General features: G+C 63.2%; 37 protein-coding genes and 1 pseudogene. 17 read left to right on the top strand and 21 right to left on the bottom strand.

From position 1 onward, the window contains the following. Window positions 1–199: 199 nt before the first annotated feature. The 4 genes from ABQZ00_RS22200 to ABQZ00_RS22185 form a co-directional block, all read right to left on the bottom strand. Window positions 200–1720 (bottom strand): tryptophan halogenase family protein, encoded by a 1521-nt coding sequence (locus ABQZ00_RS22200; RefSeq protein ID WP_323539462.1) that lies wholly within the window; start codon window positions 1718–1720, stop codon window positions 200–202. Window positions 1721–1827: 107 nt separating this feature from the next. Continuing rightward, window positions 1828–4860, bottom strand: a complete 3033-nt coding sequence (locus ABQZ00_RS22195; protein ID WP_323539461.1) for a TonB-dependent receptor — start codon at window positions 4858–4860, stop codon at window positions 1828–1830. A 314-nt stretch (window positions 4861–5174) separates the two neighbouring features. Then, on the bottom strand, window positions 5175–8210 hold the full coding sequence (locus ABQZ00_RS22190; protein WP_323539460.1) for a TonB-dependent receptor: 3036 nt from the start codon (window positions 8208–8210) through the stop codon (window positions 5175–5177). A 166-nt stretch (window positions 8211–8376) separates the two neighbouring features. Next, entirely contained in the window at window positions 8377–9429 is a 1053-nt protein-coding gene (locus ABQZ00_RS22185) for a LacI family DNA-binding transcriptional regulator (protein ID WP_115529324.1), read from the bottom strand. Window positions 9430–9835: 406 nt separating this feature from the next. Between ABQZ00_RS22185 and ABQZ00_RS22180 the strand changes: the two genes are divergently transcribed. The 3 genes from ABQZ00_RS22180 to ABQZ00_RS22170 all read left to right on the top strand — a co-directional run bounded on the left by ABQZ00_RS22180 (window position 9836) and on the right by ABQZ00_RS22170 (window position 15196). Further along, window positions 9836–10810: a hypothetical protein gene (locus tag ABQZ00_RS22180; protein ID WP_323539459.1), complete on the top strand. Its 975-nt coding sequence runs from the start codon at window positions 9836–9838 to the stop codon at window positions 10808–10810. Continuing rightward, window positions 10810–13482: a glycerol-3-phosphate 1-O-acyltransferase PlsB gene (gene plsB / locus ABQZ00_RS22175; protein WP_115554999.1), complete on the top strand. Its 2673-nt coding sequence runs from the start codon at window positions 10810–10812 to the stop codon at window positions 13480–13482. Before ABQZ00_RS22180 ends, plsB begins: the two co-directional genes overlap by 1 nt. A gap of 733 nt (window positions 13483–14215) precedes the next feature. Beyond that, window positions 14216–15196 carry a zinc-binding dehydrogenase gene (locus tag ABQZ00_RS22170; RefSeq protein WP_323539458.1) on the top strand — a complete coding sequence of 327 codons (981 nt, stop codon included), beginning with the start codon at window positions 14216–14218 and terminating at the stop codon, window positions 15194–15196. A 610-nt stretch (window positions 15197–15806) separates the two neighbouring features. On the opposite strand, the gene ABQZ00_RS22165 is transcribed toward ABQZ00_RS22170, so the two are convergent. Further along, entirely contained in the window at window positions 15807–16010 is a 204-nt protein-coding gene (locus ABQZ00_RS22165; RefSeq protein WP_046964822.1) for a YdcH family protein, read from the bottom strand. A 147-nt stretch (window positions 16011–16157) separates the two neighbouring features. On the opposite strand from ABQZ00_RS22165, the gene ABQZ00_RS22160 reads away from it, so the two are divergent. The 5 genes and pseudogenes from ABQZ00_RS22160 (at window position 16158) to ABQZ00_RS22140 (ending at window position 20280) form a co-directional block, all read left to right on the top strand. Continuing rightward, on the top strand, window positions 16158–16730 hold the full coding sequence (locus ABQZ00_RS22160) for a hypothetical protein (protein WP_055854683.1): 573 nt from the start codon (window positions 16158–16160) through the stop codon (window positions 16728–16730). Between the two features lie 200 nt (window positions 16731–16930). After that, window positions 16931–17296 (top strand): hypothetical protein, encoded by a 366-nt coding sequence (locus tag ABQZ00_RS22155; RefSeq protein ID WP_323539457.1) that lies wholly within the window; start codon window positions 16931–16933, stop codon window positions 17294–17296. Between the two features lie 512 nt (window positions 17297–17808). Beyond that, a pseudogene (locus tag ABQZ00_RS22150) lies at window positions 17809–18191 on the top strand (YbjQ family protein). A 28-nt stretch (window positions 18192–18219) separates the two neighbouring features. After that, window positions 18220–19587, top strand: coding sequence for a hypothetical protein (locus tag ABQZ00_RS22145; RefSeq protein WP_323539456.1), 1368 nt, complete (start codon window positions 18220–18222; stop codon window positions 19585–19587). Between the two features lie 339 nt (window positions 19588–19926). Then, on the top strand, window positions 19927–20280 hold the full coding sequence (locus ABQZ00_RS22140; protein WP_115529319.1) for a ribonuclease E inhibitor RraB: 354 nt from the start codon (window positions 19927–19929) through the stop codon (window positions 20278–20280). Between the two features lie 60 nt (window positions 20281–20340). On the opposite strand, the gene ABQZ00_RS22135 is transcribed toward ABQZ00_RS22140, so the two are convergent. The 5 genes from ABQZ00_RS22135 to ABQZ00_RS22115 form a co-directional block, all read right to left on the bottom strand. Further along, window positions 20341–20874: a lipocalin family protein gene (locus ABQZ00_RS22135; RefSeq protein WP_323539455.1), complete on the bottom strand. Its 534-nt coding sequence runs from the start codon at window positions 20872–20874 to the stop codon at window positions 20341–20343. 207 nt (window positions 20875–21081) lie between these two features. Further along, window positions 21082–22359, bottom strand: a complete 1278-nt coding sequence (locus ABQZ00_RS22130) for a ricin-type beta-trefoil lectin domain protein (protein WP_323539454.1) — start codon at window positions 22357–22359, stop codon at window positions 21082–21084. A gap of 439 nt (window positions 22360–22798) precedes the next feature. Further along, a complete protein-coding gene (locus tag ABQZ00_RS22125; protein WP_323539453.1) occupies window positions 22799–23833 on the bottom strand; it encodes a glycoside hydrolase family 43 protein in 1035 nt (344 codons plus the stop codon). Between the two features lie 32 nt (window positions 23834–23865). Further along, window positions 23866–25353 carry an MFS transporter gene (locus ABQZ00_RS22120; protein WP_323539452.1) on the bottom strand — a complete coding sequence of 496 codons (1488 nt, stop codon included), beginning with the start codon at window positions 25351–25353 and terminating at the stop codon, window positions 23866–23868. A 241-nt stretch (window positions 25354–25594) separates the two neighbouring features. Next, window positions 25595–28528, bottom strand: coding sequence for a TonB-dependent receptor (locus ABQZ00_RS22115; RefSeq protein ID WP_323539451.1), 2934 nt, complete (start codon window positions 28526–28528; stop codon window positions 25595–25597). A 283-nt stretch (window positions 28529–28811) separates the two neighbouring features. On the opposite strand from ABQZ00_RS22115, the gene ABQZ00_RS22110 reads away from it, so the two are divergent. From ABQZ00_RS22110 to ABQZ00_RS22085, 6 genes are all read left to right on the top strand, one after another. Further along, complete coding sequence (locus tag ABQZ00_RS22110; protein ID WP_503064309.1) at window positions 28812–30302, top strand: MFS transporter; 1491 nt, start codon at window positions 28812–28814, stop codon at window positions 30300–30302. A gap of 9 nt (window positions 30303–30311) precedes the next feature. Beyond that, the gene (locus tag ABQZ00_RS22105) at window positions 30312–31304 is read left to right on the top strand and encodes an endo-1,4-beta-xylanase (RefSeq protein WP_323539449.1); all 993 of its coding nucleotides are present in this window, start codon (window positions 30312–30314) and stop codon (window positions 31302–31304) included. A 46-nt stretch (window positions 31305–31350) separates the two neighbouring features. Next, window positions 31351–32772, top strand: coding sequence for a glucuronate isomerase (gene uxaC, locus ABQZ00_RS22100; RefSeq protein WP_323539448.1), 1422 nt, complete (start codon window positions 31351–31353; stop codon window positions 32770–32772). A gap of 168 nt (window positions 32773–32940) precedes the next feature. Then, window positions 32941–35637, top strand: coding sequence for a beta-galactosidase GalB (gene galB, locus ABQZ00_RS22095; protein ID WP_323539484.1), 2697 nt, complete (start codon window positions 32941–32943; stop codon window positions 35635–35637). 50 nt (window positions 35638–35687) lie between these two features. After that, window positions 35688–36869 carry an endo-1,4-beta-xylanase gene (locus tag ABQZ00_RS22090; RefSeq protein WP_323539447.1) on the top strand — a complete coding sequence of 394 codons (1182 nt, stop codon included), beginning with the start codon at window positions 35688–35690 and terminating at the stop codon, window positions 36867–36869. Window positions 36870–36947: 78 nt separating this feature from the next. Then, window positions 36948–37985, top strand: coding sequence for an SMP-30/gluconolactonase/LRE family protein (locus ABQZ00_RS22085; RefSeq protein WP_323539483.1), 1038 nt, complete (start codon window positions 36948–36950; stop codon window positions 37983–37985). Window positions 37986–38137: 152 nt separating this feature from the next. On the opposite strand, the gene ABQZ00_RS22080 is transcribed toward ABQZ00_RS22085, so the two are convergent. Beyond that, the gene (locus tag ABQZ00_RS22080; RefSeq protein WP_503064308.1) at window positions 38138–39178 is read right to left on the bottom strand and encodes a Kelch repeat-containing protein; all 1041 of its coding nucleotides are present in this window, start codon (window positions 39176–39178) and stop codon (window positions 38138–38140) included. 439 nt (window positions 39179–39617) lie between these two features. Here ABQZ00_RS22080 and ABQZ00_RS22075 point away from each other — a divergent pair, with 439 nt between their 5' ends. Next, the gene (locus ABQZ00_RS22075; RefSeq protein ID WP_323539489.1) at window positions 39618–40544 is read left to right on the top strand and encodes a DNA-binding protein; all 927 of its coding nucleotides are present in this window, start codon (window positions 39618–39620) and stop codon (window positions 40542–40544) included. A gap of 237 nt (window positions 40545–40781) precedes the next feature. Here the strand turns inward: ABQZ00_RS22075 and ABQZ00_RS22070 are convergent, their stop codons facing one another. Continuing rightward, a complete protein-coding gene (locus tag ABQZ00_RS22070; protein WP_104615202.1) occupies window positions 40782–40940 on the bottom strand; it encodes a DUF2256 domain-containing protein in 159 nt (52 codons plus the stop codon). Window positions 40941–41070: 130 nt separating this feature from the next. Beyond that, window positions 41071–42174, bottom strand: coding sequence for a type I restriction endonuclease (locus tag ABQZ00_RS22065; protein ID WP_055854722.1), 1104 nt, complete (start codon window positions 42172–42174; stop codon window positions 41071–41073). Between the two features lie 248 nt (window positions 42175–42422). Between ABQZ00_RS22065 and ABQZ00_RS22060 the strand changes: the two genes are divergently transcribed. Continuing rightward, on the top strand, window positions 42423–42809 hold the full coding sequence (locus ABQZ00_RS22060; RefSeq protein WP_323539481.1) for a bleomycin resistance protein: 387 nt from the start codon (window positions 42423–42425) through the stop codon (window positions 42807–42809). Between the two features lie 199 nt (window positions 42810–43008). Here the strand turns inward: ABQZ00_RS22060 and ABQZ00_RS22055 are convergent, their stop codons facing one another. From ABQZ00_RS22055 to ABQZ00_RS22025, 7 genes are all read right to left on the bottom strand, one after another. Then, a complete protein-coding gene (locus ABQZ00_RS22055) occupies window positions 43009–44481 on the bottom strand; it encodes a mannitol dehydrogenase family protein (protein WP_323539446.1) in 1473 nt (490 codons plus the stop codon). A 91-nt stretch (window positions 44482–44572) separates the two neighbouring features. Then, window positions 44573–47260 (bottom strand): glycoside hydrolase family 3 protein, encoded by a 2688-nt coding sequence (locus ABQZ00_RS22050; RefSeq protein ID WP_323539445.1) that lies wholly within the window; start codon window positions 47258–47260, stop codon window positions 44573–44575. Window positions 47261–47262: 2 nt separating this feature from the next. Continuing rightward, window positions 47263–48954, bottom strand: coding sequence for a glycoside hydrolase family 43 protein (locus tag ABQZ00_RS22045; RefSeq protein ID WP_323539480.1), 1692 nt, complete (start codon window positions 48952–48954; stop codon window positions 47263–47265). 20 nt (window positions 48955–48974) lie between these two features. Further along, window positions 48975–50234, bottom strand: coding sequence for a D-mannonate dehydratase ManD (gene manD, locus ABQZ00_RS22040; RefSeq protein WP_115529450.1), 1260 nt, complete (start codon window positions 50232–50234; stop codon window positions 48975–48977). 11 nt (window positions 50235–50245) lie between these two features. Further along, entirely contained in the window at window positions 50246–52210 is a 1965-nt protein-coding gene (locus ABQZ00_RS22035; protein ID WP_115529308.1) for a sialate O-acetylesterase, read from the bottom strand. Beyond that, on the bottom strand, window positions 52207–54408 hold the full coding sequence (locus tag ABQZ00_RS22030; protein ID WP_428848970.1) for an alpha-glucuronidase family glycosyl hydrolase: 2202 nt from the start codon (window positions 54406–54408) through the stop codon (window positions 52207–52209). Before ABQZ00_RS22030 ends, ABQZ00_RS22035 begins: the two co-directional genes overlap by 4 nt. A 79-nt stretch (window positions 54409–54487) precedes the next feature. After that, window positions 54488–54676, bottom strand: coding sequence for a hypothetical protein (locus tag ABQZ00_RS22025; RefSeq protein ID WP_238692196.1), 189 nt, complete (start codon window positions 54674–54676; stop codon window positions 54488–54490). Between ABQZ00_RS22025 and ABQZ00_RS22020 the strand changes: the two genes are divergently transcribed. Further along, entirely contained in the window at window positions 54618–55637 is a 1020-nt protein-coding gene (locus ABQZ00_RS22020) for a LacI family DNA-binding transcriptional regulator (protein ID WP_323539479.1), read from the top strand. The genes ABQZ00_RS22025 and ABQZ00_RS22020 overlap by 59 nt on opposite strands. 219 nt (window positions 55638–55856) lie before the next feature. Here the strand turns inward: ABQZ00_RS22020 and xylA are convergent, their stop codons facing one another. Continuing rightward, the gene (xylA, locus tag ABQZ00_RS22015; RefSeq protein WP_323539444.1) at window positions 55857–57194 is read right to left on the bottom strand and encodes a xylose isomerase; all 1338 of its coding nucleotides are present in this window, start codon (window positions 57192–57194) and stop codon (window positions 55857–55859) included. Window positions 57195–57671 lie beyond the last annotated feature (477 nt).

Below are 57671 nucleotides of genomic sequence, written 5' to 3'. Positions count from 1 at the left end.
GGGCTTGTCCCGGTTTTCGAAGGGATCGGGCCTTGTGCCCGATCCTTTTTTTTGGCCGCCGCCCGGCGCGGATGCGCCGCTGCCCGACTGCGCACCGTGCTGGGAGCGGGGTCTTCGGCACGATCGCACGCCACTCCGGCACTGCCTCGCCAAGGTCGGGAGGCACTCGCCCGCTACCGATCGCTGCAGCGGCGGGCGCTCACCGCAGCGGCGCGGCCTTGCAATAGCGGTCGATGAACTGCTGGTGGGTCGGCATGACGTCCACGCAGTGGCTGATGGTCTGCGCCATGCTGGCCAGGAAGCCTTCGGCGTCAGTGTCCGGCACCTGGTCCACCAGCGGATGGTAGCCGGTTGGCAGGATGCCCTGGCCCACCATCACCTGCACCCAGCTGATCTCGGCGAACATCTCTTCGGCATTGCGATAGAACCGCCCGCTGTCGCGGAACAGGTCCAGCGTGGCTTGCAGCTCAGGGGTGATCGGCATGCTGCGGCAGTGGCGCCAGAACGCGCTGTCGTCGCGCTCGGTGGCGTGGTAGTGCAGCAGCAGGAAATCGCGGATGCGGTCGAACTCGAACGCCAGCCGGTCGTTGTAGCGCTGCACCAGCACCGGGCTGATGCCCTGCCGCGGGAACAGCTCCAGCAACTTGGAAATGCCGGACTGGATCAGATGGATGCTGGTCGATTCCAGCGGTTCCAGAAAACCGCTGGCCAGGCCCAGCGCGACCACATTGCGGTTCCAGCACTGTTTGCGCCGGCCGGTGGTGAAGCGCAGCGGGCGCGGGTCGCCCAAGGGCGCGCCATCCAGGTTGGCGAGCAAGCTGGCGGCGGCTTCGTCGTCGCTGATGTGCGCGCTGGAATACACGTAGCCATTGCCGGTGCGGTGCTGCAGCGGGATACGCCATTGCCAGCCGGCTGCGCGCGCGGTGCAGCGCGTGTACGGCGTGGGCGGGCCGATCTTTTCGCAGGGCACGGCCAGCGCGCGGTCGCACGGCAGCCAGTGGGTGAAGTCGTGGTAGCCGGTGTGCAACGCGTCTTCGATCAACAGGCCGCGAAAGCCCGAGCAATCGATAAACAGGTCGCCGGCAATGACCTGGCCGGACGCCAGCTGCAACGACACCACATGGCCCGACTCGGGATGCAGTTGCACCTGCTCCACCATGCCTTCGATGCGGCGCACACCGCGCGCTTCGGCAAACCCGCGCAAGAAGCGCGCATACAGCGAGGCATCGAAGTGATACGCGTAGGCGATGTTGGCCAGTGGCGAAGTGGCCGGCACATCGCCGGCCGAGGTCATGAACTTGCCGCGCGCCGCGGCCACGGTATTGAGCGTGTACGCGCCCAACGGCTGCGCTTTGCCGCGCAGCTGTTGCCTGATCCAGTATTGATGGAATGGCAGCAGCCCAAGCGAATGGCCGATCTGCGTGCCGAAACCGTGGATATACGCGCTGCCCGCGCGTTGCCAGTCGACGAATTCGATCCCCAGTTTGAAGCTGCCCTGGGTCTGGCGCACGAACTCGGCCTCATCGATACCGAGCAGGTTATTGAAGGCCTTGATGTGCGGCACGGTGGCTTCGCCGACACCCACGGTGCCGAGCTGCTCGGACTCGATCAGCTGCACGTTGAAGGTGGGGCCAAGCACGCGCGCGAAGGCGGCGGCCGCCATCCAGCCGGCGGTGCCGCCACCGACGATGACGATGTTGCGAAGTGGAGCGGGGATCATGCCTGCACGTTCCTGATCGAGAGAGGACGGACAAACGAACGGGGCCAGCTGGCCCCGTTGCGAAGACCACACGCGCGCAGCCGCACGCGTGTGGCGATGACGCTCAATCAGAACTTTGCGCCGACTTCCAACACCACGCTGCGCGGCACGTAGTTGATCTCGCCGCTGGTGTTGAGGCTGATATCCGGATCGAACTGCCCATTGCTGCCGAAGCTGTTATAGGAATACGCGCTGTAGTTCTTGAAGTTGAAGGCATTGAGCAGGTTGACGCGCGCCGACATCTTGAAGTCGCCAACAACGGTGAACTCCTTGGTGGCCTGGAAGTCCACCGTGCGGTAGCCCCAGATATCGCCACCGACCAGGAACTTGCCGCTGCCCGGCGGCGTGACGCCCACCTGCTGGCAGGTCGCACCGTCGGGATCGGTGAAGCCGAAGCAGGCGATCGTGTTGATCGGCTCGGGCGTTGCCAGTACCAGCTTGGCACCCAGCGTCACACCCCACGGGCCGTCGATCGAGCCGGAGGCCACAAAGCGATGCGCGGACACCGCGTCGGATTTGACGAACGGATAGTCGCGAATGGTGGCCTTGTCGAAGCCGTACGGCTCGTCGATGTTGCGGTTCTGGCGCGCGCTGGTGTGCGTGTAGGACAGGGTCAGGCCCCAACCGGATTCCTTGGTGTACGGCTTGTCGGCCGACAGCAGCACCTGGCTGTTGCGCTGCTCCAGACCATTGGTGCCCAGGATGGTGTTCTGGTAGCCCGGTACCGGCTCGCCCCACGGCACATTGCCATTCTCGAAGTACGAACCATCCGGGTAGCGGTTGATCAAACCCATCGCAAACCCGTCGTAGCTCAGCACGCGCTGGAAGGTCACATCGGTCAACCAATCGCCCACCTGATTGGTGATGCCGATGCTGTACTGATCGCTGTACGGCGTCTTGAGCTTGTTGTTGAACATAAACAGCTCGGCGCTGCCGCTGACACCGGGAATGGTATTGAGCTGATCGATGCCGTTGAGATAGCGCGGGTCGAATGCAACGCAGGAGCGATCTGCGCGATAGCACTGGCCTGACGCCGGATTTTCGAAATACACCGCCACCGGCGACAACGCCGCCTTGCTGGTTTCCAGTGCCAACTGTTCGAACAGATTGCGGTCGTACGAGCGCGCCGCACCGCCGTGCAGGATGGCGCTCTCATCGCCGAAGAAGTCGTACGAGAAGCCGAAGCGCGGCGCCCAGGCGTCCTTGAAGTTCTTGCGGTTATTGCCGGTACTGATGTAGTCGGCCACGTTGATGCCGCTGGGCAGCAGGCGGTTGGCCCACGGTTGGCCAGGGTTTTCGGCATCGTTGGCGTAGAGCGCGGTGACAAAGTCCGGCGAGGTGACGAAGTTGGTGTAGGCCGGGGTGTCTTCGTAATCCCAGCGCACGCCGATGTTGATCATCAGCTTGTCGGTGGCGGCCCAATCGTCCTGCAGGTAGATACCGTACTGCTTGGACGGCGACACTACCGTGGCGCGCTGGCCCGGCGTGGTGTACGGCGCCACGAAGTCCACGCGGTACGGCGTGGACTCCACGCTGCCACCGTTGACGCGGTAGCTGAATTGCGGGTTCACCGCCGCGGCGTCCTGCGAGGTCAGCTCGATGTCCTTGTAGTTCACACCCATCTTGATGGTGTGTTCGCCGTGCCACTGGAAGCTGGTGAAGGTCAGATCGTTCTGGATGAACCAGCCTTTTTGACTCTTGCGCTGCGCATTGAGGCCACCCGCCGAGCCGGTGGTCAAAAAGGTGCGCTCATCGATATCGGTGGAGCCGGCACGTGGCTGGAAATACGTATAGACGATGCCGTTGCCGAGCGTGCGCGGGGTCGGATTGTTCTCCGAATTCTCGGTGCCGACGATGACCTCATTGAACCAGTTGTCGGCGCTGTGCTGCCAACGCAGATTGGTGCGCTTGTCCTTGTTGATCTTGTCGGTGGCCTGCGCCAGCGTATTGGTGCCGCCGACATTGGCGGTCTGCGTTTCGTCGCGGTAGATCGTGCTCAGCTCGATGCGATCGCGGTCGGTGGGTTCGAAATCGATCTTGCCGAAGAACAGGTCTTCTTCGAACGGCATGTTGGCCGGGCCGTACTGGCTGGCCAGGTTGGACGGCAGCTGATTGACGAAGGTGGCCGCCTCTGCGCTGGGCTGCACGCTCTTGGGCGCAACGTTTTCCTTGCCCTCGTAGGCAACGAAGAAATGCATGCGGTCCTGGATGATCGGCCCGCCCAACGCAAACCCGTATTCCTTGGTCTGCGAGTCGATCTTGCCGTTGTCTTCCTCGTCGGGCCGCTTATCGCGCAGATCCTGATCGGTATAGCGATAGAACACTTCGCCGTGCAGCTCGTTGGTGCCGGACTTGGTGGCCGCGGTGATCGCCGCGCCACTGATCTGGCCGTATTCGGCCTTGTAGTTGGAGGTGATCACCTTGTACTCGCCAATGGCGAGCTGCGGGAACGGATTGCCTTGCGTGTCGCTCTGGCCGGCGACGCCGCCGCTGCGCACGTAGCTCTTCTGGCCCACGCCATCGATGTACAGATTGCCGGCACTGGCGTTGGACGCACCGCCGCGCAGCTTGGTGTTGCCGTTGCCGTCCACCTGAAACACCATGCCGGGCACGGTGTCTGCAAACTCCAGGAAGTTGCGCGTGGCTTGCGGCAACTGCTGAATCTGCCGCGCGGAAATGGTGTTCCCCACCTCGGACGTCTTGACGTCGCGAATCATCGGCGCGCTGACCGTCACCGTCTCCAGCGTGGTCGCATCGCCTGCCGGTGCAGCCGTCTCGGTGCCCAGATCGACAGTGGCGCTGGAGGCCACCGACAAGGTCACCGTGCGGCTGACGCCGTTGGACTCGACCTTGTAGGTACCCGGCTGCAACCCGACGATGGTGTAGTTGCCGTTCGCATTGACCGGCGCACGACGCACCGAGCCGGTGGCGATATTGGTGACGACGACTTCGCTGCCGCTCTGCGCGGAGGCGACCTGGCCGCGCAACGTGGCGTTGCTGGACTGGGCCATGGCCGGGGTGGTGGCGAACAACGAGGCGGCCAGGGCGCAGCACAACAGGCTGCGTGCCGGCAGGGTGGAGACGGTGCGGTGCTTCTTCATGACTTTCCCCCTCCCAGGGGTAAAGCGCGAACCAGTGGAGTGACTGGCGCGTCGAGGTTGGTACTTTGATGTGAGTGATACGGGACAACGGGCAACGCAACAAACAACAGCAACTGCAAACAAAAACGGCAAAGGCGCAAACGTTGCGGGGCGCAGCGCGCAGTCAGTGCGCTGTACGGCATGCGTCGCGGCATGCGCCGCACCGAACCAGTAAGCGTTACCAGTCCAGAACGGCGCGATCTCCGTGCGCGGGAAACAGAAGCGTGCGACACCTGCGATCTGCACCAGTCGGTGGTGCAGATCGCAGGGCCGGCTTACCAGATGATGCGGGCGCTCATGAACAAGGTACGGGGCGGGGTGGAGATCGCGCCGTACTGGTTGATGCTCACGCGCGGGCTATACACGCCGGCATTGCCCCAGTCGATGGCGTACTGGTCGTAGTTGCGGAAGTTCAGCGCATTGATCAGATCGCCACGCACCTGCACGGTGAGTGCATCGGTGACATGCATGTCCTTGGACAACGACAGATCCAGTTGACGCGTGCCGAAGATGTCGCCGCCGGCCAGGAACTTGCCGCCCGGTGCATCCACCGACACGATGCGGATGTTGTCCGATGTCGGGCCGCCGTACTGATCGAACGACACCGCTTCGTTGCGTGGCGCCACCGTAGCCAGGGTCAGCTTGGCCGAGGCGCTGATGCCCCAGAACAGATCGTAGATGCCGGTGAGCACCAGCCGGTGGCGCGGCACCGAGTTCAGATCCAGGAACGGGTAGTTGGCGATCGTCGCCGCATCGAAGCCGTACTGATCGTCGTTGCCGCGGTTACCGCGTGCGTGCGAGAACGTGTAGGCGGCGGTCAGGCCCCAGCCGCTTTCCTTGGTGTAGGCCTTGTCGGTGGACAACAGCAGCTGCGCGGTCTTGGTTTCGACACCGTTGTTGCCGATGATCAGGTTGCCGAAGCCTTGCGGCGGCTGGCTCCACGGCTGCGCACCGGCCTGGAAGAAATCGCCATTGGGAAAGCGATTGCCCAAGGTCAAGATCAAACCGTCCTTGCTGTGGATGTACGACACCGTCGCCGAGTTGCTCCACTCGCCCACGCGCGTGCGCAGGCCGAGCGAATACTGGTCCGAATACGGCGTTTTCAGATCGTTGTTGAGCAGGTCGATCTCGCCGTTGCGCACACGTGCATTGACCAGGCCGCCCAGGCTGTCCGGGTTGCTGACAAAGGACGGATTGAAGTTGGTACAGGTGCCGGCAGCCGGGGTGCAACCGGAGGATTCGACAAAGCGAACGGTGTACTGCGACAGCGCTGACTTGACCTGCTCCAGCCCCATGATGTCGAACAGATTGCGGTCGTAGCTGCGCCCGGCGCCACCGAACAGCACCAGCGATTCGTCGCCTCGGAAGTCGTAGGAAAAGCCCAGACGCGGCGCGAAGTTGTTGTTGTCCTGTTTGCGATTACGGCCGTTGCTGATGTAGTCGTTGATGTTCACGCCACCCTTGGCCAGTTGTTCGGCATAGGTGGCGCTGACCGCCGGGTTGGTGCCGGGGCCGTTCAATGCGGCGATCACTTCCGGCGGGGTCACGTTGTCCAGGTAGGACGGAATCTTTTCGCCATCCCAGCGCACACCGATGTTCAACTGCAACTTGTCGTTGACGTCCCAATCGTCCTGCAGGTACAGGCCAAGCTGTTTGCTGGTGGTGGTCACCGACGGCGCGGCGCCGGCAAACGGCAGATTGAAACGCACCTGGTAGGGAATGGACGCAGTGCCCGCGCCATCGGTCACCGCGTAGTAGAACGACGGGTTGGCCGCGGAATTTTCGCTCTGGGTCAACTCCACTTCCTTGTACTTCACGCCCATCTTGATGACGTGGCTGCCGTGCCACTCGATGTTGTTGAAGGTCAGGTCGTTCTGGAAGCTGGGGCCTTTTTGTCCCTTGCGCTGAATCGCCAGGCCGCTGGTGGCATCGTCGTTGAGCAGCACATCGTCTTCGGCGATGCCGCGCGTGTACACGGTCTGGCTGCCGATGGTGTAGGCGGTCGGGTTGAACAGCACGTCTTCATACGACACCCGCGCTTCGTTGACGTAGTTCTCGCCAAAATGCTGCCAACGCAGGTCGTAGCGTTCTTCGGAATTGAGATTGGTCTTGGCGGCGATGGCGGTGTTCTGGTCGCCCACGCTGTCGCGGCTTTCTTCGTCGCGCACCTTGGCGGTGAGCTCCAGGCGGTCGTTGTCGCCGATGTCCCAATCGATCTTGCCGAAGTACAGGTCTTCGTTGAACGGACGGGTGACCGAGCCCAGCCGGCTCTGCACGCCGGCCGGCAAATCGTCGCGCAGTGCGCTGAAGGCGTCCGGCACCGCAACCGGGTTGGCCGAGACTTCAAAGCCCTTGCCTTCGTAGCTGAAGAAAAAGTGCGCCTTGTCCTGGACGATCGGCCCGCTCAGCGCAAAGCCGTATTCGTCCTGGTGAGTCTTGCGCTTTTCACCGTCGGCGTTGGGCGCGCCGGCGCGCTCGTCGGCCTGGCGGGCGCGGAAATCGGTATTGGTGGTGCGCCCGAAGATCTCGCCGTGGAATTCGTTACCGCCGGACTTGGTGGACGCCACGATCGCCGCCGACCCGACCTGATCAAACTCGGCCTTGTAGTTGGAGGTGATGACCTTGTACTCGCCGATCGCCAACTGCGGGAACGGGTTGCCCGCGCTCTGCTGCTGGCCGGAGACGCCGCCGAACAGATAGCTCTTCTGGCCCACACCATCGATATAGACGTTGACCGCCGAGCTGGCCTGCGCACCGCCGCGGATGCGGCTGTTGCCGTTGGCATCGGTCTCGAACTGCATGCCCGGCACGGTGTCGGCAAATTCCAGGAAGTTGCGCGTCAGCTGCGGCACCGTGTTGATCTGCTTCAACGAGATGTTGGTGCCCACCTCGGAGGTCTTGACCTCCTGCAGCGTGGTGGCGGTGACCTGCACCGCGTCCAGCGTGGTGGCGTCGCCGGCCGGCGCCGTGGCCGTCGCATCGCCGCCGCCCAGGTCCAGGCTGACCGAGGAGGCCACCGACAGGGTCACGGTCTTTTCGGTGCCCGGGCCAGCATCCACTTTGTAGGTGCCCGGCGGCAGGCCGACCAGCGCATAGGTCCCGTCCGTACCGGTGGTCACTCGTCGCACCGCGCCGCTGGCGACATTGGTCGCGGTCACGGTGGTGCCTGCCTGGGACGTGGTCACCTGTCCGCGCAATGTGGCATTGCTGGACTGGGCCATCGCCGGAGCGGCGGACAACAACGAAGCGGCGAGGGCGCAGCACAACAGGCTGCGTGCCGGCAGGGTGGACACGGTGCGGTAGGTCTTCATGACTTTCCCCCTCCCAGGGGTCAGGCGCGTACCGGCAAAGTGGTCGGCGTGGCGCGGGTGGTGCGTTGTTTCAAAGACAGCAGAACGGCAACAAACAAACGACAGGCGTTATAAAAAGCATAAGAAACTGCAAAGAATTCGTGAAGATGCGACGTGGCGCATGGTGTCACCCGCCAGGCGAGGCGCGTGGCGCGCTGGACGCACGCACGATCAGCTCAGGCACCATTTCCGAAAACGCCGGAGGCGCAGCATCGGCAGGCGGCGCGGGTGCATCCACCAACTGCTGGCCCAACAGCAAGCGCAGCGCACGCGCGCCCAGCCCGGCGATATCCACCCGCATGGTGGTCAGCGCAGGCAACACGTAACGCGCCATCGGCACATCGTCGAAGCCAGCCAGCGCGATGTCCTGCGGCACTTTCAACCCGGCATGGCCGAGCGCAAACAGGCAGCCCAGCGCCATCATGTCGTTGGCGGCGAACACCGCATCCGGATGCACGTCCTGCGCCAGCGCCTGGCCGGCGCGGTAGCCGGATTCTTCATCGAAGTTGCCCGGCAGCACCCACGGCTGCGCATCCGCATCCAGCGCCAGCTCGTCGCGATAGCCGCGCAGGCGCTCGTGCGCGTCGAAGTTGTCGGCCGGGCCGGCGATGAAGGCAATGCGGCGATGGCCGCTGTCGCGCAGGTGGCGCGTCATCACCCGCGCGCCGCCGTAGTTGTCGACATTGAGCACCGGGCGCTGGCTGGCGCGGCCGGCGCAGTTGAGCAGCACCGCCGGCAGGCCGCCGGGCAATGCGTCTTCGTGCACGCCCGAATCGCCCAGCGATGGCGACATCACCACCACGCCATCCACGCGCCCGGGCAGGCGTTCGAGGGCGCGCCGCTGCGCTTGCGGGTCGCCGTGCGAACTGGACACCAACAAGTGGTAGCCCTGGTCGCGCGCCACCTGGTCGATGCCACGGATCAATTCGGAAAAGAACTCGCCATGCAGATCCGGCAACACCACCCCGATGGTGTGGGTGCGACGGCTGCTCAGGCTGCGCGCGGCGTGGTGGGGGATGTAATTCAACGCCCGCGCCACCTGCAGCACGCGCTCGCGGACCGACTCGGCCACGTGCTGATGCCCGTTCATGGTGCGCGACACCGTGGCCACCGACACCTGCGCCTCGCGCGCCACATCCTTGATGGTGACGCTGCCGCCTTCCGAACGGGGCCGACTCATGGCGCTTTCTCCAAAACAAGGCGGTGGCGACCGTACGCCAGCACAGGGCGCACGGTCTGCTGGCGCAGAACGTTCGTGTCGCACAGGCTCATGAATGTCATCGGCCCCATCCGATGGCGACCTCGAAGCGAGATGGCGCGCACGCTAGCAGGAACTGCAAGCGCTTACATGATGCGCCGCACCATTGGGTCAAACATAGCTGGGACAAGGGCTGCGACCTGGTGGGTGGACAAAGTTGTCCGAATAAGACAACAGCAGCCAATGTCGGACACCGGCTGACATCGTGCAGGAAACCACGAAAACCTAACATCTTTGGTCCATACCTTTGCGTACGGCAGCGTCGCGCCTTGCCGCCAGTGCATTCAGACAGCAAGATGCGCCGATCGATCAGGGGAACATCGTGCGCATGTCGCCATTTACCGTCCGCGCCGGCCGGTGTCAGTCCATTGCGTGGGTGCTGCTGGCTGCGCTGTGCGTTGGCGGCTGCCAGCGCAACGACACTGCTGCCCCTTTGCCCGGTGCGAATGCCGAGCCGGCCGCCGCGATGCAGTCGATGACCCTGCCGTTGCGTCGCAACGATCTGGTCGCCTATGCGCGGATCCGGGTGACACCAGCGCAATACACCCAGTTGGAAGCGGCCTGGCGCAGCGGTGCCAGCCGCTGGCCGCTGACCGAGCTGCCGCTGCCCAACGAAGTCGGTGCGCTGCTGGGGTCGTTGTCGGCACCCGATGCCGAGCGCCGCCTGCAGCAGGCGTTCGACGCGCAGCTGGCCGGGCAGTCGCGCGGCATCGCCCAGGCCGCGCAGTCGCTGGGCCAGTTCGGCGTGCAGTACCTGCGCAGCCGTAGCGATTACCAGCCCGAGCAGCGCGCCCATTACGTGCAATTGGTCGACGCGCTGAGCGCCTGGGCGGCCACCGCGCCGCTGGCCGATCGCCCGCGCGCCAAGGCCAGCATCGCCGACCTGGTGGCTGCGGCCCGCGCCACCGGCATCAGCTCCGACGCCGACCTGCAACGGCTGGGCATGGAAGAAAGCCTGCGCCGGCTGGGGCCGTTCTGGGCGGCATGCAAAAAGGTGCTGGAGCGCTACGACCTGTCGATCGATACCAGCCTGGACGCGTTGCGCACCGGCTTGATCAAGCAGGACGGCGATAGCGCCCAGGTACGGCTGCGCTATCCGCTGGCGGCGCACGCCATCGACCTGACCGTGGCGCTGATCAAGCGCGATGGGCACTGGTACCAGCAACAGACCCAGAACGAGATACAGGCGCTGCTCGACGCCATGCCGGCCAAGCCCTTACCCGATGCTGCGGCAGGCCCCGATACGGCGCTGCTGCCGCCTGCACCGGCCCCAGACGCCGGGCAACGCCCGGCTGGGCGATAATGACCGCGATGCCAGAACAGAACCCCCTGCCGTTTCCGGACGGCCAGCCTGCCCCGACCACCCCGGTCGCTGCCGACCCCGGCGCGAGCGCGGCCGCCCTGCCGTTGCCGACCGCCGCCCCGGTGCCGCCGGAAGCATCGGCGTCGACAGCGCCGCTGCTGGCCACTGCACGTCAGGCCAAACGCCCGTGGTGGGCGCGCCTGCTCGGGCGCCTGGCCGACCCGTGGCTGAGCCTGACCATCGAGCCGGAACCGCTTGCTCGCTACGACGACGGCACCCAGGTGGTTTACGTGCTGGAGGACTACGGTCTGTCCAGCGCCCTGATCCTGGACAAGGCCTGCCGCGAAGCCGGCCTGCCATCGCCCCTGGTGCCACTGCCGGGCGACCCGCTGCAGCGCAAGCGCGCCTATCTGGCGCTGTCGCGGCGCAGCAGCAGCAATTCGCTGATTCCCGAACAGCGCGGCGGCAAGACCCACTCCGACTCGCTGGCCAAGCTGCTGCAGGCGCATCGGGTGCGCGCCGATCTGGACGTGCATCTGGTGCCGGTGTCGATCTTCGTCGGGCGTGCACCGGACAAGCAGAGCGGCTGGTTCGCGGTGCTGTTCTCGGAAAACTGGGCGCTGGTCGGCCGGTTCCGCCGCCTGCTGGCGGTGCTGCTCAACGGCCGCACCACCATCGTGCGTTTCGCCCCGCCGATCTCGCTGCGCCAGACCATGGCCGAAGGTCTGCCGCCCGAGCGCACCTTGCGCAAGTTGCAGCGCGTGTTGCGTACGCATTTCCGCCGTATTCGCGAGGCAGTGATCGGGCCGGATCTGTCCACCCGCCGTCTGCTGGTGGACCAGGTGCTGGCCGCCGACTCGGTGCGCGAAGCCATCGCCACCCAGGCCAAGCGCGATAACTCCAAGCCGGTCGATGCCTGGCGCAAGGCGCATGCCTATGCGTGGGAAATCGCCGCCGACTATTCCAGCCCGGTGGTGCGTTCGGCCAGCTTCCTGCTCACCCACGTGTGGAACCGCATCTATGCCGGCGTGCTGGTGCATCACCTGGACAAGCTCAAGCAGGCCGCGCCCGGACACGAAGTGGTGTACGTGCCCAGCCACCGCAGCCACATGGATTACCTGCTGCTGAGCTACCTGCTGTACGAACGCGGCATCGTGCCGCCGCATATCGTGGCCGGCATCAACCTCAATCTGCCGGTGGTGGGCACGCTGCTGCGCAAGGGCGGCGCGTTCTTCATCCGCCGCAGCATCCGCGGCAATGCACTGTATTCGGCGGTGCTGAGCGAATACGTCGCGCAGCTGGTGGCCGGCGGCTATTCGATCGAATATTTCGTCGAAGGTGGACGTTCGCGCACCGGGCGTCTGCTGCAGCCCAAGGGCGGCATGATCGCGATGACGCTGCGCGCTTATCTGCGTCAGCCGCGCAAGCCGGTGCTGTTCCAGCCGGTCTACATCGGCTACGAGAAGCTGATGGAAGGCAACAGCTATCTGGACGAGCTCACCGGCCGGCCCAAGGAAAAAGAATCCATCTGGGGCCTGCTGTGGTCGATCCCCAAGGTGCTCAAGCAGAACTACGGCCAGGTGGTGGTGAACTTCGGCGAGCCGATCGCGCTCAACGACGTGCTGGCCAAGCACGCCCCGGACTGGGACGGCCAGCCGCTGCCGGAAGATGCCAAACCCAGCTGGCTGGCACCGGCGGTGGATACCTTGTCCACGCAGATCCAGACCCGCATCAACTGCGCGGCCGACGTCAACCCGATCAACCTGTTGGCGCTGGCGCTGCTGTCCACGCCCAAGCACGCGATGGGCGAGGCCGATCTGATCGCGCAGATCGAGTTGTGCAAGAAACTGCTGGCGGAGATGCCGTATTCGGACCGCGTCACGGTGACTCCGCATACCCCGGCACGCATCATCACTCACGCCGAAGAGATCAACGTGCTCACGCGCGTGTCGCATCCGCTAGGCGATGTGCTCAGCGTCAGCGGCGATACCGCGGTGCTGCTGAGCTACTTCCGTAACAACGTGCTGCATTTGTTCACCGCATCCTCGTGGGTGGCGTGCTGCTTCCAGAACAACCGCCGCATGAGCCGCGCCGGTCTGATCCGGCTGGGTCGCACGGTGTACCCGTTCCTGCAGGCCGAGCTGTTTTTGCCATGGAGCGAAGACCGTTTTGCCGAACGCATCGAACAGACCATCGACATGTTCGTGCGCGAAGGCCTGCTGCTCAATGTCACCGAAGACGACGGCGGCATCCTGACCCGCAATACCGGGCAGACCGATGAAGTGTTCCGTCTGCGCGCGATTGGCCACTCGCTGCAGCAGGCATTCGAGCGCTATTACATCGCCATCTCGGTACTGGTGAAAAACGGCCCCGGCGTGCTCGGTGCTGGCGAGTTAGAAAGCCTGTGCCAACAGGCGGCGCAGCGTTTGAGCCTGTTGTATGCACCTGCCGCGCCGGAGTTCTTCGACAAGACCCTGTTCCGCAGCTTCATCCAGAAACTGCGCGAACTGCGCCTGGTCTGGCCGGACGAGAACAGCAAGCTGCTGTTCGATGAGCGGCTGGATGCGTGGGCCAAGGATGCCAAGTTCATCCTCGGCCGCGAACTGCGCCACACCATCGAGCGGGTCAGCCCGGAGGCGGTGAAACCGGATGTGGTGTTGCCGCCGGAGTGAGGCGGCGGTCTTGCGGTAAGGGCCGCGCACGTGGCGAAGCGCGCGGCATTGCTTGGCGATGACGCAGTGTTGCCGTTCGGCTGAGTTGGAAGCGGTGCGACATCGCGCGCTGCAGTGCGGCCGCAGTAAATCGAACGCGGTGTTGCCGCTGAAGCGGGACAGCGCGGCAGAGACACAACACGCGCGCGGCATAGAGAAAACACCAGCGCGGCATCGATGCCCCCACCTGCAGCAACGACCCGATGACTCCTTCTCCCACCGGGAGAAGGTGGCGCGTAGCGCCGGATGAGGGTACGGCTGGCAAGCAACTATGCAGCCATGCAGCGCATTGCCCCTCATCACACATCGATCCGCAGCATAATCCAACGAACCGATGACTCCTTCTCCCATCGGGAGAAGGTGGCGCGCAGCGCCGGATGAGGGTACGGCTGCAGGCAACCATGCAGCGCATCGCCCCTCACCACACATCGATTTGCACCATATCCAACGACCCGATGACTCCTTCTCCCACCGGGAGAAGGTGGCGCACAGCGCCGGATGAGGGTACGGCTGCAGGTAACCATGCAGCCATGCAGCACATCGCCCTCACCAGACATCGATCCGCAGCACAGCGAGATTTCACACAACAGTTGCGTTCGTTTCATCAGCCGCTTGCGCGCATGTCGATAGCATAGAACTACCTTTAACAGTGATCGAGCGCATCGCAATGCGGATGCGCTTGACAGGAGATTCCATGCGCGCAGCCATCCATACCCAATTCGGCGATCCCGCCAAGGTGCTTGAACTCGGCGAGCGGCCCGTGCCGCAGCCCGGCAAGGGGCAGGTGCGCATCGCCATGCGCCGCTCACCCATCCACAACCACGACCTGTGGACCGTGCGCGGCAACTACGGCTACAAGCCGGAGTTGCCGGCGATCGGTGGCAGCGAAGGGGCAGGCGTCATCGACGCCCTGGGCGAGGGCGTGGAAGGCCTGCAGACCGGGCAGCGCGTGGTCGCGGCCGGCGTCCACGAAAGCTGGGCGGAGTATTTCCTGGCCGATGCAGCTGGCGTGGTCCCGCTGCCCGACGCACTGGACGACGACCGCGGTTGCCAGTTGATCGCCATGCCCCTGAGCGCCCTGATGCTGATTGAGTTCCTGCGCGTGGAAAAAGGCGACTGGATCGTGCAGAACACCGCCAACGGCGCCGTCGGCAAGACCGTGGCCATGCTTGCCGCCGCACGCGGCATCAACGTGATCAACCTGGTCCGTCGCGATGCGGGCGTGGACGAACTCAAGGCGCTGGGCATCGGCAATGCTGTTTCCACCGCGCAGGACGGCTGGCAGGACACCGTGCGCGCGCTGGCCGGCGATGCGCCGATCATCCGCGCCGTCGATTCGGTCGCTGGCAGTACTGCCGGCGACTTGATGGGGCTGCTGGCCGAAGGCGGCGAGCTGGTGTCGTTCGGGTCGATGACCGGCGAGCCGCTGCAGATCTCCAGCGGCGATGTGATCTTCAAGCAGGCGACCGTGCGCGGCTTCTGGGGCAGCAAGGTGATGCAGGCGACAAAATCAGAGGACAAGCGCCGCATGATCGGCGAGCTGTTGAAGGCCGCCGTCGATGGCAGCCTGGCCTTGCCGGTGGAAGCGGTGTTCGACCTGAAAGATGCGGCCAAGGCAGCTGCTGCAAGCGACGAGCCAGGCCGGCGCGGCAAGATCCTGTTGCGTGCTGGCTGACACGCGCGTGGCTTAGCAAAAAGAGTGTCAGGAGGTTCGGGGCTGGTCGTGATCGGAGCAGTCCGTGTGCAGCCGAAGTAGAGCAACTGCGGCCAGATGGAGCAATGCGGCCAGGGTAGGAATCTGTGGCGCCCACGGCCGACGCTGCACTCGCTTTTGTACTCCAATCCGAATCCACACCCAACTGCATCTGCACTCAAATCCGGAGCAGGGCAGGAGCAGGGCAGGGCATCAGAAGGACCGACATCGGGCCCCATGTCCGTAGGCAAATTCAAACCTGTGAGCCGATTCGAATCGCGCCCATCCCCTCATCCGCCCCTGCGGGGCACCTTCTCCCGCAGGCGGGAGAAGGCAGTCCGCCGATCGCTGCTCTGAAGCCCCTCTCCCGCCTGCGGGAGAGGGGTTGGGGTGAGGGGACGGCTTGCGAGGCACGGTGCGTCCACCCCGCGTGCTGCTTCACCACTGCTACAAAGTCGATCAGCCTAGGTCATGCCAGATTAGCGCCTGTAAGCGCCTGTAAAGGATCGCCGGACACCTGACACCGAGGCGCAGACCCAAGCGCACCTGCCCTCGCAACGAGGGTCCAGGTCCGGGCAAAGCACCCAACGCCTCAAGCGGGCTCGTCGGGCACCAGCTCCATTTCCAGCCGGATAATGCAGTCCTTGATCTGCAATTTGCGCTTCTTCAGGCGCTTCATCTGCAGCTCGTCTTCCAGGTTCGCGGGCATGCGCTGGATTTCGTCGTCCAACGCACGGTGCGCGCGTCGCAACTCGGCGATCTGTTCGACGATCTCGGCGGGTGAGAGGGTTTCCACGCCCCGAGCATACACAACCCCGCGTCACCCGCGCTTGCCAAGTGGCCGCAGGCTGCGACAATGCCTGTGCGCCGTTGGGGATAATGGCGGCGCGCCTCACCCCATCATTGCCGCGCGGCTACGGCCGTCGAGAAAGGAGTCTTTACGATGCGTTTGCGTTCTTCCCTGCTGGCCCTGAGCCTGCTCACCGCCGCCAACCTGGCCTCGGCCGCCGATGTGGCCAAGTACGACGGCTTTCTGTGCTGCAACCTGCGCACCGACGGCAGCTGGATCAGCGACAGCAACTACGCCGAAGACGGCAAGCGCGTGCTCCCGGTCGGCACCCCGGTCAGCGTCACCGGCTTTGGTCGCAACCGCGTCAACCTCAAGATCGCTGGCGAAAAGCAGTCCATCGGCAACGATTACAGCCGCGACCTGGACAACACCGCCTTCGCCGCCCGCTACATCGTCACCGCCGATCCCAAGCTCAAGCTCGCCACCTTCCCGCCGAAGATCCGCCAGGCCATCGTGGACGGCAAGCTCACCGGTGGCATGACCCGCGAACAGGTGCTTATGGCGGTCGGCTACCCGATCAGCAGCGAGAACCCGAATCTGGAAGCCTCGCTGTGGCGCTACTGGCGCGACAGCTTCGCCGAGTACCAGGTGCAGTTCGGCCCCAGCGGCAAGCTGGTCAAGGTGACCGCCGATCCGCAGCTGATGAATCTGGTCTGGGTGCCGTAACGACGCTGGCTTGGCATAGTGCGCTGCATCTGCCAGTGGTCTCTGCAGAGACAGCGCACCGTCCAAACTTGCTGAGTCTTGTAGTCGACACATAGGTCAGCAGATGTCGATGCGCGACGGCTGCAACGCAGAGTCCATGCGTTGGTCGTCCTTGTAAAAACATTTCGTAGGAGACTTTCCCGAAGGCAATTGGTCCGACGTTGGATATCCTCATAGCATTCCTGTTCGTTGCTGCACTAATTGGCGTGCATGCGTATTTTCATTCCAGACGGCATCTCCCACCGAGCAAGGTGGAGCGTGGTTTGGCGATGCTGTGGCTGGTGATCCGGCGACTGTTATGCTTTTCGATGGCACTGCTGTTTTGGGGAGGTGCCGCCTATATGGGCTATCTGGTGCTCACCAGAGCTGCCTCGCCATCGCTGTTGTGGTGGTCTGCCGGGCTGCTGCCTTTCGGTTATATCTTCTTGCACCTGGGTTTGTACGGCGCGGGGTATAAACGCTATGACTGGAATGAGGACAAGAGCGTGCATGCAGAGCGCAAGCGTCGGTATGGTTGGCGTTGGTAGCCACTAGTTAGGTGAGCTGATCTGTTGATCGCTGTCAGCATCACGCAGTGCGTCCCAACAAGGCGCGCATCTTGTTTTGCAGTTGATTACCGCAATTTTTGCCAGCTTTCTATTCTGAAAACGATAGTGAAAACACTTTCTTTAAAATTGCTGAGTGATGAGTGGATCTCGCCGAGTCCAGGGGGATCGTTTTCTAGTTGTGCTTCCTAGCAAGGAATTGGCGATGGAATTGGGCTTGATCATGCTGAGTTGCGAACAGAAGGCATGTTGTCGGTATTGCGAACAGACCAAAGACTTGCTTGCGGATGTCATCGTGTATCCGGGCATGGTTCTGATCTGCCAGCGTTGCCTTTGAGAAGGGCCTGGCGTTGTAAGCAAAGCGCTTGGGTTGGATATCACGATGGTTCGAGTTCTCCTAGTAAGCAACAGGCATCTTCCGGCTGCAGTCGTTTATCTATCCTCCGATATAAAACGATCGGTGGCTTTCGCCCTCATGAGAAGAGAAAAAGTTAATGACAAACCCATACGACTCTTCGCCGATCCACCCAGCGATTTACTCGCCAACGACACTATGGTAACCACAGCGCTGGAGCTTCCTGGACATCGAATCATCCGCAATCTGGGCCTGGTGCGCGGTATTACAGTGAGGTCACGCTCGATCGTCGGCAACTTCTTCGGCAGTCTGCAGAGCTTGTTCGGCGGCAACATCACCATCTACACCGAACTGTGCGAACAGGCACGCTCGGAGACCTATCGCGACATGGTGCAGCATGCCAGGCAACTTGGCGCCAACGCCATCATTGCGGTGCGCTACGACGCGACCGAGTTGATGGCTGGCCTGACCGAAGTGCTGTGCTATGGCACCGCAGTCGTCGTCGAGGCGCAGCATGTATAGCGGCTCACGCGTTCACGGAGTGAGCTCCGTGAAACTGCGGTGCGTGGCGGTGGTCGTCTTCGTTATGGCAACTTGGCTGCCGGCGGTGCAGGCCTCGAGCTCGTCCACCTTCATGTCCGAAGTCGGGAAAGTGTCGTCGGTATACGAGCGTCTGGCCAACTCTGCCGAGTCAGAGCGCCTTATCGATGAAGGTAGGAAGAGCGAGGTCAATGCAAGGTTGAAGCGACTGGTGCCGGAGACAAGCAAAAGCGCGTATGACGCGTTTGTCCTGTCCAATATCCTTTACCGGGCCGATGTCGCTGCCAGTGACGCCTACATGAAGCTCGCTGACGAAAAGCTGCCTGGCAATCCATTCATCATATTCGAGCGCGGTATGCGCGAACACCGCGCGGGGCACTGTGATATCGCGCTGCCTCTGTACGAAAAAGCCGCGAAACTGCTGCCAAGGTCGCAAGTGCCGGATCGTCTGTGGGCCTACATCACGCACTGCCGCCTCGTGCTTGAGGATGCACGCGGAGCTGTCGCCGCCTGGACACATGTGGACTTCAAGGAGAAACACACGGCGATCGAGAAATCGATGTATGACATCTTCTCGACGACAGATCCGGACGCCGAAAGAGAGCGCTTGATCACGTCCATCCGTGCAGGGGCAGCAGGTGACGTTTGCACGTTGATCAAACTCGACAAGAATTGGGAAATCGACTGGTGGAATGCGAAAAAGCAGCCCGAGTACCTTGCGTATGACATTGCACTTGTCAGGTCATTGTCCAGGAACGACAAGAAGATTCAGCAAGTTGCGGGGCTGTGTATCGACGCAGTGGACCTCGATGACGATAAATTCAGACGCTTTATCGCGTCGGCGGGTTATTGGGGAGAGGGTGCCCGGTTGCCGGAAGATCCGATAGCGAGCTATACGTTGATCAGTCAGTTGCAGAAACGAAAGATGGCGACGGCGGACGAGATCTTCCAGCGTTACGGCGCGGCGCTGGAGCAGCGCTACAAGCGGATGCCCTCCGATCGTTCGACGCTGGATCTGCTGGCGTTTCTGTACAGCGCGACAGGGCGAAGCAAGCAACTCCAACCGATAGACCTGTACGGCTGGAAGACACTGAAGATCGAGGCCTATGCGCTGAGCTATCTGAAAGGCCTGACCGAGGCAAACGCCGGGTACTCCACTGCGCTTGCGCAGGCCGCACGCGACTTCCCCAATAGCGCCGAAATTCAGCGGCTCAACCTTGTGCTACATGCTAAGTCCGACGATAAGGTGACGTATTTGATGCGTTATGTTGCAGCGCAGTTTCCGAACGTGCAGGAGCATCTAAGCGGGCGCTATCGGCTCGATGATTTCATGGCGGCGTTGAAGAACGAGCTGAAGGTCTCTGCTCCAAAAAAATAGCGGCGCAGGATGCTTTATCGTCTGGGCCTGTGCGCCGTCTGGAGCCGCCGGCGCCAGGTATGAAACACCTAAGGTGACTATTGGCGGTCCCTCGTGGCATGGCTGGGATGTGCACGCGTCGCAAGAAAGCGGAGGTGAGTTCACCCCTTCAGAAAGCGACGCTGTGCATTTTTCAGCAGTGGGCAATACCCGACCAAGACTGCCTTACGCTCAACGTTCAGGGCAGGCTTCGGCTACACGACTTGGCGGGATGCCCGGATGTTAGAAGACACAGATCGCTGACCGCGAAGGCGCTAAGCTTCTGTATCGGCCAACCAGGCGCCACACAGCGAATCAACCATGCAGCGAAATCTGGATCTGTATCCCAAAGACGATAACGGCGACACCTTGTGGCACATTGCGGAGCAGGGCGTGGATCTTTCCAAGCCGCGCGAGATTGCGTTTTCCGTGGTGTTCCCGAGCAAAGAGTCGGCACTGGAATTTTCGGTGACGTTGCTGCGCTTCGAGCAAAAGGTGCGTTGTTGCCATTACCCGGAAAACACCGCGTTCCCGATGGATGTCACGGTGTATCCGACCATGGTGCCGACGTACAAGGCGATTTGCGCGTTCGAGGAGGAGTTGGCGACAGAGGCCAAGCCCTTGGGTGGGTTGAACGATGGATGGGAATTTTCTGTAGACACAAAAGACGTCTGATGTGTGCGGCAGGTGCGTTGGAGAGCGCGGCGTGCGGGCTCTCCAACAGGTTAGGCCACATCAGCGCGGCGATTGCGGGACGCGGCGCAGCTGTGACACGTCGTAGCCCATTGCCGCAATGCGCGCGAGCGCCTGCTGATAGTCGGCGTCGGAGACCTGCGGGGTCCGTGCCATATACCAGACGTAATCGCGCTTGCTGCGCGCCACGATAGTCTGGGTGTAGTCGGCATCGCGCCAGGCGATGACATATTCGGCCTTGAACGGCCAGAGGAATTGCATGCTCCATAGCGCGCCGTTGCCATTCTCTGCGACCTGTCCGATCGGGTGCATGGACTTGAGCGGGGCCTGGAAGCTGCCTTTGCGGAAGGTGAAGGTGGTTTGGATACGGCCATCCGGTCGCAGTGCATAACTCTCTACTGCGTCGTAGGCCTTGCGCTCGGGACGGGTTGGAATATGTGCGATGACATACCAGTCGCCCATGAAGCGCGGCACGTCAACGCTGTCTGCGCTGGGCAGTGCGGCGCGCGGCTCGCTGCCACTTGCACTGCCGTAGACCGCAAGGGTGAGTAAGAACAGCATCGACGCCTGGCGCATGGCAACTTCTCTCAACAGTATCAGTGCAGAGGCATACGTTGCGACGATGCGTGTGGATGCAGCGTGCAATGCACCGTCTGTCGAAAGGCACGATGGTCGTCCGGTCGTTGACAGGCGCTACTGTAGCGGCTCCCTGGCGGGCACATGGGCAGAAGAACAGCGGCATTAAAGAACAAGGCCCGGATTATCCGGGCCTTGTTCATCTACTTAGTAGGAAGAAAAGTCCCACTTCTGATTTACATCGCCAGTGCAGTCCCAAATGTAGGTGCGCGCACCGTTTGTGGCGCCACGGCCAGGATCGGCCAGGCAACGATTACTACCAACATTGCGGATTTCGCCAAGGAAATGCCAGGCCTGATGAGCGCCGCCGTTGCAGTCCCAAATGCGTACCGCATTTCCGTCTTGCGTGCCGCCGTTCGCTGATTCCAAACATTTCCCGGCATAGCGCAGGCTTCCTCGCTCGCCCACTTCCCAGCGCTGCTGGGCCGCACCACTGCAATCCCACAGCTGAACCAGGGTTCCGTTTGCTGTGGAGCCACCCTCGACGTCTAGGCATTTACCACCGATGCCCGTAATACGCCCAGAGATTGGATCGTAGTTCCAAGTCTGACCGGCATTCGCCTGTGCCGAAAAAATCTGCAGCTTTGTACCGTTATTACTTGATTGACCGATTGCATCAAGAACTTTTCCGCCGACGCCAACGATAGAGGCGCCCGTGAACCACCACTGCTGATTCGATGCACCCAGCCCGTTCCAGAGCTGAAGCGTGGTGCCATTGGAAGTCCCGAGGCCCTTGGAGTCGAGCACCAAGCCGCTGGGTACGCTGCGGATATAGCCAGAGCCAGACACAATGCTCCACATTTGTTGCACATTCTCGTTGCAAGAATACTGCTGAATCTCGGTCCCGTTGACCGAGCCGCCGCCTACGGCATCAAGACATTTATCGCCTATTCCCTTAATTAGCCCAAAAGCAGGCAGCGGCTTCAAAGTGATAGGTGCGGAGGATGAAGCCTTAGAAAAGTTTGAGTCTCCAGTAAAAGAGGCTGTAATCGTGACGTTGCTGTACTGGCTAGGGAGCGTATAGCGAACAGAAAAATTTGCTTCACGCGCATAGAAAAAGTTATATGTGCAACGCGCATAATCTCCCCCGGTAGCAAACAGACATCCCTGATCCACCTCGACGACCCGATTTACGACAGGGGTATTCGCACGACCAATACGGATCTGGCCGATCGACACACCATTTGCGAAAAAATTGACACGCCCACCAATATCCTCACCTGCAGCGGGATTACCAACAGTCACGCCAAGGGCAGGTGCGGCCACCTTGACATTGATGGTTACCGTCTCACTACCCGAAGGAAAGGAATTGGAGGACGTAACGGTAGTGGTTGTTTCATAATTCGAAAACCGCGAGCCAATCGCCGAGGCTTGAAACGATACCGCAGCGAGTGCTGCACAGGTGATGCTGACTATTCCTTTCATTGTTGCTCCACTGAGTTGATTGACTGTTGATGCTCAAACGGGGGCGTGCGATACAAAACGCCCAGTACAAAGCAGGCGTGAGCCGTGCCTTGCGTATAAGCGGATATTCTAGATTCGTGCCCCCAACTTGGCTCGCCAATCATGCCACTTCTTTCGAGACAAGCAAGACCGCTTGCAAGCACAACAACTACGTGGTCGATGGATGTTGTTTTGGACCATGCCACCAAGAGCTATGTGACAAAATAGCTAGTAGTCGCTGACGACGGGACCTATGAGGAGTCGCAATCGCCGTTGACCGCGTGATCTCGGATCACGTGGTACGACGCTGACTGGATTGGGATGCATGCAATCGCAATCTGCCATGTATGATCTGCAAAGCAAGCGACCTTTTCCTGAGGTGTTATAGACTTTGAAGTGTAGGGGCATCGCCACCGCCATCTCACCAAGGCGAGACAGCATCTTTCCCGTACGGATGAATCGTCGCAATTGTTCCATCCGCCAGATGCTCCAGCGGTGCCATCTTGATGTTGCGCAGATGGGTCTGGCCGCCCGATACCACGGCGTCGTGATAGAACAAATACCACTGGCCGTCGAACGCGCAGATGGAGTGGTGGGTGGTCCAGCCGATCACCGGCTGCATCAGCACGCCCTGGTAGTGAAATGGGCCATACGGCGAGTCGCTGGTGGCGTAGCAGATCAGGTGCGTATCGCCGGTGGAATACGACAGGTAGTAACGACCGGCGTGGCGGTGCAGCCAGGGGCCTTCGAAGAAGCGACGGTCGAGGTCGTCAGCGCGTAGCGGGGTGCCGTGTTCGTCGAGGATGACGATCTCGCGCGTAGGTTCGGCCAGTGCGGTCATGCTCTCGTGCAGCCGCGCCACGCGCGGGCCCAGTGCGGGCGCATCGCCCACCGGTTCCTGGTTGGTCTGCGCGTAGCGGTTGTCGCGGTAGTGCTGCAGCTGACCACCCCAGATGCCGCCGAAGTACAGGTAATGCGCGCCATCGTCGTCGGCGAACACGGCCGGGTCGATCGAGTAGGTGCCGGCGATCGGTTCGGCTTCGGCGATGAAGGGGCCGTGGGGTTGGTCACCGACCGCCACGCCGATCTGGAAGATGCCGTCGGCGCGCTTTGCCGGGAAATACAAATAGGTCTTGCCATTGCGTTGCGCTGCATCCGGTGCCCACATTTGGCGTTGCGCCCACGGCACGCCGCGCACGTGCAGCACTTCGCCCAGGTCTTCGACCGGCGCGTTGGGATGCGCCATGCGAAAGACGTGGTAATCCTCCATGCCGAAATGCGAGCCGTCGTCGCTGAAGGCCACGCCGGCATCGATGTCGTGCGAGGGATAGATGTACAGCGCGCCATCGAAGACGTGCGCGGATGGGTCGGCGGTGTAGATGTGGGTGACCAGCGGTGCGGAAATGGCGGTGCGCGCCAGGGCCTGCAGTGTGGCGGCTTGCAGTTCATCGGACATGCGCGGACCTGTGCATGAGGTGGAAGGAAGGGTTAAGGCGACGCGAGCGGAGCGGCCTGACGGCGCACGCCCAGTTCGCGTTCGATACGGGATTCCAGCGGTTTGTCGATCTCGTAAAACACCAGCAGTGCGGTGCCGAGCAGGAACGGGATGGACGCATACACGCTGATGGCTAGCCGAATGCCGTCGGTGACCGCGCCGCTTTGCTGCGGCAGCGCAGCGTCGTAGCCATAGACGGCAAGCAGGCCGGCGACCAGTGCGCCGCCGACGCTCAGGCCGATCTTCAGGCCGCACAACATCGCCGAGAAAATGATGGCAGTGGCGCGGCGGTGGTTCTTCCACTCCGAGTAATCGGCCACGTCGGCAATCATCGCCCACAGCAACGGGATGGTGATGCCGTAGAAAAAGCCGTGCAGCACATAGGAGCCGAATACCCAGCCGATGGCAGTCGCCGGATAGACATAGAACGCCAGCAGAAACAGCGTGGAAATCAGCAGCGCCCCACCAAACACATTGCGCTTGCCGTAGCGGTCGGCCAGGCGTTTGGAAAACCCGATACCCACGATCATGGCCAGGATGCCGCCGGCACTGAACACGCTAAACGCCGAGGTTGGCGCGTCTTGCGGCCACTGCAAGGCACTCATGCCGGCACCGGTCAGCACGCTGTTGATTGCGGCAATAAACCGGTTGAATCCTGCGGCATCGAGAAAGTGAGTCAGCGCGCCCGCGTCGAGGGTGTATTTGAAGTAGTAGATGTACATCCCGCCCTTCATGGCGAGATTGATGAAGACCAGAATGGTCAGTGCCAGCATCACCAGCCAGGGTTTGTTGCGCACCAGGTCGGTGAGGTCCTGTCGGACGCTGCTGCGTTGTTCGGCGATCGGCAGCACGCGCTCGCGGGTGGTGAAAAAGGTGATCAAAAAGCACAGCGTGCCGACCGCGGCGAACAACCCCATGGTGTTGCGAAAGCCTTGCGCCTTGTCGCCATTGCCCAGGATCAGCACCAGCGGCAGCAGCAGGACCTGGATGATGAACTGCGCAAAGGTCACTGCCAGAAAGCGATACGCCGACAAACTGTTGCGCTGCTCCATGCTGCCGGTGAGCACGCCGCTCAGCGCTGAATACGGCAGGTTGTTGGCCACGTAGACCAGCATCAGCAAGGTGTAGGTGGCAAATGCGTAGGTGATCTTGCCGTGCTCGCCCAGCGCAGGTGTGTTGAAAGCTGCTAGCGACAGTGCGCCAAATGGCAGCGCGGTCCACAGGATCCACGGGCGAAACTTGCCCCAGCGGGTGCGGGTGCGATCGGCCAGGATGCCGATGATGGGCGTAAACACGAACGCGCCCAGCAGGCCGACCACGAAGATCAACGTGGCCGCCGCGCTCGCGGGGATGCGGAACACGTCGGTGTAGAAGAACGCCAAAAACGTCACCAGCGTCTGGAAGATCAGATTGGCAGCCAGGTCGCCCAGGCTGTAGCCGATCTTTTCGCGCACGGAGAGCTGCTGTGATTGATCGTTCATGAGGTGAGGCGGGCTCGGAGAGTGCTACGGAAAACGCCGCGGCGCGCGCTACGCCGCTGGCCGCGATCCCTCTGGATCGCGGTTGCAGGCGCAGTGCCTGAAGTGTCGGGCAAAACGTCGTGTGCCGTCGCGCAGGCATGTTGGACGGCGCGCGGCAGACGGAGTGCACGCGAATCACGCGTGCACTCCGAACACCGGCTACACCCGGCAACCAACGGCGAACGCGTCTCGATGCTCACTGTCAAAACGTGCCGCGGATGCCGAGCATGACGGTGCGGCCGGGCTCGTACAGATCGTAGGTAGCGTTGGGCCACGCATAGGTGGTGCGCAGCGGCTCATCGGTGATGTTGGTGACGTTGAGCGTGAGTTGCGGCTTGGAAGGCAACCAGTCCAGCGCGTAGCTGGCCGACAGATCGAGCTGGCCGCGTGCATCGGCATTCAGGCGTGCGTACGGGATGCCGTTCTGATTGGCGCCGGAGATCACCATGTCGTCGTTCCAGGTGTAGGACAGGCGTACCGAGGCGGCGTTCTTTTCCCAGTACACGGTGCCGTTCCACAGATTGGGCGCCACACCGACGGCCACTGCGGGGATGCCTTCGCCTTCCGAAGATTGGGTGACATGGGTGTAGTTCACGCTGAAGCCCATGCCGTCGACCAGCTTGTCCAACGGCTGCACCCAGATCGCTTCGGTGCCGCGGATGTTGAGCACGCCATCGGCGTTGACCTGGGTCTGCACGTCCACCGTGGCGGCATTGGGGCCACCGCGCTGGTCCAGCCCGGCTTGCTGGATCGGCAGCAGGCTCTCGTAGGGCACACCAAGATCGTTGAAGGGAATGCGCCGCACGCCATTGACGGTGAAGCCGCTGATGCGCTTGTTGAACAGCGTCAGGCCCACATAGCCTTCGCCGCCGGTGTACCACTCGCCGCCGAAGTCGACATTGGTGGACAGATACGGCGCCAGGTTCGGGTTGCCCTGGGTCGCGGTCTGTGCGGACGGGTCGCTGAAATTGGTGTTGGGCAACATCGCGCTCGGGTCCGGACGCGTGAGCGTGCGCGAGCTGGACAGGCGCAGTACCACGTTGTCGGCCACATCCCAGGCCGCGTTGAACGAGGGCAGGGTTTCGGCGTAATCGGAATCGAGCACCTGCACGCGGCGGATGCCGTTGATGGTGACCGGGCCGGTGATGGTCTGGTCGGTGGTGACGTAACGTACACCGGCGTTGAAGCGCAGCGTGCGGTTCCACACTTCGGTTTCGGCGTTGGTTTCGATATAGAAACCCAGGTTCTTTTCGCGGATGCCGCCGGCCGAGGCGCCGGTGTTGGCGGAGTTGGTTTCCGGGGCGGAATCGCGTAGCGCGTAATAGTTGGTGTCGCCCAGGAAACGGTTGAAATCGGCAGTGATGAAGCCGCCCGGGCCGGGCCGCAAGTAACTGGCCAGGGCCGCATTCGGGACTGCCGAACCAGGGCCGCCGTTGCACACGTTGCCGCCACCGCCGCGGCACACCACCTGCTCCCAGGCAATGCTGTTGTCGAAGCCGCGAATGGTGCGCTCGGCCTGGTCGTAGGCAGCGCCGATCTTGATATTGCGCTTGTCTTCGCCGAACTGCAGATCGGCACGTCCACCACGGGTCTGGGTGACGCGTTTTTCGTTCTGGATATTGACCCGGCCGCCGCTCCAGCCCCAGCCCAGGTTCGGGTCGTTGAGATCGAGCGGGCTGCTGATCGACGGGCGGTCGCCGCCTTGGTTGCGGTAATCGACCGTGGTGAACGGCGAGGTGACCAGGATGCTGGGCGACTCGCGATCCAGCCAGCTACGCGTGGCGTTGGCCTGCACGTTGAGCTTGATGTCCTGCTCGGCACCGAACAGCAGTTCGGCACCGGGATTGACGCTCCAGAACTTGACCTCTTCGCGGTACGGGCGCGCTTCCAGGAAATACTGCGCGTTGGCGAAGGTGGCGCTGGTGACCACGTTGTTCTGATCCAGCTGCATGCCCAGCGGGATCATGTTGCCGTTGCGGCCGATCAGATTCATGCTGATCCGCTCGGTGGTGCGCTTGGCTTCGGAATACAGCGTGTCCAGGTAGAAATGCATGCTGTCGGAGGGCCGCCATTCCAGCGACATCACCGACGCATCGCGGTCGCGATCGCCATTCATGTACACGCTGCGGCCCAGGCGCGGGATCAACGCATCGCTGATCTGGTCGATGCTCAAGCCGGGGTTGCGTGCCAGCAACCACGCCGCGTCGATGGTCTCGCCGGTGGTCAAGCCACTGCCGGCGGTGGCCGGCACGCGGTCTGGAATGCGCCAGTTGCCGCCGCCGTTGACGTTGCAGGCCGCCGGTTGATTGGTCGCCGGCGTGCCTGCAGGCGGGGTGAGCCCGCATTGGGTATAGGTGAGGCCGGGGTTGGTCCAGCCCACGCTTTCGAAGCCGCGCACGCCCAGCTTGCTGCGCACCGAGGCCACGCCGAACAACGCGCCGAGCGTGCCTGCTTCGTTGGTCCAGCTGCCCATGAAGGCGCCACGCGGAGTGGTCTTTTCGCTGGTGCTGTTCCAGTCGGCCTGCGCCTGGTAGGTGAAGTGCACGCCGGGGCGATCGAATGGACGCGCGCTGCGCATGTCCACCACACCGGAAACGCCGCCTTCGAGCATGCTGGCGGTGGGCGTCTTGCTCACGGTGAGCTGGGTGAAGAATTCGGTGGGAAACAGGTTCAGATCGACTTCGCGATTCTGGTTCTGCGCATTCAGACCGATCGAGGCGGTGGCGATGCTGGCGCCGTTGAGCGTGGTCTTGGTGAAGCTGGTGCCCAGGCCGCGGATGGCGATGTTGAGGCCTTCGCCATTGACGTCGCGCGAGAGCTGCACACCCGGGATGCGGTTGAGCGACTCGGCGATATTCATGTCCGGAAATTTGCCGATGTCCTCGGCAAACACGGTGTCGGCAAAGCCGACCGAGTCGCGCTTGGCATCGGTGGAAAACTGGATGCTGCGTCGGTAGCCGGAGACGGTGACGGTGTCGAGCTGGGTCACTGCGTCATTGTTGCCGGCCGTGGCCGGTGGCGTTTGCGCGGCGCTGTCGGCGTCGGTGGACTGTGCCCAGGCGGCAGTGCTGGTCATGCCCAGCAGGATGGACCCCAACGCGCAGGACAACGCGGTACGTGCGTAGCTGTTCTTCACCGTATTCCCTTCCCTAACAGGTGAGCAGATGTCCCACGCATCGCCCCTGCGTAGGGAGTGCCGCTGCCTGGAATCGGCGCGACGATGATGCGATGGGGGAGACGGGCGATCAGTGGCGCTGGATGTTAGCGCTACCAAATTCAGAACATCACGCTGCAGGGCAGCATAGTTGCCGGGGCATAGCGAAGCGGCGCTGCCATGGCGCTGCACTGCGAGCACGCAACGCCGACGGACGGTCGCCGCGTGCTGCAGTGCGTGATGGATTCCTGCGTGCAGCGTGGTAATGGTAGCGCTATCACCCGTGGCGCAAGGCCACCTTCGTGCAGGTGCAGTGGTCGATGAATCGAATCGGACAACGCGCAAGCGACATGCTGCTTGCGCCCTTGCTTGCCGCGATGCGCAGCAGGTATCGCGACAACGCAGGCGACATGGTTGTGCGCTTGCAGGAGCTGTGCCCATGAACGACGCGCCTGCGGCCGATGCTGCTAGCCCCGGAGCACGCCTGGGCCGGGTGCGCTGGCGCGTCTGCGCGCTGCTGCTGGCAGCGACCACCATCAACTACGTGGACCGCCAGGTGCTGGGTGTGCTGGCGCCGTTCTTGCAGACGCAGATCGGCTGGAACGAGATCCAGTACGGTTACATCGTCACTGCGTTTCAGGCGGCGTATGCGCTGGGCCTGTTGTGCAGCGGTGCGGTGATCGACCGCTTCGGGACGCGGCTGGGCTATGCGTTGGCGATCGGCGTGTGGAGTCTGGCGGCGATGGGGCACGCGTTGGCGACCAGCGTGGTGGGTTTTGCGATTGCGCGGTTTTTCCTGGGACTGGGCGAGTCCGGCAACTTTCCCGCCGCGCTCAAGACCGTGGCCGAATGGTTCCCGCGACGCGAGCGCGCGCTGGCCACCGGCATCTTCAATTCCGGCTCCAACATCGGTGCCATCGTCGCGCCCTTGCTGGTGCCGGTGATCGCCACCGCCTGGGGCTGGCAGGCGGCATTTCTGTTTACCGGGATACTGAGCGCCACCTGGCTGCTGGTGTGGTGGTGCAGTTACCACGCGCCCGAGCAGCAACCGGGTCTGTCGAGCGCAGAACTTGCGCACATCCGCAGCGATGCGCATGAGCCGGTGCAAGCGCGGTTGTCGTGGCTGCAGGTGCTGCGGCATCGCCAGGCCTGGGCGTTCGTGCTGGGCAAGTTCATCACCGACCCGATCTGGTGGTTCTTCCTGTTCTGGTTGCCGAAATTCCTGCATGCCGAGTACGGCCTGAGTCTGCTGCAGCTGGGTGCGCCATTGATCGTGATCTTCGTGCTGGCCGATATCGGCAGCATCGCCGGTGGCTGGGTTGCCGGGCGCTTCATCGCGCGCGGCTGGAGCGTCAACCGTGCGCGCAAGACCGCGATGCTGATCTGCGCCGTCTCGGTGGTGCCGATCGTGTTTGCCGCACGCGCAGACAACCTGTGGCTCGCGGTGGGTCTGATCGGCCTGGCCACCGCTGCACACCAGGGCTGGTCGGCCAATCTGTTTACGCTGCCCTCGGACATGTTTCCGCGGCATGCGGTGGCCACCGTGGTGGGCATCGGCGGATTTGCCGGCGCAGTGGGCGGCATGTTGATCGCCACGTTCATCGGGTTTCTACTGCAGGCGACCGGCAGCTACGTGCCGGTGTTTCTGATGGCCGGTTCGGCCTACCTGCTGGCATTGGCGGTCGTGCATGCTCTGGTGCCGCGGCTGCAGCCGGCGCAGCTGCCTGCGGCCACCGCAACGCCTCCATTTTCCTGAGGAATCCCCATGTCCCTGCACACCGCGAGAATCGCACTGTTGCTGGCAGCAAGCATCGCATCGGTGGCGCAAGCCGCGCCGCTGGCAGCGGGCGCGTCCAAGTTTCTGGGTAGCGCCTACAGCCCGCAACAGGCGCAGGGCTTTGCGCAGTACTGGAACAAGCTCACCCCGGAAAACGGCGGCAAGTGGGGCACGGTGGAGGCAGTGCGCGACCAGATGGACTGGCGCACATTGGATACCGCTTACCGGTTCGCAAAAGCCAACGGCATGCCGTTCCAGATGCATGTGATGGTGTGGGGCAATCAGCAGCCGGAATGGATCAAGACCTTGCCCCCGGCCGAGCAACGCCGCGAGATTGAGCAGTGGTTTGCGGCCGTGGCCCAGCGCTACCCGGACATCGACCTGCTGGAAGTGGTCAACGAGCCGCTCAACGACCCGCCCAGCAAGGCCGACACCGGCGGCGGCAATTATCTGCAGGCGCTCGGCGGTGACGGCGCCAGCGGCTGGGAGTGGGTGCTGCAGTCGTTTCGGCTCGCGCGCCAGCACTTTCCGCACACCAAGCTGATGATCAACGACTACAGCATCACCAACAACACGCAGGCCACGCAGAAATATCTGCAGATCTTGCGGTTGCTGCAGCGCGAACAGTTGGTCGATGCCATCGGCATCCAGGAGCATGCATTCGAGACCACGCCAAACGTGGCGATGTCGGTGCATCGCACCAATCTGGATGCATTGGCCGCCACCGGCTTGCCGATCTACATCACCGAATTCGACCTGGATGGGCCAAGCGATGCGCAGCAGCTGGCCGATTACCAGCGCGTGTTTCCGATCTTCTGGGAGCACCCGGCGGTGCGCGGCATCACGCTGTGGGGATTCCGCCCTGGCCTGTGGCGCGATAAGGAAGCCGCTTATCTGGTGCGTGGCGATGGCAGCGAGCGCCCGGCGATGACCTGGTTACGCGATTACGTGGCCGCCCATCCCGGCACACCTGTGCCCTGACGCGCGCGTTGCACGACCCATCTCAACTGTTCGGTGCCCCGACCCCATGCCCACCTCCTTGCCGCTGACCTTGCACGACGACCGCCTGTTGCCGGCCGACCCCGGCACGCGGGCGATTGCGCGCCGGTTGTATGCGCAGATCGCCACGCTCCCCATCATCAGCCCGCACGGCCATACCGACCCGGCCTGGTTCGCGACCAATGCCGCGTTCGCCAATGCCACCGAACTGTTGCTGGTGCCCGATCACTACGTGTTCCGCATGTTGTACAGCCAGGGCATCGACCTGGATGCGTTGGGTATCCCGCACGCCGATGGCACGCGCGCACCGGTGGACCCGCGCGCGACATGGCGCGTGTTTGCTGCGCACTACACGTTGCTGCGCGGCACGCCGTCGGCGGTGTGGCTGAATCATGTCTTCCACACCGTCTTCGATCTGCGCATCCGTCTGGATGCTGGCACTGCCGATCATTACTACGACCACATCACCGCCGCGCTGCAGACGCCGGGCTTTCGTCCGCGTGCGCTGTTCGAGCGTTTCAACATCGAGGTGATCGCCACCACCGAATCGCCGCTGGACACGCTGCAGCATCACGCAACCATTCGCGACAGCGGCTGGGCCGGCCGTGTGGTGACCGCGTACCGCCCGGACCCGGTAGTGGACCCGGAGCATGAGCAGTTTGCCGGTGCGCTGCAGCAGTTCGGCGCGCTTACCGGCGAAGACGTGCTGACCTGGCCAGGCTATCTGCGCGCGCACCGGCAACGTCGCGCATTCTTCGCCGCGCACGGCGCGACGTCCACCGATCATGGCCACCCCAGTGCCGCCACCGCCGACCTGTCGCCGGGCGAGGCGCAACGCCTGTTCGACACCGTGGTGCGTGGCGCTGCAACGCCGCAACAGGCCGAGTTGTTCCGCGCGCAGGTGCTGACCGAAATGGCGGCGATGAGTCTGGACGATGGCTTGGTGATGCAGTTGCATCCTGGCTGCTTCCGCAATCACAACCGGCCGTTGTTTGAGCGCTACGGATATGACAAGGGCGCCGATATCCCGATGCGCACCGACTATGTGCATGCGCTCAAACCATTGCTGGATCGCTACGGCAACGACCCGCGCCTGCGCCTGATCGTGTTCACGCTGGACGAAACCAGCTACAGCCGCGAACTGGCACCTTTGGCCGGCCATTACCCCTCGCTGCTGCTGGGCCCGGCATGGTGGTTCCATGACGCGCCGGAGGGTATGTGGCGCTTCCGCGAGCAGACCCTCGCCAGCGCCGGTTTCTACAACACGGTGGGTTTCAACGACGACACGCGTGCATTCCTGTCGATCCCGGCCCGCCACGATGTCGCGCGGCGCGTAGACAGCGCGTTCCTGGCCAAGCTGGTCGCCGAGCATCGGTTGGAGGAGGACGAAGCGGTGGAGGTGGCGATGGATCTTGCGTATCGGCTGCCCAAGCAGGCTTACAAACTGTGATGCAACCGCAGCGCTGCGTGTGCGGCAGTGATACGACGCAGCAGCAGCGTGCAACGTCGCGTCATACGCAATGCGGGGGATGAGGTCATGACCAACGGACAGTCGCCACGCGCTGCAACGTGGCGCAATGCCATGCGCGTTAGCTGCACCAACATGATCTGCACCGTCATGATCTGTGCCGGGCTTGTACTGCCCAGCCTGGAAGCCACCGCACAGACCAGCGCACCGCGCGAGCGGGTGTCGCTCAACGCGCAATGGCGCTTTCAGCGTGACGACCCGCCGGGCAATACGGTGGTGCTCGATTACGACGCGCGTCCGCAGGTGATCCGCAGCGAAGACGGCAAGATGGCCGATGCGCGCCCGGATCAGGCGCAGCAGCTGCGCGCAGCGGCCAAGGACGTGCTCAAGCCGTGGATTCTGCCAACCGCCAACGCCCTGATCGCCGACCCGGCGCAACGGCATCGGCGCCCGTCCGGCAATCCCGGCAATGACGTCGCGTATGTGCAGCCGCAGTTCGACGATAGCCGCTGGCAAACCGTGGATCTGCCACACGACTGGGCCATCGCCGGGCCGTTTCTGGTCGATGGTCCATACGGCGGCATGGGGCGTCTGCCGAGTTGGGGCATCGGCTGGTATCGCAAAACCCTGGACATTCCGGCCAGCGATCGCGGTCGCTCGCTGTTTCTCGATCTCGATGGCGCGATGTCCTATGCCACGGTCTGGCTCAACGGCAGGCTGGTCGGCGGCTGGCCTTACGGCTACAGCTCCTGGCGCGTGGACCTGACGCCGTATGCGATTGCCGGCGCGCGCAACCAGCTGGCGATCCGCCTGGACAATCCACCCGACTCGGCGCGCTGGTATCCCGGTGGCGGGCTGTATCGCAATGTGTGGCTGACCAAGACCGCGCCGCTGCATATCGCGCAGTGGGGCACGCAGCTGACCACACCGCAGGTGTCGGCGGCATCGGCACAGATCCAGCTGGCCGTGACGCTGGATAACGCTGCGCGTACTGCTGCGCAGGCGCAGGTCAGCACCGCCATCTACGTGCTCGACGCGGCAACAGGCACACGCAGTGGCGATGCGGTCGCGCAGATTCCCGCAGCGCAGATTGCCGTGCCTGCCGGCGGTAGCGCCCGCGTGCAGGGCACCGTGCAGATCGACGCACCACGCCTGTGGGGCCCACCGCCGACCCAGCAACCGCATCGCTACGTGGCGGTGACCGAGGTGCGCCAGCGGGGGCAGGTGGTGGATCGCTACGAAACCCCGTTCGGCATCCGCAGCATCGTGTTCGATGCGGACAAGGGGCTGCTGGTCAACGGCGAGCATGTGCCGATTCGCGGGGTGAACAACCATCACGATCTCGGCGCGCTCGGTGCCGCGTTCAATGTCCGCGCCGCCGAGCGGCAGTTGCAGTTGCTGCAACAGATGGGTGCCAACGCCATCCGCATGAGCCACAACCCACCCGCACCGGAGCTGCTGGAACTCACCGATCGTATGGGCCTGCTGGTGGTGGACGAGGTGTTCGACAGTTGGGAGATGAAGAAGACGCCGCTGGATTTCCATCTGGTATTTGGGCAATGGCATGAGCCGGATCTGCGCGCGATGTTGCGACGCGACCGCAACCATCCGTCGGTGATGCTGTGGAGTGTCGGCAATGAAGTCGGCGAGCAGTACACCGGGCGACAGGGCGCCGCCATCGCGCGCACGCTGCACGCCATCGTGCATGACGAAGATCCGTCGCGGCCGGCCACAGTGGCGATGAACTACGCTTCGCCGGACATGCCATTGCCGGCCGCGCTGGATGTCATCAGCCTTAACTACCAGGGCGAGGGCATCCGCGATGCGCCGGAGTTTGCAGGCACCGAGCGCATCCGCAAACCGCCGCAATACCCGGCGTTTCATGCCGCATTTCCGCACAAGGCCATTGTCAGCAGCGAAACCGCGTCGGCCTTGAGCAGCCGCGGCGTGTATCTGTTTCCGGTCAGCCCGGACATCAGCGCGCCGGTGCGCGACGGGCGCGGCGGCGACTCGGTGGCGCATCAGGTCAGCGCCTACGAGCTGCATGCGGTGGACTTCGGCTCCAGTGCCGACAAGGTGTTTGCGGCGCTGGATCGGCACCCGTATGTCGCCGGCGAATTCGTCTGGACAGGCTTCGACTATCTGGGCGAGCCCACGCCGTATTACAGCTCGCGCAGTGCATATTCGGGCATCTTCGATCTGGCGGGGTTTCCCAAGGATCGCTACTGGTTGTATCAGGCGCGCTGGCGCCCGCAGCTGCCCATGGCGCATCTGCTGCCGCACTGGAGCTGGCCCGGCCGCGAGGGCCAGGTGACGCCGGTGCATGTGTTTACCTCCGGCGATGAGGCCGAGCTGTTCGTCAATGGTGTCTCGCAGGGGCGCAAGCGCAAGCGCGCGCTGCACTACCGGCTGCGCTGGGACGATGTGGTGTACCAGCCCGGCGAGCTGCGTGTGCAGGCCTACAAGGACGGCAAGCCGTGGGCCAGCGACCGCGTGCAGACCGCCGGCCGCGCGGCGCGCCTGCAGATCACGCCCGACCGCAGCCGCATCGACGGCGACGGCCGGGATCTGAGCTTCGTCACCGTGCAATTGCTGGATCGCGACGGACGTCCTGCGCCCACCGCCGGCGACCGCCTGCGGTTTCGGATCGATGGCCCGGGCGAACTGGTCGCCACCGACAACGGCGACCCCACCAATCTGGAGTCGTTCGCTTCGCCGCAACGCAACGCCTTCAACGGGCTGTGCCTGGCGATCGTGCGGGCGAAGGCGGGCGCACGCGGCACCATCACACTGCATGTCGAATCGGACAGCCTGGACGCCGCGCAGGCGCAGATCGTGGCGCAATGATGGGATTGCGCATGACCTGTCGCCTGCAGCACCTCACCTTGGAACCTGCCATGCACACGCACCTGCCCACTCTTGCAACCCTGTTGCGCATTGCCGTTGTGGGCATCAGCGCGATCGCCGCCCTGCCCGCAGCCGCGCGTTGCGATACCGCCAGCACATCGCTCAAGCACGCGTATGCCGACGGGTTCTTGCTCGGCACTGCGGTCAATGCCGACATCGTCTCCGGCAAGGACGCCGCGGCCGCCGCATTGGTGGCCTGCCACTTCAACGCGGTCACCCCGGAGAACGTGATGAAGGCCGAGGTCGTTGCGCCGCGCCCGGGCGTCTTCGACTTTCGTGCTGCAGATGCGTTCGTGGACTACGCGCAACGTAATCGCCTGTTTGTGGTCGGGCATACGCTGGTTTGGCACAACCAGACCCCGGACTGGTTCTTTGTGGACGCCAAGGGCAAGCCCAACAGCTCAGCCGCGCAGATCGAGCGCATGCGCGCGCACATCGCAGGCGTGGCCGGGCGCTACGTCGGCAAGGTGCAGGCCTGGGATGTGGTCAACGAGATCATCGACGAAGACGGCAGTTACCGTTCCACTAACTGGGTGCAACGCGTGGGCGATGGCGACACCGTGGTGCGCAATGCGTTTACCTTTGCGCAGCGGTATGCGCCGGACGCGGAGCTCTACTACAACGATTTCAATGCATGGCGGCCGGCCAAGCGCGACGGCATCGTGCGCATGGTCAAGATGCTGCAACAATCCGGCATCCGCATCGACGGTGTCGGCATGCAAGGGCACTGGGGGCTCGACTATCCCAGCCTGCGCGATATCGAAGACGCCATCGATGCCTACGCCGCACTCGGCATCAAGGTCATGATCACCGAGCTCGATGTGGACGTGCTGCCGCTCACCAAGGAAGGCCAGGTTATCGGCACCGGGATGGCACACAAACAGTTCCAACTGCCAGAATTCAAGCGCTTTCTGGACCCCTACCGCGATGGGCTGCCGCCTGCTGTGCAGGCACAATTGCGCGACCGCTACGCGGAGCTGTTCGCACTGTTCTGGCGCAAGCGCGACAAGCTTGCGCGCGTGAGCGTGTGGGGCGTCAGCGACGGCATGTCGTGGAAGAACGATTACCCGGTGCCAGGCCGCACCAATTACCCGCTGCTATTCGACCGCAATCACCAGCCAAAACCGGCGCTGGATGCGGTGTTGGCGGTGCCTGCGAGCGCTGGTCGATAGTCGCGCTCGCCAACATGCACGGGGACCCTGCCGCCGCATGATGGCATGATGCACTCACCTGGATTTCCGGACTTCCCGATGCGCTTGCCGTCCTATCTGTTGTTGGCCGTTCCGTTGTTGGCGATTGTCGCTGCCTGCACCAAGAAGGATCCGCCGCCGCCGCGCTTCCCAGCCATCGGGCATGTGGAAACGTTCGATCGCCGCTTCGGCGAGGTGGTTGCCGCAGACGCGCGGATCGAGAAGCTCACCGAAGGCTTCACCTGGTCCGAAGGCCCCGCCTGGGTGCGCAACGGCGGCTATCTGTTGTTTACCGATGTGCCGGAAAACAAGCTGTATCGCTGGTCCGAAGAGGCCGGCCTGTCGGTGTTGCTGTCGCCCTCGGGCTATGTCGGCCCGGAGCAGGCCACGCTACGCGAAGCCGGTGCCAACGGGCTGTATGCCGAGCCCGATGGCACCGTGTTGCTGGCCGACTCCGGTACCCGCATCGTCGCCAGGCTCGACCCGGCCACACGCAAGAAAACACCGCTGGCTACCAGCTTCGATGGCAAACGTTTCAACAGCCCGAACGATGTGGTCCGTCGCACTGACGGCGTGGTGTTCTTCACCGACCCGCCGTACGGCTTGAAGGATCTGAACGACTCGCCGGTCAAGGAGCTGCGTTTCAACGGCGTCTATCGTCTGGACACCGACGGCAGCGTGCATCTGCTGGACGACAGCCTGAGCTTCCCCAACGGCATCGCGCTCTCGCCCGATGCGCGCACCTTGTACGTTTCCAATTCCGATCCGGAACGGCCGATCTGGATGGCGTACGCGCTCGACGCGCGTGGCGCGGTCACCAGCAAGCGTGTGTTCGCCGATGCCTCGGACCTGGTGGGCAAGGACTCGCCAGGACTGCCGGACGGCATGGCGGTGTCCGCCGACGGTCACTTGTTTGCCACCGGCCCCGGCGGCGTCATCGTCTTCAACCCGGCCGGCCAACGCCTGGGCCGCATCGAAACCGGCGAAGCCATCTCCAACTGCGCCTTCGGCAACGACGGTCACACGCTCTACATGACCTCGCACGCGATGCTGGCACGCGTGCGGGTCAAGGCGCTGGGGTTGCAGTTTGTGCGGTAGCACCTATCGGGCGACCAAACCTTAGCCCATCCAGTCGCCGCTCTTGTAGGAGCGGCCCTGGCCGCGATGCAGCGTTACCGATAGCCCCGCATGACCAGTCGCTTTCCCTTCAAGCCACTCCTGCGATTCGACTCGGCTGTCGCCCACACTGCTTAGCGCATGGCTTCCGCGTCACCCAACATCAACACATCATCCAGCTCCGGCCCACCACCCCGGTTGCCGCTGCCCGCAACGATGTAGAGATCGTCGCCGACTGCTGCGGCCTGGGTGCCGTGACGCCCTTGCGGGAGTGCGGCCAGCGCTGTCCAAGTAGATTTAGCCGGGTCGTAGGCTTCTACCTCGTCGTGCGCTTTGACCTGACGCATGCTCTCGCCACCGATGATCAGCAGCTGGCCATTGCGCACGATGGCGGCGGTGCCCGCACGCTGTGTCGGTAAGGCCGCCGGCGCGACTGACCATGTGCCGCGTTGAATATCGTAGATGTCCACTTCCGGAATCGTCTGCGCCAGGGTGTTGCCGCTTTCATGCGCGGACCTGCGCCCACCGGCGGCATACAGCTTGCCGTCGATCACTGCCGCATGAAAATGGTCGCGTGCGTGCGGGGCGTCGGCCAGCTGCGTCCACTGCTGGGTCTTGGTATCGAAGGCGTCGAGCCACGGCACATAGCCGCTCATGTGCCCGCGCGTGTTGCCGCCCACCAGATACAGCACGCCCTCATGCGCAACTGCGCCTGCCGCGCCACGCCGACGGTGTGCGGGAATCTCTGGCCCCACCTGCCAGGTGTCGGCCTGCGGATCGTAGATCAGCATGTGGGTCAGCGAGGCTTCCTCCGGGTAATCGCCGGTAAATCCGCCTACAAAATACAGCTTGCCCGACACCACCACTGCTTGCGCGTGGCTCACCATCAGCGGTGGCGCACTTCCTTGCGACCAGCGACGCGTTCGGGTGTCTAAGATATCCAAGGGCCGCTGGTCGCGCCCGCCGATCAGATACAACCGCTCGCCGATGGCCACCATGCTGTTCTCGTGACGTGCATGCGGTGGGCTGTCGGCGTGGATCTGTTTCCAGCTCTCGCCTGCAACTATCTGATCGTGCGATGCCCGCTCTACAGCACACGCGTCCTCGACCGGCAGTGCAAGGAGCGGCGCGGCGAACGCGACGGCGGTGATGACGGCGAGTGCTGACAGTTTCAAGGCATGTTCCCTCTGATGACAACGTGTGATCGAGTGTATCGGCACGACGATGCCACGTCTTCGCTGCGAGCAGGCTGATCCATAGATGATCAATCGCGGTTCGATGAACAATTCGAGGTGGTCAGTCTTTCGCGAGCATGCAGCAGCGCGTGTTCGCATCGCCGCTTCAGGCGGCTGCCATTCAATCGACGACATACGCGGTGCACCGCAGGCTTGTGGCAATCATTGGCTGATCTGCTGGGTCATCGTGCAGCATCGACGTATGGCACCGAGGAGTACGCGTCATTCTTCGACGATTAGTTGATTGGCGTTGCGCGGGCAGTCGCTGCAGCGCATGCAGCACAGACAGGTCAACGAGAATCGACCGCTACACGTCTTCACGTAGGCTGCATCGCGGATGCGAACACTACCGGTCACGCTTCCTGTCAGGACTCTTCGCATGGCGCGCACTGCTACGACGCACACGGTTGATCTCTCACCGCCAAAGAATGTCGTGCAGGCGGCGGCACGCGGCCTGAAGCTGCGCGAGCAGCATGGGCGTGGCGGCACCGCGATTGGTGTGGCGCGGGCACGCGATCTGTCCGCGCAGAAGTCGCTATCTGCACAGACGATACGGCGCATGCATTCTTACTTCGCACGTCACAACGTGGACAAGCAGGGCAAGGGGTGGGCAGATGCCAAGGCACCTTCGGTCGGGTACATCGCCTGGCTGTTGTGGGGCGGCGATGCCGGGCAACGCTGGGCAGAGCGGATGTTGCGACAGCTGGACGCGCAAGCCACCACCAAGACGGCCACCCCATCGAAGCGGAGCACCAGCGGTACCGCTGCCGGAGGCAAGAAGGCGGCGACCAAGACAAGCGCAGCCAAGAAAGGCGCACCTAAAAAGACCGGCAAGAAGGCCGTAGCGAAGAAGGCCACCGCTAAAACGACGGCGAGTAAAAAAGCAGCCGGCAAAAAGAGCGACGCGGATTCTGTCGTGAGGAGGGTTGCAAGGAAATCAAGCAAGAAGACAGCCAGCAAGAAGACAGCCAGCAAGAAGACAGCTAGCAAGAAGACAGCATCAAAGAAGGTGGCGACCAAGAAGGCTGACACTCGCAACAGCGTTGCAAAGAAACGTGGTACTGCGCGTAGTGCAAAGACGAGCGGCACGAAAAAGGCCGCGCCTTGGACCAAGCCCAATCCGGTCAAAAAGTCGGCCTCAACGTCGCTGTCCTCTACCCAGAAAGCCAAAGCCAAAAAGCGCGCCAAGGCAGCCGGCCGGCCGTATCCGAACCTGGTCGACAATATGGCAGTGGCTAGCAAGCGCAGCAGCACCAAGCGTGCGACTAAGTCGGGCACCACGAAGAAAGCGGTGGCAAAGAAATAGCAAAAGCCAGCGGATATCCGCCATCGGGTCACGCTGCGTCAGCGTCAGAAGCGTGGCCGCAGCAGAGTAGCGTTGCGGCCTTATCAAGCCAGGCGGCCGGCAAGCGTTGCCAGCAATCGTCATCTGGGCATTAGTGGCGGGTACGGCGCGGCGCAACTTCAGCGGACGTATGCGGCATACCGATCCGAGCACCGACCCTGCCTGTTCGCCGACGACGCTAGCGGTAGGCCAGCTTCGCTACGGGGCGGGTCGGTGCCGCTTGCTATCGCCGCGGCATCGGTCCGAGCAGTACTTCACCTCGTCCCAGACCTTCTCCCACTTCTTGCGCCAACGGAATGGCCGCCCGCATTGCACGCAAACCTTCTCCGGCAAATCCTGCTTTTTGCGCATTGCCATGGCGATGGTGGTAACGCATGTCCTGGTGAAAACGGAGGTCAAGCATGTCACAGGTCCACAAAAAATTTGCTAGCGGAGCCTGAGGAAGGTAGATGAATTAAGAGAGGTGTCGACCTCCTCAAAGGAGCAACTACGCCTCTTGTGGTAGATAAGCAACAACCGCTTCCTTGATCCTGTCGGCTAGACCATAAATATCATCAATCGAGCTGATATCGATCTGTTCCTCCTCCTTATTCTGATTGAATACGCCAATCCGCAACTTTTGAAGATTATTGAAGCGGAGTCTGCAAATAGGTTTTCGGTTGTTATCGTCAAGAAGAACTGCGCAATAGCTTTGTGCATCTCTCATGAAGACTCGCTTTCCAGGCACGAGTTCACGCACGATGGCGCGGACAACATGAAATCCCTCGATTTCCTCTGGAGTGGTAACTACCATGGCGTCAGACGAAAGGTTTGATGCTGCCGATGCAGCCTGCTCGGGAACAATAGTTGGAGTGTGCTCATTGATAGAAATTGCCTCGGGCGCCATCGCACCCTTCAGTCTTTCATTGATCCTTTCGCTGACAAGCTGCTCAAAGGCTCTGCGTGTAATGGTTGTGAACTGTTCTCGTATGGCAGGTGTGAAACGTCGACTTCCAATAAGCTCAGCTGAGACCAGTTTGACGAAATCTTCGGTTGGCTGATGCATCAATTCCGCAAGTCGTGTCTGAATGGCTCGCGTGTACTTTAATTCGTTGGCGGTCGTCAGGATTGTGTCAAGATCGAAAGCTGACTTGGCAAATTTCTTCAGTTCTTCAACGTCGCGATCCTTGAAGTCCAGCACGTTGAATTCGAAGAATGGCTTTTCATCCATCTTGTTCGGCTGCTCCAGGTCCGTAAAGAACCGATAGACCAAACCGTTTGTAAGCACTCCAAAACGTGCTGCAGTAACGTGGAAATAGCGGAAAAGTTGACTGGCGTGATTAATGCTTAACTCTGCTCCAGCTTTCTTGCATTCAAATAAAATGATGGGTTTTCCATCACGAAGAATTGCGTAATCTACTTTCTCTCCCTTCTTCGTTCCAACGTCAGCTACGATTTCCGGTGTGACTTCTAGGGGATCAAAAACGTTGTAACCTAAAATCTGTATAAGAGGCATCACCATGGCATTCTTGGTGGCTTCTTCTGTCTGAATCAATGCTCGTGTTGTGCTTATGCGCGTTGCCAGAACACGTAATTGATCAACAAAATCCATGTGGCTTGCTCCGTTCCCCGTTGTTTTTGTCTTCTACCACAGCCTGCGTTGACATGGGAAGTCGCCAACTTTTAATAGATGAGGTCGCTTAGTTCTTTACCGCTCTCACAAAGAGTGATCGCTCGACCCTTCTCTATTGAGTAGCTGTGCTCCTGAGATGCCTGACATTGTCAGCAGCCCTGTCGTTATGTCAGTTGCTGGCGGTGTAGTCTTTGGTGGTGTCCAATTGCGTCATGAAAGAGCAAATCATGATCCAGCTTTCAGAGCATGACCAAACCATCCCAATCCTGCCCAGCCGCTCGATTGCGCAGACGCTGGCGTTCTATCGGCAGCTCGGGTTTGAGGGCGATGCGCATCCGCATGATGCGGGATACGCGATTATGCGGCGTGGCGCTGTGGAGCTGCATTTCTTTGCGCATCCGGATCTCGACCCGGCTGCTTGTTATGCGGGGTGCTATCTGCGGGTGGGTGATGTAGATGAGATCTACGCGGCGATGCAGTCGGCGGCACTTCCGCAGCGCGGCATTCCGCGGATCGACCCGGTGGGCGACAAACCTTGGGGGATGCGCGAGTTTGCGATTGTGGATGAGAGCGGCAATCTGCTGCGGATTGGTCAGGTCATTGCAGACGGGTAACCGGGCAGGGATTGACGACGCTGGAGCATCGGATTCGACTCCCGTCGACAGCGCTCGACGGCAATGCTGACGCTGGTGCCGCGTCAGACTGCATGCCCGCTGATCTGCCATCGCGTCATGCAGTGGCGCATTGCGCATCGCAGCGCTTTCAAATCGATGGCCGACATATCGCTGGCCGAAATGGCGCCCTGAGCATCCGCTAGACAACACGCATCGCGACAAGCGCTTTCTCCACGTCGTGCGGCGTCGCGGTACCCAGCGCGGCATACGCGGTGGTCAGCGCTGAAGAAAACCGCACATCTGCAGACAACGGTGCGAACACGGCATCCAGCTTGAGAAACAAGGCGATGTCATGGCCGGCATCGCCGGTCGCTTCGCGTCCCAGCGCGCTGAGCACCTCGCTCAAGGGATCGATCAGCGCGATGCCGGTATGCGCCTGCCTGCGAACGAACTGCAGCCACGCGGCCAGCGGCAGGCAGAGGCGGTCGATCTGTTGGCCTGCAGCGAGCGCGTCGCCGATCGTGGAGAGCAGCCGCACGGGAACTTTTTGTGAGCCGTCCCAGGCGATCTGTGCCAATAGATGGCGGATGGCGGGATTGCGGAACCGCGCAAGGATGGCATCGCTGTAGCGCTGCGCGTCGAAGCCCGGCATGGGCTGCAGGGTGGGGGCGATGTCCTCGCGCATCAGTGTTTCGACAAAAGCTGCCAGTGGCGGCTGACGCATGGCGTCGGCCACGGTGTCGCGCTCCAGCAAACTGCCGAGGTAGGCGAGCGCGGAATGCGGGGCGTTGAGCAGGCGCAGCTTGGCGCGCGCGTAACCGGCGATGTCGTCGCTCAGCACGACACCGGCGCGCTCCAGCGCAGGACGTCCATTGCAAAAGCGATCTTCGACAACCCACTGGGTGTAACGCTCGCGCTGGATAGGCCATGCGTCGGACTGACCGAGTTGTGTTTGTACCTGCTGGCGCACCGCATCGTCGGTGGCAGGGGTGATGCTGTCGACCATCGAGCGCGGAAAGCTGACGTGCTGGTCGATCCAGGCCGCAAGCGCGGGATCGTGCTGGCCTGCAAGCGTCACTACCGCGCGACGCAGCAGGCTGCCGTTATCGGCCAGGTTGTCGCAACTCAGCGCGGTGAACGGTGCGATGCCACGCTGCATGCGCTGCTGCAGGCCGGCCACCAGATAGCCGATGGCGCTGCGGGGTGTGGCGGGGCTGGCGATGTCGTGCACGATATCGGGGTGACTCAGATCCAACGTATCGCCGGCCAGGCAGTAGCCTTTTTCGGTGATGGTGAGCGTGACCAGGCGCACCGCTGGGTCGGCGAGGCGTGCGAGCACGGCGGCGTGTTCGTCCGCAGCGCACAACACTTCGCGAATGGAGCCGATGACGCGCAGCTGAGGCGTCTCGTCGAGCAGGGCGAGTGTGTAGAGACCATCCTGCGGACGCAGGGCGTCGCGCACCTGTGGGCTGTGCAACGAGACGGCGCTGATCGCCCAACTTGGGTCGGTGGCAAGCAGGTCATCGATGTAGACCGCCTGATGCGCGCGAAAAAAAGCGCCAGCGCCCAGATGCACGATACCGATGGTGGTGGCTGCAGTGTCGTAGCCGGGCATGATCACGGTGGGTGGCAGGGCGGCGAGTGTACTGCGTGACAAGCGTGGCGTTGGCATATGGGTTTCTGCGAAAATTCTTGCCTGGTGAAGGTGCTTGGGGCCGTACCCTCACCCCAACCCCTCTCCCGGTGGAAGAGGGGCGAATGCTTTACTTTTTGTCGATGGTGAAGGCTTTTTTGGCGCGGATGTCGCTGCTGGAGGCACCAATCTGCACTTCATACGTGCCCGGATCCACGGCGTACGACTTGCGCTGCTCGTCGTAGATACGCAGGTCGGTCTGTGGGGTGATGGTGAAGCTCACCTCGCGGTGTTCGCCCGGTTGCAGGGTGATGCGCTGGAAGCCACGCAGCTCCTTGCCGGCACGTTCGCGTTGTGGTGCGAGTGGGTGCAGGTAGAGCTGCACCACTTCGTCGCCCGCACGTTGGCCGGTGTTTTTCAGGGTCATGCTGGCGCGTAGCGTGCCAGCGGCTGCGACGGTGTTGCGATCCAGGCGCAGGTTCGAATACGCAAATTGCGTGTACGACAGGCCATGGCCGAACGGGTACAGCGGTGTGCCGTTGAAATAGCGATAGGTGCGGCCGCGCATGGCGTAATCATCGAAGGCCGGCAAGCGCTCGTTTTCCTTGTAGAACGTGATCGGCAGGCGACCGCCGGGATTGGCTTGACCAAACAACACATCGCCCACCGCGCTGCCGCCGCGTTGGCCGGGATACCAGGCCAGCAGAATTGCGGGAATGTGTTGCTGCGCCCAATCGATGGCCAGTGCCGAGCCGGTGGTCAGCACCATCACCACCGGCGTGCCGGTGGCCTGCAATGCCTGCAGTAAGTCACGTTGCGGTTTGGGCAGGCGCGTGTCGGTGCGGTCGCCACCGGCAAAGCCGGGGTAGTTGACGTCCATCTCTTCGCCTTCGACATCGCCAGTGAGCCCGCCGACGAAGACCACCACCTCCGCATTGCGCGCGGCGTCCACGGCTTCCTGCAACGGTGGCTTGGCGCCGGGCATGCGCCAGGCCAGACGCACCCCCGCATCGCGGGTGGCTTCGTAATACTCCACGCGCAGGTCGTAGGCCTTGCCGGCTTCCAGGTGCACGCTGGCGTTGCCGCTGCGCATGCGCGGTGCATCGCTCCACTGGTCGATCAGCAACTTGCCATCCAGCGATAGCCGCACGCCGTCATCGGCGGCGATCTGCAGTTCGTAATCGCCGCTGACCGGCGGCAACAGCTGGCCGTGCCAACGCACGCTGAAATCGTCTTTCTCCAAGGCCTGCCCGGGCTGCAGTTCGCCACGGCCCAGCGCATCGTCGGTCGGCGCATTGCGGTCCCAGCGGAACGCAATGCGCGGGTCGATGCGGGTCAGCACCGGTTGCCCGGCCAAGCTACGTCCCTTGAAGTATTCACCGGTCAATCCGTTTTGTTTGGCATCGGCGGCTGGACGCAGATAGCGCGCGTCGATCGGCGCGGCGGCATTGGGGTCTTCGCGTCCTTCCACCAGATCGCTGCCGCGCGCATACACCACCTGCGCCTGTGGCGCCGCATCGCGAATACCCTGCAGGATGGTGACCGGCGCGGCAGGCGTGCCGTAGTAATTGCCCAGCAGCGACATCGGGTCATCGGCGGTGGGGCCGACCACGGCGATGCGTTTGAGCGTGGATTTGAGCGGCAGCAGGCCATTGTTTTTCAGCAGTACCAGCGATTCGCGCGCGGTGCGGCGTGCCAGTGCATCGTGCTGCGGCGATTGATTGGCCGATGCGGGAATCTGCGCCCAGGGCACCTTGGCCGGTGGGTCGAACATCCCCAAGCGCATGCGCGTGGTCATCAAGCGCTTGAGCGAGGTATCGATGGTGGCTTCGTCGATCAACCCGGCGCGCACTGCCTTGGGCAATGCCGCATAGGTGTCGCCACAATCCAGGTCGGTGCCATGTTTGACGCCCAATGCGGCAGCAGCCTCTGGCGTGGGCACGATCTTGTGGTTCTGCCAGATGTCGCGGATCGCCGCGCAGTCGCTGACGATATAGCCATCGAAGCCCCAGTCGTTGCGCAGGATGCCTTCCAGCCGCGTGCTGGCCGAGGCGGACTCGCCGTTGACGCGGTTGTAGGCGCCCATCACCGCGGCCACGTGGCCTTCCTGCACCAAGGCCTGAAATGCGGGCAGGTAGGTCTCATACAGATCGCGTTCGCTGGGATGCACATCGAAGTGGTGGCGGTCGGCTTCCGGGCCGCTGTGCACCGCGTAGTGCTTGGCGGTGGCATCGAGCTTGCGATATGCGCCCTGCTGCGCCTGCAGGCCTTGCACGAAGGTCACGCCCATGCGCGCGGTGAGAAACGGGTCTTCGCCGTAAGTTTCCTGGCCGCGGCCCCAGCGTGGGTCGCGGAAGATGTTGATGTTGGGCGACCAGAACGTGAGCCCTTGGTAGCGCTTGTGCTCGCCGCGCGCTAGAAAGGCGTGATGTTTGGCGCGCGCTTCGTCGCTGATGGCGGTGGCCACTTCGGCCATTAGCGGGGTGTCGAAGGTGGCGGCCAGCCCGATCGCCTGCGGAAACACCGTGGCGCCACCGGCGCGCGCCACGCCGTGCAGCGCTTCGTTCCACCAATCGTAGGCGGGCACCTGCAGGCGCGGGATGGCCGGCGCGGCGTTCTGCATCTGCGCGGCTTTTTCGTCCAGCGTCATGCGCGACACCAGATCGGCGGCGCGTGTCTCGAACGGCAGTTGGGTGTCCAGATACGGCGGCGGTGTGGCCGCCTGGGTGGTGGTGCTTGCGACGGCAATCGCCAGCAGCAGGCCGGCGGCCAGGGCGCGGCGTGGGCCGGTGGTTAAACGGGCAGAGTGCGAAAGCATGGTCAGTCCTCCTTGGTGCGGTCCTGTTCCAATTCCAACCGGGCGAAGGGCCCGATCATGCTGCCGACGAAACCGCCGGCCTGTGCGGTGCTGAGCATGCTGGCGTCGTCGTCGCGGCGCAGCGATTGCCAGCCGGCGCCGGTGGCGTCGTAGTCGAAGCTGTACGCGCCACCATCGCCACTGATCTGCAGACGCAGCTGCGTGGTGGTGGCCGGGATGCGGGTGCGCGCCAGCGTGGTGGTGGTGGCGCCGGCGCGCTTGTCGACAAACACTTCCACTGCAGCGCCGTCGCGGCGCACGCCTAGCGCATACCACGCGTTGGCGTTCTGGAACGCGGCCAGCCCGGCCAGCACGCCGGCCTGCGTAGGCACCGCCAGCGCGGTGCTGGCATGAAAGCGGGCGTGTTGCTGGCGACGCGCAACAAACGCAGCCGTGCCGCTGCCCTCGAGGCCCTGCTCAGTTGCATGCAGGGTCAACCAACCGGCGCGTGCCTGCGTATCGGCCACCGCGCGTTTGGGTACGCGCAAGCTGAGCCATTCGCGTTGCAAGGTGGCGGCAGTGAAGTCGTCGTGCCAGGTGAAGTTGCCCGACAGCGGCGCCTGGTCGACAGGCGACCTTGCCCCTGCAGGTGCGTTGGCGATGGAAGGAATCGGTGTGCCCGCGGGCAGGATCGACGGCCAGCCATCGCGCCATTGCACCGGCAACAAGAACGTTTCGCGCCCGGTGTTGTAGCGCTCGCCGGAGTACGGCCGGCTGGCCAGAAACACCGCCCACCATTGTCCGTCGGGAGCTTCGACAAAATCGGCATGACCGGCATTGCTGACCGGATGCGCACGCTCGGCGGGCAGGTCGCGCTGGGTGAGGATGGGGTTGTGCGGCGAGGGCGCATACGGCCCCCATACGTTGCGGCTGCGCAGCACCACCTGCGAATGTTGCGGCCCGGTGCCGCCTTCGGCGCACGACAGGTAGTACCAGCCGTCGCGTTGATACAGGTGCGGGCCTTCGATCCAGATCGGCTTGCTGGCCAGGTCAACGCCACCGTTGAGCAGCACCTTGCGCGGGCCGGTGGACTGATTGGTGGCGATGTCGAAGCGCTGCATCCAGATCGCGCGGTGGCCTTCGTACAACGGTGTACCTTCCGGTGGGCCGTTGTTGAGCAAATACGCGCTGCCGTCGGTGTCGAAGAACAACGACGGGTCGATGCCATCGATGCTCGGCAGCCATGTGAGCGCCGACCAGGGGCCGGACGCGCGCTCGGCGCTGGCGATGAAATTGCCGCCGCTGTCCACCGACGTGCCCACCACGTAGAAGCGCCCGTCGTGATGCCGAATGCTGGCGGCGAACATGCCGCGCGAGACGCCCAGGCCGTCGTAGTCGAGCTGGTCGGCACGCTCGACCACATTGCCGATCTGCGTCCAGTGCACCAGATCGCGGCTCTCGAACACCGGAATCGCCGGAAAATACGCAAACGTGGAATTGATCAGGTAATAGCGCTCGCCCACGCGGGTGATGCTGGGGTCCGGATAGAAGCCGGCCAGGATCGGGTTGCGGTACTGACCAGCTGCCAGCGGCGTGGCGAACACCGCATCGTCGCCGCGATAATCGAACCAATCGAAGGCAACATCGGCAGTGATAGCGGCGCTGGCCTGCGCCTGCGCCACACCAGGCGCAAGCGCTGCCATCAGCAAGCTCAGCGCTGCCGGCAACAGGCGCATCACCAGTCCCACATCGCGCCGTCTTCCAGGCGTGCAATCGGCAACTGCTTGGGCACATAGGGATACTTGGCGGCGAGTTCTTCGTCGATGTCCACGCCATGCCCTGGGGTTTCGCCGCAATGCAGGCGCCCGTCGCGGAACACGTAGTCGTGCGGGAACACCGCATTGGCTTCGTCGGAATGGAACATGTATTCCTGGATGCCGAAGTTGGGCACCCAGGTATCGAAGTGCAACGCCGCGCCCATGCACACCGGCGACAGATCGGTGGCGCCGTGGAAGCCGGTACGCACCTGATGCAGGGCGGCAAAATCTGCCAGCCGCCGCACATGGGTGATGCCGCCGGCGTGGACAATCGTGGTGCGGATGTAGTCGATCAGTTGCTGCTCGATCAGGTGCTTGCAGTCCCAGATCGAATTGAACACTTCGCCCACCGCCAGCGGCGTCACGGTGTGCTGGCGAATGATCTCGAAGGCGCGCTGGTTTTCCGCCGGCGTGGCATCTTCCAGCCAGAACAGCCGGTATGGCTCCAGGTCGCGGCCCAGGCGTGCGGCTTCGATCGGTGTGAGCCGGTGATGCGCATCGTGCAGCAATTCGATTTCATCGCCGTGGTCGTTGCGCAGTTGCTCGAACAGTTTTGGCACCACGCCGAGATAGCGCGGCGTGGACCACACGGTTTCGGTGGGCAGTTCGCTTTCGGCCGGCTCGTAGGGCTTGCCGCCGCTGGAAATGCCATAGGTCTTCTTGATGCCCGGCACGCCGCACTGCGCGCGGATGGCGATAAAGCCCATCTCGCGGAAACGGCCCACTTCGTCGCTGGTTTCGGCGATATCGCGGCCGTTGGCGTGGCCGTAGACCAGCGCACCTTCGCGCGAGCGCCCGCCAAGCAGCTGGTACAGCGGCATGCCGGCCATCTTGCCCAGGATGTCCCACAGCGCCACGTCCACCGCGGCAATCGCGCTCATCGTCACCGGGCCACGGCGCCAATACGCGCCGCGATAGAAGAACTGCCAGATGTCTTCGATGCGGCCGGCGTCGCGGCCGATCAGGTTGGGCACCAGGTGTTCCTGCAGATACGCCGCCACCGCCAGTTCGCGGCCATTGAGCGTGGCATCGCCCAGCCCGGTGATGCCCGAGCGGGTGCGGATCTTCAAGGTGACGAAGTTGCGGCCCGGGCAGGTGACGATGACGCGCGCCTCGACGATCTCGCGATCGCGGGCCGAGCCTTGCAGCGGAGCAGGGGAGTCGGGGGTCTGTGACATCGTGGTCTCGCTCATGGGGAAGAGGCGGTAGTGATGGGAAGTTCGAACGGGCCGGCGGGCAGGCCGCTGCGGTCGTACAACGTGCAAACTGGGCTGTCGGCCCAGCAGTAGCGCACGCGCGTCGCGGTGATGCCGGAAGCAATGCGCAGGCTGACCTCGCGGCCCTGCAGCGTGGCGCTGGTGTAGCGGCAACTGTTGGCTGCCGCAGCGCAGACTTCAAAACCGATCGGCGCGTCGTTGCCATAACTCAGCAACGCCGCATCCACGTCATCGAAAGCGATGCGGATATTGCCGCCATCGCGACGTGCGCTGCGCGACACCGGGCCGGATGGCGCAATCGTCTCGCCATACACCACATGCCGCGCTGCACGCGCCAGGCGCCGCGCAAGTTCCTGCTTGTTGGCCGGATGGATGTCGTAGCGGTCGCCGATGTCGATGGCCACCGCCAGGCCGGCATGCGCATCGTCGGCGACGAAGCGGCGCTGCGCCTCGCGCAACTGCGCCCAACCGCTTTCCACCGGTTGGGTGGGCGGCGCGCCGTAATTGGCCAGCTGCACAACCAGCAGCGGCAGCTGCGCACCGAAGCGTGCACGCCAGTCGCGCTGCCACGCCTGCAGCAGCGCCGGGTAATGCACCGCGTCGCCGGCATTGGATTCGCCCTGATACCACAGCACGCCACGCAGCCCGAGCTGGCCAAGCGGTGCGATCATGCCGTTGTATAAGGTGGTCAGCCCGGCCGCCGACGACCACGGCGCGCGTGGCGGTGTGCCCAGTTGCGGCGACACGATCTGGTACTGCCAGGGCGCATCCAGCGGCAACGTGCTGCCATCGGCAAACTGCAGTGCACGCGATGACGCATCGCCCAGCAATCCACCACGGCGATAGGTGTTGAGCACGTTGAGCACGATGCTGTTGCGCCCGGCATGCAGGTGGCCGCGCGGCAGCGTGTAGCGGCGCGGCTGGTCGGCACCGTAGCTGCTGCCCACGCCCGTGCCATTGACCCAGGTCTGGTCCAGCTCGTCCACCGGCCCCAGCAACAGGGTCGCTTGCTGAGCGGCCTGCGCTGCGGTCAGCTCAATGCTGGTGCGGTACCAGACCATGCCGTTGAAGCCGACCAGCTGCGGTACGCCCCAGTCGTCCCATGCGCCCAGCGCCGCAGGGGCGGGTTGCCACGTGCCCGGCGCATCCGGCTGCCATGGCGTGCCGTCGCCATGCGCACGCCACCAGGCTTCCCACAACGTGCCCCAGCGTGGCGCCGCATCGGTCGGGCTGGTGGCGTAACGGGCCAACACGTCTAACGCCGGACCATTGTCGCCTGCCGCACGCAATGCCTTGTCGCCGATCCAGGCCTGCATCTGCGAGCCGCCCCACGAGGCGTTGATCAAGCCCATCGGCACCGCGACGGTCTTCTGCAATTCGCGCGCGAAGTAGTAACACGCCGCAGAAAAGTCCTTCACCGTTTCCGGCGTGGTGAGCTGCCAGGCCGCGTTGCCACCGAAGTGTGTCTGTGGCGTGGGGCTGGATTGCGCCGGGACCTTGAACATGCGGATGCTGGGGTGATCGGCATCGGCAATTTCGCTGCGCGCATCCAGCGAGCGGTGCACCTGCAATTCCATGTTCGACTGGCCCGAACACAGCCACACATCGCCGATTAATACATCGCTCACCTGCTGCGTCGCACCGTTGGGCGTGCTCGCCTGCAAGCGGTACGGACCACCGGCCGCGTGTGCAGGCAGGCGCGCCTGCCAATGGCCATCACGGTCGGCGCGTGCCTGCACCTGCTGCGCATCCAGCTGCACGGTGACGCGTGCGCCGGGCGCCGCATCGCCCCAGACCTTGATCGGTGCATCGCGCTGCAACACCACATGATCTTGAAAGAGCGCATGCAGCAACGGTGCATCGGCAGCTTGCGCAGCGTTGGATAGCATCGCCGCAGACAGCAGCACCGCCAGGGTCGTCATCACGCGCGCGCTCATTTCGGATTTCCTGGTGCGTAGGGAAATTTCAATGCCTGGTAATACGCCAGCGGATGCGCAGGCGGTACCACGCCGGCCGGCAATGTGCGCCCGGAGACGCCCTGAAAATAGGCAATGCTGGCATCGCGCCACCACTGTGCTTCGTCCTGCTGGATGGCTAAAAAATCGCGCACCTGCTGGTAGCGCGGCGCATCGATCTTGCCTGCCAGGCCTTGCCAGGTCGCACGCATCGCACGCACTTCGTCCACGCCATGGTCGTAATGCCACACCAGCTCATCCCACAGCGGCCGCCCGGAGCCCATGCGCCGGTCCCACGGCACATGGTGGAACCACAGCAGGGACTGCTCGGGCACGCGCTGCACATCGCCGAACACACGCGCTACCGGGGCGGCGTATTGCGCCACCGCATTGCTGCCGCTGGCGCTGCGATCGAAGCCAATGCCGTTGCGATCGGCGCGGTGGTAATACACCGGGTCCCAATCCGGCCGCTCGCTGCCCGCATCCCACGGCGCCGGCCCGTAGTGATGGCCGCGCCCCATCAGGTGGTGCAGCCCGAGCGGGGTCATGTAATCCACCACCGCCTCGCGCGAGCGCAGCATCATGCCGACCACCGGCGTTACCACCGCAGGATCGTTGGACAGGGTCATGCGCACCCAGTCCTGCGCGATGGCCTCTGGCGACAGCGCCGGATTCCACGCCAGCCGCCCGTAGGCATACCAGTTGGCCTGATCGAAAAGCGAGCCGCTCCAGTTGCGATCCGCCCCGATATTGGCCACGCCGGCAATGCCGGTGAGGCGCGGATGCTTGCCAGCGTTGAACAGCGTGCCGTCCACCGTTTTTGCCACCGTCGAGCCCTTGCCGCGTGCATAGGTATCGGCCTGCAGGGTCTCGGCAAACAGCGTGCCCAGATATGCCAGATGGGTGGAAAAGCCCAGGTACTCCTTGGTGATCTGAAACTCCGGCATCAGCGGTGTCTTGTGCATCGCGCCGAACAACGGATGAAACGGCTCGCGCGGTTGAAAGTCGATCGCGCCATTTTTGACCTGCACGATCACGTTGTCGCGGAAGGCGCCGTCGAGCGGGATAAACTCGCTATACGCCTGCTTGGCGCGGTCGTCCGGCTGCTCGTGCGAATACACGAACGCCCGCCACATCACCACGCCGCCGTGCGGCGCCAGCGCGTCGGCCAACAGGTTTGCGCCATCGGCATGGGAGCGCCCGTAATCCTGCGGTCCGGGCTGACCTTCGGAGTTGGCCTTGACCAGAAACCCGCCAAAATCCGGAATGCGTGCGTAGATCTCGTCGGCCTTGATCCGCCACCACTGCTGCACCTGCGGGTCCAGCGGATCGGCGGTGCGCAGGCCGCCAATCTCGATCGGCGCACTGAAGCGCGCGCTGAGAAACACGCGGATACCGTACGGACGAAACACCGTGGCCAGCGCCGCGGCCTTGTCCAGGTACTGCGGGGTCAGGCTCCAGGCTTTGGCATTGACGTTGTTGAGCACGGTTCCGTTGATGCCCAGCGATGCGTTGGCGCGCGCATAGTCGGTGTAACGCGGGTCCAGGTAGCCGGGCAGGGTCTGCCAGTTCCACAACGATGCACCGGCATAGCCGCGCTCCACCACGCCATCCAGGTTGTCCCAATGGTTGAGCATGCGCAGCTGCAAGCGCGGCGATTCGCGCACGTTCAGCGCGGTGATCGGCTGGCCGGTCTGCAGCAGGCGCAGGAAATGAAAGGCGCCATACAACGCACCCACATCGCTGCCGCCCACGATGGCGGTGGCACGATGTCCATCCACGCGCACCGTCTGGATCAGATACCCCTCACGGCCCAGATCGCCGGTTTTCAGCTGCAATGCAGCGATTTGCGGTGCGTTGGCGGCGCCGAGCAAGAGTGCGCCATCGGCAGTCACCGTGGCAGCGCTCTGCACTGCGTGGCCGAGCAAGCCCTGCACGCCGCGCGCCAGCTCATCGCGCGCCGCATGCAGGGTGGGCGAATCGCCGGCAACCACCAAGGTCCGTGCGCTTGCCTGCAACTGCGCGGCGTCGCGTACGGTCTGGTAGCGCAACCATAACTCGTAGCCATCTTCGGCCTGTACCGGTGCCGCCGGCAGTAGCACAGCACCCAACAGCACCAGACACATCAGCGCCAACGCACGCACGCTTGCGCGAGTGCGTCCCATCGGCCAAGCGCTCATGCCGTACGCTCCGATCCGGCACCAGCGGTTGCGCGCATCACCCCGCTCTGTCTGCTTCCCGGTACCATGACGTGCATCCTCATGCACGCACCCGCTGCACGCGCACCGGCAGCAACACGCATGCATCCGCCAACGTTCGTTCGCACTTGAAGAGGCCACGCTTGGAGAAGGTCAGGAAATCGGTCCGCCGCACCAGCCGCGCGACCACCATCGACGAGGTAGCGGCGCTGGCAAAGGTGTCGCCGATGACCGTTTCGCGTGTGGTCAACAACAACGGCAGCGTGCGCGATGCCACCCGCGAGCGCGTGATGCGTGCGGTCGACAAACTCGGCTACACACCCAACCTCGCTGCAAGTGCGCTGGCCGCTGCGCAGAGCACGCGCATTGCGCTGATCTACAGCGACCCCAGCGGCGCGTATCTGCGCGAGTTGCTGCTGGGCGTGCTGCGAGTCGCCTCGCGCACTTCGATCCAGCTGGTGATTGATTGCTGGGACGACCTGGACGCCGATGCCGAACGCAAGGCCGCGCGCAAACTCGCCAAGGGTGTGGCCGGGGTGATCCTGCCGCCACCGTTGTGCGAATCCCGTGCTGCGGTGCTGGAACTGGTGCGCGCCAAGGTGCCGGTGGTGGTGATCGCGTCCAATCATTTCAGTCCCGACGTGGCCTGTGTGCGCATCGATGAATTCGCTGCGGCCAAGGAGATCACCGAGCATCTGATCGAGCAGGGGCATACCCGCATCGGCTACATCGCCGGACATCCCAATCTGTCGGCCAGCACGCGGCGTTTCGAAGGGTTTCAGGCCGCGCTTGCGCAAGCCGGGCTGCGTCTGGACAAGCATCTGGTGCAACCGGGCGACTACACCTACCGCTCGGGTTTGCTGGCGGCCGAAAAGCTGCTGGCCCGCAAGCGCCGTCCCAGCGCGATCTTCGCCAGCAACGACGACATGGCCGCTGCGGCCATCTCGGTGGCGCATCGGCGTGGGCTGGACGTGCCACGCGATCTGTCGGTCGTTGGCTTCGACGACACCTCCGCCGCCACCGCCGTCTGGCCCGAACTCACCACCGTGCAGCAGCCCATCGCCGCCATGGCCGATGCCGCGCTGGACATCTTGTTGAAGACGATTCGCGCCAAGGAACGCACGTCGAAGATGGTCGATCATGTGGTCGCGCACCTGCTGGTCAAGCGGGATTCGGTAGCCGCACCGATCGCAATCGGCCCGGCCGAGTAAAAGCGGCTAGCGCACCACGGTGTCGCTGCAAGGTGGGCGCTAGCTGGGGTGTGCATGTCTCACGTGTGTTGTGCGGTTGTCGGTGCAGTGATCCCCGGACTAGAGCACCACGTTGTCAGCCATGTCGATACGTCGCGCGGTCACGTGCATCGCGTAGTGGCGCTGCACGCAGTTGCCGTGCAAGCGCGGCGTCATACGACGCGCGTGCGATGGCAAACATCAACGCGTCAGGTACTGATTGATCAGGTTTTCGTAGGCTTCCTGGCGGCCGCTGATCTGGGTCGGCAGATTGCCGGCCGCATGCTTGGCCACGTCCACCAGCGTGCTGGACCCATTGGCGAACGCCGCACCAGCGCCGCTGTCGAAGCTGGCGTAACGCTCGGCGCGCCAGGTTTCCAGCGGCGAGGATGTCAGCAGCGCATTGGCCACTTCCAGACCGCGTGCGAACGCGTCCATGCCGCCGATATGCGCCATGAACAGGTCTTGCGGGTCGGACGATTCGCGACGCACCTTGGCATCGAAGTTCAAGCCGCCCGGTGCAAGCCCGCCCTGCCGCAGCACTACCAGCATCGCGCCGACGGTGTCGTACAGGTCGGTCGGGAACTGGTCGGTATCCCAGCCGTTCTGCGGGTTGCCGCGGTTGGCATCGATGCTGCCCAGCAGGCCGGCATCGGATGCCACCTGCAGGTCATGCTCGAAGCTGTGGCCCGACAACGTCGCGTGGTTGGCTTCGATATTGAGCTTGAAATCCTGGTCCAGGCCATGCTGACGCAGGAAGCCGATCACCGTGGCGCTGTCGAAGTCGTACTGGTGCTTCATCGGCTCCATGGGCTTGGGCTCGATCAGGAAATTGCCTTTGAAGCCGATCGCGCGGCCGTAATCGCGTGCCAGGGTGAGGAAGCGCGCCATGTTGTCCTGCTCGCGCTTCATCTGCGTGTTGTGCAGGCAGGCATAGCCTTCGCGGCCGCCCCAGAACACGTAGTTTTCGCCGCCCAATTCCACGGTGGCATCGATCGCAGCCTTGACCTGCACCGCTGCACGCGCCACCACATTGAAGTCCGGGTTGGTGGATGCGCCATTCATGTAACGCGGGTGCGAGAACAGGTTGGCGGTGCCCCACAGCAACTTGATGCCGGTGTCGGCCTGGCGCTGCTTGGCGATGCCGACCATGTGGGTGAGATTGCTTTCGTATTCGCCGATGTCGTCGGCATCCGGCGACAGGTCGATGTCGTGGAAGCAGTAATACGGCACGCCGAGCTTGGTGAAGAATTCGAACGCGGCGTCGGCCTTGGCTTCGGCGCGACCCAGCGCGGTGTTGCCCGCATCCCACGGATACGCGCGCGTGCCCGGGCCGAACGGATCGGCGCCGTTGCCACAGAAGCTGTGCCAGTAGGCCACGGCAAAGCGCAGATGCTCGGCCATGGTCTTGTCGCCGATTTTCTTGTTGGCGTCATAGACCTTGAACGCGAGCGGGTTATCTGAGTCGCGGCCTTCGAAGCCGATCTTGCCGATGCCGGGGAAATATTCCTTCGCGCCGATGAAAACGGTGTTGCTCATGGGATGGACTCCTGCAGAAAGGGGGACGTCATGGGGGGAGAGGGATGGCATCGACACACAGCAGTCATGGAAGGCGTAACGGCCGGTGGCGTCGCGTCGCTGCAGCACATGCCGTCGGTCTGTGCGTGCGTGTTCTGCTTCGCAACCCAAAAAATGTTAGCGCTACCAAAAAGCCGACTGAAAAAAGCCGCGCCATACAGCGAAGCCCAAGGTGTCATGCCGATCCCAGTTGAAACGGTCCTGCGGACTTTACCCAGCCCGTCGCCGAAAGGCTTGCTGCGCTGCGAGATGCGGACTGTTCCGTGGCAGCCGGATGTGGGGATGCCGGTGATGTGCTGGCGTGCTGCCCTCACCCGCCCTTCGGGCACCCTCTCCCGCGTGCGGGAGAGGGGACCAGCAGGAGAGGGGACCAGCAGGAGAGGGGACCAGCAGGAGAGGGGACCAGCAGGAGAGGGGACCAGCAGGAGAGGGGACCAG

It is taken from the genome of Xanthomonas sp. WHRI 10204 (assembly GCF_040202875.1).
In the GTDB taxonomy this organism is placed as follows: Bacteria; Pseudomonadota; Gammaproteobacteria; order Xanthomonadales; family Xanthomonadaceae; genus Xanthomonas.
The sequence above is the reverse complement of the archived record's forward strand: the minus strand, read 5'-3'. Positions and strand labels throughout refer to the sequence as shown.

Coding starts and splice junctions, on each gene's coding strand:
- ABQZ00_RS22200 (WP_323539462.1), bottom strand. CDS start 1,720: ATGATCCCCGCTCCACTTCGCAACATCGTCATCGTCGGTGGCGGCACC.
- ABQZ00_RS22195 (WP_323539461.1), bottom strand. CDS start 4,860: ATGAAGAAGCACCGCACCGTCTCCACCCTGCCGGCACGCAGCCTGTTG.
- ABQZ00_RS22190 (WP_323539460.1), bottom strand. CDS start 8,210: ATGAAGACCTACCGCACCGTGTCCACCCTGCCGGCACGCAGCCTGTTG.
- ABQZ00_RS22185 (WP_115529324.1), bottom strand. CDS start 9,429: ATGAGTCGGCCCCGTTCGGAAGGCGGCAGCGTCACCATCAAGGATGTG.
- ABQZ00_RS22180 (WP_323539459.1), top strand. CDS start 9,836: ATGTCGCCATTTACCGTCCGCGCCGGCCGGTGTCAGTCCATTGCGTGG.
- plsB (WP_115554999.1), top strand. CDS start 10,810: ATGACCGCGATGCCAGAACAGAACCCCCTGCCGTTTCCGGACGGCCAG.
- ABQZ00_RS22170 (WP_323539458.1), top strand. CDS start 14,216: ATGCGCGCAGCCATCCATACCCAATTCGGCGATCCCGCCAAGGTGCTT.
- ABQZ00_RS22160 (WP_055854683.1), top strand. CDS start 16,158: ATGCGTTTGCGTTCTTCCCTGCTGGCCCTGAGCCTGCTCACCGCCGCC.
- ABQZ00_RS22140 (WP_115529319.1), top strand. CDS start 19,927: ATGCAGCGAAATCTGGATCTGTATCCCAAAGACGATAACGGCGACACC.
- ABQZ00_RS22135 (WP_323539455.1), bottom strand. CDS start 20,874: ATGCGCCAGGCGTCGATGCTGTTCTTACTCACCCTTGCGGTCTACGGC.
- ABQZ00_RS22130 (WP_323539454.1), bottom strand. CDS start 22,359: ATGAAAGGAATAGTCAGCATCACCTGTGCAGCACTCGCTGCGGTATCG.
- ABQZ00_RS22125 (WP_323539453.1), bottom strand. CDS start 23,833: ATGTCCGATGAACTGCAAGCCGCCACACTGCAGGCCCTGGCGCGCACC.
- ABQZ00_RS22120 (WP_323539452.1), bottom strand. CDS start 25,353: ATGAACGATCAATCACAGCAGCTCTCCGTGCGCGAAAAGATCGGCTAC.
- ABQZ00_RS22110 (WP_503064309.1), top strand. CDS start 28,812: ATGGTAGCGCTATCACCCGTGGCGCAAGGCCACCTTCGTGCAGGTGCA.
- ABQZ00_RS22105 (WP_323539449.1), top strand. CDS start 30,312: ATGTCCCTGCACACCGCGAGAATCGCACTGTTGCTGGCAGCAAGCATC.
- uxaC (WP_323539448.1), top strand. CDS start 31,351: ATGCCCACCTCCTTGCCGCTGACCTTGCACGACGACCGCCTGTTGCCG.
- galB (WP_323539484.1), top strand. CDS start 32,941: ATGATCTGTGCCGGGCTTGTACTGCCCAGCCTGGAAGCCACCGCACAG.
- ABQZ00_RS22090 (WP_323539447.1), top strand. CDS start 35,688: ATGCACACGCACCTGCCCACTCTTGCAACCCTGTTGCGCATTGCCGTT.
- ABQZ00_RS22085 (WP_323539483.1), top strand. CDS start 36,948: ATGCGCTTGCCGTCCTATCTGTTGTTGGCCGTTCCGTTGTTGGCGATT.
- ABQZ00_RS22075 (WP_323539489.1), top strand. CDS start 39,618: ATGGCGCGCACTGCTACGACGCACACGGTTGATCTCTCACCGCCAAAG.
- ABQZ00_RS22070 (WP_104615202.1), bottom strand. CDS start 40,940: ATGGCAATGCGCAAAAAGCAGGATTTGCCGGAGAAGGTTTGCGTGCAA.
- ABQZ00_RS22065 (WP_055854722.1), bottom strand. CDS start 42,174: ATGGATTTTGTTGATCAATTACGTGTTCTGGCAACGCGCATAAGCACA.
- ABQZ00_RS22060 (WP_323539481.1), top strand. CDS start 42,423: ATGATCCAGCTTTCAGAGCATGACCAAACCATCCCAATCCTGCCCAGC.
- ABQZ00_RS22055 (WP_323539446.1), bottom strand. CDS start 44,481: ATGCCAACGCCACGCTTGTCACGCAGTACACTCGCCGCCCTGCCACCC.
- ABQZ00_RS22050 (WP_323539445.1), bottom strand. CDS start 47,260: ATGCTTTCGCACTCTGCCCGTTTAACCACCGGCCCACGCCGCGCCCTG.
- manD (WP_115529450.1), bottom strand. CDS start 50,234: ATGTCACAGACCCCCGACTCCCCTGCTCCGCTGCAAGGCTCGGCCCGC.
- ABQZ00_RS22035 (WP_115529308.1), bottom strand. CDS start 52,210: ATGAGCGCGCGCGTGATGACGACCCTGGCGGTGCTGCTGTCTGCGGCG.
- ABQZ00_RS22030 (WP_428848970.1), bottom strand. CDS start 54,408: ATGAGCGCTTGGCCGATGGGACGCACTCGCGCAAGCGTGCGTGCGTTG.
- xylA (WP_323539444.1), bottom strand. CDS start 57,194: ATGAGCAACACCGTTTTCATCGGCGCGAAGGAATATTTCCCCGGCATC.